52 protein-coding genes (1 of these 52 only partly in view) are annotated in these 55,703 nt (G+C 72.5%); 21 read left to right on the forward strand and 31 right to left on the reverse strand.

What is annotated here, in order from left to right:
* Nucleotides 1-1,739 carry the 5' portion of a bifunctional glycosyltransferase family 2 protein/CDP-glycerol:glycerophosphate glycerophosphotransferase gene (locus ACGFSC_RS03835; RefSeq protein WP_359911579.1) on the reverse strand. Its footprint begins 1,834 nt before the window's first position, so 1,739 of the gene's 3,573 nt are visible here — the first part of the coding sequence; the start codon lies at nucleotides 1,737-1,739; the stop codon falls past the left edge of the window.
* A gap of 134 nt (nucleotides 1,740-1,873) precedes the next feature.
* Between ACGFSC_RS03835 and ACGFSC_RS03840 the strand changes: the two genes are divergently transcribed.
* Both ACGFSC_RS03840 and ACGFSC_RS03845 read left to right on the forward strand, forming a co-directional pair.
* Nucleotides 1,874-2,872 carry a glycosyltransferase family 2 protein gene (locus ACGFSC_RS03840; protein ID WP_359911576.1) on the forward strand — a complete coding sequence of 333 codons (999 nt, stop codon included), beginning with the start codon at nucleotides 1,874-1,876 and terminating at the stop codon, nucleotides 2,870-2,872.
* Nucleotides 2,873-2,975: 103 nt separating this feature from the next.
* Complete coding sequence (locus tag ACGFSC_RS03845) at nucleotides 2,976-3,977, forward strand: YhjD/YihY/BrkB family envelope integrity protein (RefSeq protein ID WP_359911574.1); 1,002 nt, start codon at nucleotides 2,976-2,978, stop codon at nucleotides 3,975-3,977.
* Between the two features lie 64 nt (nucleotides 3,978-4,041).
* Here the strand turns inward: ACGFSC_RS03845 and ACGFSC_RS03850 are convergent, their stop codons facing one another.
* The gene (locus ACGFSC_RS03850; protein WP_392862337.1) at nucleotides 4,042-5,229 is read right to left on the reverse strand and encodes a D-alanyl-D-alanine carboxypeptidase family protein; all 1,188 of its coding nucleotides are present in this window, start codon (nucleotides 5,227-5,229) and stop codon (nucleotides 4,042-4,044) included.
* Between the two features lie 136 nt (nucleotides 5,230-5,365).
* Here ACGFSC_RS03850 and ACGFSC_RS03855 point away from each other — a divergent pair, with 136 nt between their 5' ends.
* The gene (locus tag ACGFSC_RS03855) at nucleotides 5,366-5,626 is read left to right on the forward strand and encodes an SCO4848 family membrane protein (protein WP_359911571.1); all 261 of its coding nucleotides are present in this window, start codon (nucleotides 5,366-5,368) and stop codon (nucleotides 5,624-5,626) included.
* A gap of 92 nt (nucleotides 5,627-5,718) precedes the next feature.
* Nucleotides 5,719-7,335 (forward strand): hypothetical protein, encoded by a 1,617-nt coding sequence (locus tag ACGFSC_RS03860; protein WP_359911568.1) that lies wholly within the window; start codon nucleotides 5,719-5,721, stop codon nucleotides 7,333-7,335.
* 64 nt (nucleotides 7,336-7,399) lie between these two features.
* On the opposite strand, the gene ACGFSC_RS03865 is transcribed toward ACGFSC_RS03860, so the two are convergent.
* The 7 genes from ACGFSC_RS03865 to ACGFSC_RS03895 all read right to left on the reverse strand — a co-directional run bounded on the left by ACGFSC_RS03865 (nucleotide 7,400) and on the right by ACGFSC_RS03895 (nucleotide 14,515).
* The gene (locus tag ACGFSC_RS03865; RefSeq protein ID WP_359911565.1) at nucleotides 7,400-8,173 is read right to left on the reverse strand and encodes a succinate dehydrogenase iron-sulfur subunit; all 774 of its coding nucleotides are present in this window, start codon (nucleotides 8,171-8,173) and stop codon (nucleotides 7,400-7,402) included.
* The gene (gene sdhA / locus ACGFSC_RS03870; RefSeq protein WP_359911562.1) at nucleotides 8,173-9,915 is read right to left on the reverse strand and encodes a succinate dehydrogenase flavoprotein subunit; all 1,743 of its coding nucleotides are present in this window, start codon (nucleotides 9,913-9,915) and stop codon (nucleotides 8,173-8,175) included. The genes ACGFSC_RS03865 and sdhA overlap by 1 nt, the downstream gene beginning before the upstream one ends.
* Before the next feature lie 51 nt (nucleotides 9,916-9,966).
* Entirely contained in the window at nucleotides 9,967-10,458 is a 492-nt protein-coding gene (sdhD, locus tag ACGFSC_RS03875; protein ID WP_359911559.1) for a succinate dehydrogenase, hydrophobic membrane anchor protein, read from the reverse strand.
* An 8-nt stretch (nucleotides 10,459-10,466) separates the two neighbouring features.
* A complete protein-coding gene (sdhC, locus tag ACGFSC_RS03880; RefSeq protein ID WP_033332398.1) occupies nucleotides 10,467-10,847 on the reverse strand; it encodes a succinate dehydrogenase, cytochrome b556 subunit in 381 nt (126 codons plus the stop codon).
* A gap of 368 nt (nucleotides 10,848-11,215) precedes the next feature.
* A complete protein-coding gene (locus ACGFSC_RS03885) occupies nucleotides 11,216-11,701 on the reverse strand; it encodes a 2-oxo-4-hydroxy-4-carboxy-5-ureidoimidazoline decarboxylase (RefSeq protein WP_359911557.1) in 486 nt (161 codons plus the stop codon).
* Nucleotides 11,702-12,036: 335 nt separating this feature from the next.
* Nucleotides 12,037-13,686, reverse strand: coding sequence for an alpha/beta hydrolase (locus ACGFSC_RS03890; RefSeq protein ID WP_359911554.1), 1,650 nt, complete (start codon nucleotides 13,684-13,686; stop codon nucleotides 12,037-12,039).
* 73 nt (nucleotides 13,687-13,759) lie between these two features.
* Nucleotides 13,760-14,515, reverse strand: coding sequence for an SDR family oxidoreductase (locus ACGFSC_RS03895; RefSeq protein ID WP_359911551.1), 756 nt, complete (start codon nucleotides 14,513-14,515; stop codon nucleotides 13,760-13,762).
* A gap of 121 nt (nucleotides 14,516-14,636) precedes the next feature.
* On the opposite strand from ACGFSC_RS03895, the gene ACGFSC_RS03900 reads away from it, so the two are divergent.
* The 8 genes from ACGFSC_RS03900 (at nucleotide 14,637) to ACGFSC_RS03935 (ending at nucleotide 25,102) form a co-directional block, all read left to right on the forward strand.
* Nucleotides 14,637-16,226, forward strand: coding sequence for a methylmalonyl-CoA mutase family protein (locus ACGFSC_RS03900; RefSeq protein WP_359911548.1), 1,590 nt, complete (start codon nucleotides 14,637-14,639; stop codon nucleotides 16,224-16,226).
* A 213-nt stretch (nucleotides 16,227-16,439) separates the two neighbouring features.
* Nucleotides 16,440-17,693, forward strand: a complete 1,254-nt coding sequence (locus ACGFSC_RS03905; RefSeq protein WP_359911546.1) for an amidohydrolase — start codon at nucleotides 16,440-16,442, stop codon at nucleotides 17,691-17,693.
* A 252-nt stretch (nucleotides 17,694-17,945) separates the two neighbouring features.
* Nucleotides 17,946-19,004 (forward strand): BMP family ABC transporter substrate-binding protein, encoded by a 1,059-nt coding sequence (locus ACGFSC_RS03910; RefSeq protein ID WP_359911543.1) that lies wholly within the window; start codon nucleotides 17,946-17,948, stop codon nucleotides 19,002-19,004.
* A 292-nt stretch (nucleotides 19,005-19,296) separates the two neighbouring features.
* Nucleotides 19,297-20,877, forward strand: a complete 1,581-nt coding sequence (locus ACGFSC_RS03915) for an ABC transporter ATP-binding protein (RefSeq protein ID WP_380350510.1) — start codon at nucleotides 19,297-19,299, stop codon at nucleotides 20,875-20,877.
* Nucleotides 20,878-20,880: 3 nt separating this feature from the next.
* The gene (locus tag ACGFSC_RS03920) at nucleotides 20,881-22,041 is read left to right on the forward strand and encodes an ABC transporter permease (RefSeq protein WP_359911540.1); all 1,161 of its coding nucleotides are present in this window, start codon (nucleotides 20,881-20,883) and stop codon (nucleotides 22,039-22,041) included.
* Entirely contained in the window at nucleotides 22,038-23,303 is a 1,266-nt protein-coding gene (locus ACGFSC_RS03925) for an ABC transporter permease (protein ID WP_359911537.1), read from the forward strand. Before ACGFSC_RS03920 ends, ACGFSC_RS03925 begins: the two co-directional genes overlap by 4 nt.
* The gene (locus ACGFSC_RS03930; protein ID WP_359911534.1) at nucleotides 23,300-23,710 is read left to right on the forward strand and encodes a cytidine deaminase; all 411 of its coding nucleotides are present in this window, start codon (nucleotides 23,300-23,302) and stop codon (nucleotides 23,708-23,710) included. Before ACGFSC_RS03925 ends, ACGFSC_RS03930 begins: the two co-directional genes overlap by 4 nt.
* A gap of 114 nt (nucleotides 23,711-23,824) precedes the next feature.
* A complete protein-coding gene (locus tag ACGFSC_RS03935; protein WP_359911531.1) occupies nucleotides 23,825-25,102 on the forward strand; it encodes a thymidine phosphorylase in 1,278 nt (425 codons plus the stop codon).
* A gap of 30 nt (nucleotides 25,103-25,132) precedes the next feature.
* Here the strand turns inward: ACGFSC_RS03935 and ACGFSC_RS03940 are convergent, their stop codons facing one another.
* Nucleotides 25,133-25,687 carry a Uma2 family endonuclease gene (locus ACGFSC_RS03940; RefSeq protein ID WP_359911529.1) on the reverse strand — a complete coding sequence of 185 codons (555 nt, stop codon included), beginning with the start codon at nucleotides 25,685-25,687 and terminating at the stop codon, nucleotides 25,133-25,135.
* Nucleotides 25,688-25,713: 26 nt separating this feature from the next.
* On the reverse strand, nucleotides 25,714-26,997 hold the full coding sequence (locus ACGFSC_RS03945) for an MFS transporter (RefSeq protein WP_359911527.1): 1,284 nt from the start codon (nucleotides 26,995-26,997) through the stop codon (nucleotides 25,714-25,716).
* Nucleotides 26,998-27,089: 92 nt separating this feature from the next.
* Between ACGFSC_RS03945 and ACGFSC_RS03950 the strand changes: the two genes are divergently transcribed.
* From ACGFSC_RS03950 to ACGFSC_RS03960, 3 genes are all read left to right on the forward strand, one after another.
* Nucleotides 27,090-28,058: a LysR family transcriptional regulator gene (locus tag ACGFSC_RS03950; protein WP_359911524.1), complete on the forward strand. Its 969-nt coding sequence runs from the start codon at nucleotides 27,090-27,092 to the stop codon at nucleotides 28,056-28,058.
* Between the two features lie 130 nt (nucleotides 28,059-28,188).
* Nucleotides 28,189-29,346: an adenosine deaminase gene (locus ACGFSC_RS03955; protein ID WP_359911521.1), complete on the forward strand. Its 1,158-nt coding sequence runs from the start codon at nucleotides 28,189-28,191 to the stop codon at nucleotides 29,344-29,346.
* Between the two features lie 229 nt (nucleotides 29,347-29,575).
* A complete protein-coding gene (locus ACGFSC_RS03960; RefSeq protein WP_359911518.1) occupies nucleotides 29,576-29,947 on the forward strand; it encodes an ATP-binding protein in 372 nt (123 codons plus the stop codon).
* A gap of 110 nt (nucleotides 29,948-30,057) precedes the next feature.
* Here the strand turns inward: ACGFSC_RS03960 and ACGFSC_RS03965 are convergent, their stop codons facing one another.
* Complete coding sequence (locus ACGFSC_RS03965; RefSeq protein ID WP_359906026.1) at nucleotides 30,058-30,243, reverse strand: PspC domain-containing protein; 186 nt, start codon at nucleotides 30,241-30,243, stop codon at nucleotides 30,058-30,060.
* Between the two features lie 348 nt (nucleotides 30,244-30,591).
* Here ACGFSC_RS03965 and ACGFSC_RS03970 point away from each other — a divergent pair, with 348 nt between their 5' ends.
* Nucleotides 30,592-31,989, forward strand: a complete 1,398-nt coding sequence (locus tag ACGFSC_RS03970) for a hypothetical protein (protein ID WP_359906029.1) — start codon at nucleotides 30,592-30,594, stop codon at nucleotides 31,987-31,989.
* Nucleotides 31,990-32,067: 78 nt separating this feature from the next.
* Here the strand turns inward: ACGFSC_RS03970 and ACGFSC_RS03975 are convergent, their stop codons facing one another.
* Complete coding sequence (locus ACGFSC_RS03975) at nucleotides 32,068-32,667, reverse strand: hypothetical protein (protein WP_359906032.1); 600 nt, start codon at nucleotides 32,665-32,667, stop codon at nucleotides 32,068-32,070.
* A gap of 148 nt (nucleotides 32,668-32,815) precedes the next feature.
* On the opposite strand from ACGFSC_RS03975, the gene ACGFSC_RS03980 reads away from it, so the two are divergent.
* Nucleotides 32,816-33,496 carry a PhzF family phenazine biosynthesis protein gene (locus ACGFSC_RS03980; protein ID WP_359906035.1) on the forward strand — a complete coding sequence of 227 codons (681 nt, stop codon included), beginning with the start codon at nucleotides 32,816-32,818 and terminating at the stop codon, nucleotides 33,494-33,496.
* On the opposite strand, the gene ACGFSC_RS03985 is transcribed toward ACGFSC_RS03980, so the two are convergent.
* From ACGFSC_RS03985 to ACGFSC_RS04000, 4 genes are all read right to left on the reverse strand, one after another.
* Nucleotides 33,466-34,074: a VanZ family protein gene (locus ACGFSC_RS03985; protein ID WP_359906038.1), complete on the reverse strand. Its 609-nt coding sequence runs from the start codon at nucleotides 34,072-34,074 to the stop codon at nucleotides 33,466-33,468. The two genes, ACGFSC_RS03980 and ACGFSC_RS03985, sit on opposite strands and share 31 nt — an antisense overlap.
* Before the next feature lie 131 nt (nucleotides 34,075-34,205).
* The gene (locus ACGFSC_RS03990; RefSeq protein ID WP_359906041.1) at nucleotides 34,206-34,538 is read right to left on the reverse strand and encodes a hypothetical protein; all 333 of its coding nucleotides are present in this window, start codon (nucleotides 34,536-34,538) and stop codon (nucleotides 34,206-34,208) included.
* Nucleotides 34,535-36,079: a HAMP domain-containing sensor histidine kinase gene (locus tag ACGFSC_RS03995; RefSeq protein WP_359906043.1), complete on the reverse strand. Its 1,545-nt coding sequence runs from the start codon at nucleotides 36,077-36,079 to the stop codon at nucleotides 34,535-34,537. Before ACGFSC_RS03995 ends, ACGFSC_RS03990 begins: the two co-directional genes overlap by 4 nt.
* 60 nt (nucleotides 36,080-36,139) lie before the next feature.
* A complete protein-coding gene (locus ACGFSC_RS04000) occupies nucleotides 36,140-36,817 on the reverse strand; it encodes a response regulator transcription factor (protein ID WP_030257458.1) in 678 nt (225 codons plus the stop codon).
* 380 nt (nucleotides 36,818-37,197) lie between these two features.
* Between ACGFSC_RS04000 and ACGFSC_RS04005 the strand changes: the two genes are divergently transcribed.
* The gene (locus tag ACGFSC_RS04005) at nucleotides 37,198-38,070 is read left to right on the forward strand and encodes a SigE family RNA polymerase sigma factor (protein WP_380350557.1); all 873 of its coding nucleotides are present in this window, start codon (nucleotides 37,198-37,200) and stop codon (nucleotides 38,068-38,070) included.
* Nucleotides 38,071-38,276: 206 nt separating this feature from the next.
* On the opposite strand, the gene ACGFSC_RS04010 is transcribed toward ACGFSC_RS04005, so the two are convergent.
* The 5 genes from ACGFSC_RS04010 to deoC all read right to left on the reverse strand — a co-directional run bounded on the left by ACGFSC_RS04010 (nucleotide 38,277) and on the right by deoC (nucleotide 42,978).
* Nucleotides 38,277-38,915, reverse strand: a complete 639-nt coding sequence (locus ACGFSC_RS04010; protein WP_359906046.1) for an ATP-binding protein — start codon at nucleotides 38,913-38,915, stop codon at nucleotides 38,277-38,279.
* Nucleotides 38,916-38,962: 47 nt separating this feature from the next.
* Nucleotides 38,963-39,370: a hypothetical protein gene (locus ACGFSC_RS04015; protein ID WP_359906049.1), complete on the reverse strand. Its 408-nt coding sequence runs from the start codon at nucleotides 39,368-39,370 to the stop codon at nucleotides 38,963-38,965.
* Between the two features lie 221 nt (nucleotides 39,371-39,591).
* Nucleotides 39,592-40,497, reverse strand: a complete 906-nt coding sequence (locus ACGFSC_RS04020) for an aldehyde dehydrogenase family protein (protein ID WP_359906051.1) — start codon at nucleotides 40,495-40,497, stop codon at nucleotides 39,592-39,594.
* Nucleotide 40,498: 1 nt separating this feature from the next.
* A complete protein-coding gene (locus ACGFSC_RS04025; RefSeq protein ID WP_359906054.1) occupies nucleotides 40,499-41,986 on the reverse strand; it encodes an aldehyde dehydrogenase family protein in 1,488 nt (495 codons plus the stop codon).
* Between the two features lie 5 nt (nucleotides 41,987-41,991).
* Nucleotides 41,992-42,978 carry a deoxyribose-phosphate aldolase gene (gene deoC, locus ACGFSC_RS04030; protein ID WP_359906056.1) on the reverse strand — a complete coding sequence of 329 codons (987 nt, stop codon included), beginning with the start codon at nucleotides 42,976-42,978 and terminating at the stop codon, nucleotides 41,992-41,994.
* Between the two features lie 106 nt (nucleotides 42,979-43,084).
* On the opposite strand from deoC, the gene ACGFSC_RS04035 reads away from it, so the two are divergent.
* The gene (locus tag ACGFSC_RS04035; protein WP_359906059.1) at nucleotides 43,085-43,765 is read left to right on the forward strand and encodes a PH domain-containing protein; all 681 of its coding nucleotides are present in this window, start codon (nucleotides 43,085-43,087) and stop codon (nucleotides 43,763-43,765) included.
* 66 nt (nucleotides 43,766-43,831) lie between these two features.
* Here the strand turns inward: ACGFSC_RS04035 and ACGFSC_RS04040 are convergent, their stop codons facing one another.
* The 3 genes from ACGFSC_RS04040 to ACGFSC_RS04050 all read right to left on the reverse strand — a co-directional run bounded on the left by ACGFSC_RS04040 (nucleotide 43,832) and on the right by ACGFSC_RS04050 (nucleotide 47,214).
* Entirely contained in the window at nucleotides 43,832-45,556 is a 1,725-nt protein-coding gene (locus ACGFSC_RS04040; RefSeq protein ID WP_359906061.1) for a phospho-sugar mutase, read from the reverse strand.
* Between the two features lie 193 nt (nucleotides 45,557-45,749).
* Nucleotides 45,750-46,571 carry a purine-nucleoside phosphorylase gene (locus tag ACGFSC_RS04045; protein ID WP_359906064.1) on the reverse strand — a complete coding sequence of 274 codons (822 nt, stop codon included), beginning with the start codon at nucleotides 46,569-46,571 and terminating at the stop codon, nucleotides 45,750-45,752.
* A 205-nt stretch (nucleotides 46,572-46,776) separates the two neighbouring features.
* Nucleotides 46,777-47,214, reverse strand: a complete 438-nt coding sequence (locus ACGFSC_RS04050; RefSeq protein ID WP_224284955.1) for a gamma-glutamylcyclotransferase — start codon at nucleotides 47,212-47,214, stop codon at nucleotides 46,777-46,779.
* Nucleotides 47,215-47,313: 99 nt separating this feature from the next.
* On the opposite strand from ACGFSC_RS04050, the gene ACGFSC_RS04055 reads away from it, so the two are divergent.
* Complete coding sequence (locus ACGFSC_RS04055; RefSeq protein ID WP_359906067.1) at nucleotides 47,314-48,768, forward strand: NAD(P)H-quinone dehydrogenase; 1,455 nt, start codon at nucleotides 47,314-47,316, stop codon at nucleotides 48,766-48,768.
* Between the two features lie 237 nt (nucleotides 48,769-49,005).
* On the forward strand, nucleotides 49,006-49,962 hold the full coding sequence (locus ACGFSC_RS04060) for a DeoR/GlpR family DNA-binding transcription regulator (protein WP_380350559.1): 957 nt from the start codon (nucleotides 49,006-49,008) through the stop codon (nucleotides 49,960-49,962).
* A 112-nt stretch (nucleotides 49,963-50,074) separates the two neighbouring features.
* Here the strand turns inward: ACGFSC_RS04060 and ACGFSC_RS04065 are convergent, their stop codons facing one another.
* From ACGFSC_RS04065 to ACGFSC_RS04090, 6 genes are all read right to left on the reverse strand, one after another.
* Complete coding sequence (locus ACGFSC_RS04065; RefSeq protein WP_359906073.1) at nucleotides 50,075-51,850, reverse strand: biotin carboxylase N-terminal domain-containing protein; 1,776 nt, start codon at nucleotides 51,848-51,850, stop codon at nucleotides 50,075-50,077.
* A gap of 235 nt (nucleotides 51,851-52,085) precedes the next feature.
* Nucleotides 52,086-52,820, reverse strand: coding sequence for a hypothetical protein (locus tag ACGFSC_RS04070; RefSeq protein ID WP_359906076.1), 735 nt, complete (start codon nucleotides 52,818-52,820; stop codon nucleotides 52,086-52,088).
* 64 nt (nucleotides 52,821-52,884) lie between these two features.
* Nucleotides 52,885-53,487, reverse strand: a complete 603-nt coding sequence (locus ACGFSC_RS04075; RefSeq protein ID WP_359906079.1) for a nucleoside triphosphate pyrophosphatase — start codon at nucleotides 53,485-53,487, stop codon at nucleotides 52,885-52,887.
* 47 nt (nucleotides 53,488-53,534) lie between these two features.
* Nucleotides 53,535-53,675, reverse strand: a complete 141-nt coding sequence (gene mmpB / locus ACGFSC_RS04080; RefSeq protein WP_359906082.1) for a morphogenic membrane protein MmpB — start codon at nucleotides 53,673-53,675, stop codon at nucleotides 53,535-53,537.
* Between the two features lie 130 nt (nucleotides 53,676-53,805).
* Nucleotides 53,806-54,027 carry an acyl-CoA carboxylase epsilon subunit gene (locus tag ACGFSC_RS04085; protein WP_359906085.1) on the reverse strand — a complete coding sequence of 74 codons (222 nt, stop codon included), beginning with the start codon at nucleotides 54,025-54,027 and terminating at the stop codon, nucleotides 53,806-53,808.
* A 29-nt stretch (nucleotides 54,028-54,056) separates the two neighbouring features.
* Nucleotides 54,057-55,646 carry an acyl-CoA carboxylase subunit beta gene (locus tag ACGFSC_RS04090; protein WP_359906088.1) on the reverse strand — a complete coding sequence of 530 codons (1,590 nt, stop codon included), beginning with the start codon at nucleotides 55,644-55,646 and terminating at the stop codon, nucleotides 54,057-54,059.
* Between the last annotated feature and the right edge of the window lie 57 nt (nucleotides 55,647-55,703).

Consider the following 55,703-nt stretch of genomic DNA (forward strand, 5'->3'; position numbering starts at 1 on the left):
GGCTGGAGCGAGCCGACCGGAGCGCCCAGCTCCAGCGGGAACGTCACGTGGCGGTCCGACTCGGCGTGGGTGAGCCGCAGCCGCGCCCCGGCGAAGCTCGGGCCGGAGCGGGCCGCGCCCGAGACCTCCAGCCGGTCGCCGTGCGCGGCCAGGCCGGTCACCCGGGCCTTGACCGTCTCCACCCGGAGGTAGACGAAGTTGTCCCGGATCCACGGCACGATCCGCACGTCCGGCTCGACCCAGTGCGACGGGAGGAACTGCGCGCTGTCGCTCCACCCGGCCGAGATCCGGCCCTTGTAGACCCCGCCCTTGCCGGCGCCGGCCACCAGGACGCGCCAGTTGCCGTCCTTCCACTGGCCGCGGTGCCTGAGCCTCTTCGGGTCGATGGCCACGTTGAAGCCGGACCAGTCGCAGCTGTACAGGTCGTGCTGGCAGCTCGCGGTGGCCTCGGGGCTGTACGTCGTCCTCATCGGCACCGCGATGACCCGGCGGCCCTTGGCCTCGCGCAGCACCAGGGTGCGGACCATGTCGTGCTTGCCGGCCGCGCCCAGCTGCTCCGGGTAGGCGTGCCCGGTCAGCCGCAGCTTCCCGTCCTCCCAGACGCTCCGGTACAGCCGGCTGCGGATGACCAGCGAGTTGTCCAGCTTGAGCACCCCGGCCGGCACGCTCTTGCGCCCGCCGCGCAGGAACGGGTAGTCGGCGTACGGGCGCAGCAGGCCGCGGGCCTGGACACCGCCGCCGCTCTCGCGCTCGTACGTGATCTGGTCGACCAGCTCGTCCATCCGGCCCGACAGGGTCAGGTGGTACTTCAGCCGCACCGGCGCGCGCAGCCGGCCGACGTGGTCGGAGCCGATCGCCCGGAGCAGCCGGCCGACGTGCTGGAGGTAGGCGTCCCGGTAGTCCTTGTCCCCCTCCACCAGGGACGAGAAGAACATCGGGATCTCCTCGACGAGGGTGTTCTCGTCGTAGGAGCGCAGGTACTCGGCGAAGCGCGGCTCGGTCTGCTTCATCAGCCAGGCGCGCACCAGCTCGACCGAGGCGACCCGGTCGATCAGGCCCTTGGGGTTGGTGCGCATCTGCGTGATCGACATCTCGCCGACCTCGCGCTCGCGCCAGTGGTAGATCGGCTCGGAGAGCACGTCCACGCTCTTGGCCAGGTAGTGGTGCGGCACGCTGACCGGCGCGTCCTCGTACAGGATGCCCTCGGGGTAGAGCAGGCCGGCGCCGTCGAAGAACGAGCGGCGGTACACCTTGTTCCACGCGGTGCGGTCGGTGACCAGCGCCGGGATCTCGGTGATGTGGGTCTTGAGCCTGGTCTCCTTGAACGGCTTCAGGTGGCCGCCGGACTGGTAGTAGCCCACGGCGCGGAAGCGCAGCACGTTGCCGGTGCAGAAGTCCGAGCCGGTCTCGTCCAGCGTGTTGATCATCAGCTCGTACGCGCTCGGCGGCATCGAGTCGTCGCTGTCCACGAAGCACAGGAACTCGGAGTCCGGGTCGATGTGCCGGATGCCGGTGTTGCGGGCCGCGCCGAGTCCCTTGTTCACCTGCCGGACCAGCCGGAACCGGGAGTCCTCGGCCGCGTACGCCTCGGCGAGCGCCGCGCTGCCGTCCTTCGAACCGTCGTCGACCATGACGCACTCGAAGTCCGTGAAGGTCTGGGCGGCGATCGAGTCGAGGCATTCGACGAGGTAGCGCTCGACGTTGTAGATCGGGACGACGATGGAGAGGCGGGGAGCCATCGGCTACGCAGGCCTTTCTCTGGAGGAGCGTGGCAGCCCGTACGGGGCCTGGCCGCACTTGGATCGGTGCGTACGTGCGCCCCCGATCCTACCTCCGGGGACCTCGCCCACCCCGGGACCACTACGCTGGGTCCGTGTCCCGTTTCAGCGTGATCGTCCCCGTGTACCAGGTCCAGGACTACCTCTCCGAATGCCTCGATTCGGTACTCGGCCAGGACGGCCCGGACTTCGAACTGATCGCCGTGGACGACCGCTCCCCGGACGGCTGCGGCGCCCTGCTGGACGAGGCCGCGGCCGCCGACGCCAGGGTCCGGGTGCTGCACCTGCCGGAGAACGTCGGCCTCGGCCGGGCCCGCAACGCCGGCCTGGAGGTCGCCACCGGGGACTACGTGATCTTCCTCGACAGCGACGACACACTCACCCCCGGATTGCTGAAGGGCATCGACGAGCGGCTCACCGCCACGGGTGACCCGGACATCCTGGTTTACGACTACGCCCGCACCTACGCCGACGGCCGGATCACCCGGGCCGCCTCCGCCCACGTCTTCGGCGCCGCCTCCCCGGACGTCTTCGACCTCGACGCCCGCCCCGACCTGCTCGACCTGCTCCAGGTCGTCTGGAACAAGGCCTACCGCCGCGGCTTCATCGCCGAACAGCGGCTGGTCTTCCCGGCCGGCTACTACGAGGACACCCCCTGGACGTACCCGGCGCTGCTCGCCGCCGCCCGGATCACCCTGCTCGACCAGGTCGGCGTGCACTACCGCCAGCGCCAGGAGGGCGGCAACATCCTGGCCACCGCCAGCCGCAAGCACTTCGACGTGTTCGCCCAGTACGACCTGGTCTTCGCCTTCCTCGACCGCCGCCCCGACCTGGAGCGCTGGCGCCCGGTCGTCTACGGCCGGATGCTGCACCACCTCAACACCGTGGTCTCCAAGCCCGGCCGGGTCCCGCCCGGCGACCGCCGCGAGTACTTCCGCCGGGCCGCCGGGCACTGCGCCCGGCTGCGGCCGGCCGGCTACCGGCCGCCGGCCGGCGTGGACGGCGTGCGCACCGAACTGCTCAGCCACGGCCGCTACGGGGCCTACCAGGCCGTCCGCGCCCTCGCCAAGGCCCGTCGACTCGTCAAGCGGTAGCCGCGGGGCGTCCTGCCGGTCCTCGCCGGGTCCGCCGAAACCCACGGGACACCCACCCGGGGCCTGACGCCCATTCGGGGGACAGGGCCGGTATAACCGGTGGGTGGACTTCCTGACCCGTCTGCCGGTCCTCGGCCCGCTCGTGGCCCGGGTGCTGCGCAGCCGCCCGTACCGGGTGTACGAGTACTTCTCCGCCGCCCGGGGCAACCGGCTGGCCGGCGCCGTCACCTTCTTCGGCTTCCTCGCCCTCTTCCCGCTGCTCACGGTGGGCCTGGCGATCGCCGCCGCGGCGCTCAGCGACGACCGGGTGCACGAGCTGCAGAAGCACATCTCCGACCAGCTGCCGGGGCTCTCGGACGCGCTCAACCTGCCGGCCCTGGTGTCCAACGCGGGCACCGTCGGGCTGGTCGGCGGGGCGCTGCTGCTGATCTCCGGCCTCGGCTGGGTGGACACCATGCGCACCTCGATCCGGGACCTGTGGCAACTGCCCCAGGAGGAGGGCAACCCGGTGCTGCGCAAGGCCTGGGACGTGGCGGTGCTGGGCGGCCTCGGCCTGGTCTCGCTGTTCTCACTGGCCGCCTCCGCCACCGGGACCACGCTGGCCGGCCGGATCGCCGACGCGATCGGCCTCAACAGCGGGTACCTGCTCACCGCCGTCGGCGTGCTGATCGCCATAGCGTGCGACATGCTGCTCTTCGCCTACCTGCTGGCGCCCTTCCCCGGCATCACCGACCAGCGCCGCCGGGACCTCGTGCAGGGCGCGCTGATCGGCTCCGTCGGCTTCGAGCTGCTGAAGATCCTGCTCGCCTCCTACCTGGGCTCGATCGCCGGACGGAGCCTCTACGGGGCGTTCGCCACGCCGGTCGCGCTGCTGCTCTGGATCAACTTCGTCTCCCGGCTGCTGATGTACTGCGTGGCCTGGACGGCGACGGCCGACCCGCAGGCCGCCCGGGAGCGGACCAGGGCGCACGGGCGGACGCTGCTGGAAGCGGCCGACAAGGCGGAGGCGGCGGCCCGGGCGGACGCCGCGGAGCAGGCCGCCCGGGCCCGGAAGAAGGAGAAGACGGAGGGAAAGGGAAAGGGGAAAGCCCGGCCCCAGGACTGAGGCCGGGCCCTGCCGCGGGCCGGAGTTCAGCTGCCGGATCAGCCGGTTCGGCCTCGTCGGCGGATCAGCCGGCGGAGCGGCGCCGCAGCACCAGCGCGCCGTACCCGAGCGCGACACCGGCGAGCACCACGGCCGACCAGCCGACGACGCCGAACCGGCCGCCCCCGCCCGCCGCGGTGGGCGCCGCGGCCGCCGGTTCGGCGGGGTGCGGCGGCGGCGCGGGCGTGCCGTCACCGCCGCCGGCCTGGCCGGTCGGCTCGGCGCCGCCGGGCGGGAGCTCGTCGACCAGCCGGCCGACCGGCTGGACCTTGCCGGCCGCGGCGAAGCCCCAGTCCAGCAGCGCGGCCGTCTCGTCGTACACCTTCTGGTAGCTCGACGGGTGCATCACCGTCACCAGCAGGGTGCGGCCGCCGCGTTCGGCGGCGCCGACGAAGGTCGAGCCGGCGTTGGTGGTGGTGCCGTTCTTCACGCCGATCAGGCCCGGGTACTTGCCCAGCAGCCGGTCGGTGTTGGCGATCCCGAAGCTGCCGCGCTGGCCGGTGTTCCGGTCGACGGCACCCGGGAACATCGCGTCCCGGGTCGCGCAGTACATCCGGAAGTCCGCGTTGCGCAGACCGGCCCGGGCGAACAGCGACAGGTCGTAGGCCGAGGACACCTGGCCGTCCATGTCGTAGCCGTCCGGGGAGATCACCCTGGTGTCCCGGGCCTGGAGCGTGTCGGCGCGCGTCTGCATCTCGGCGACGGTCTGCTGCACCCCGCCGTTCATGTGCGCCAGGACGTGCACCGCGTCGTTGCCGGAGCTCAGGAAGACCCCGCGCCACAGGTCCTCGACCCGGTAGTCCAGGTTCTCCTTGATGCCGACCAGGCTGCTGCCGGGGCCGATCCCCTGGATCTCCTCGTCGGCCACCCGGTGCACCGCGTTGCGGTCGAACTTGGGCAGCACGGTGTCCGCGAAGAGGATCTTCAGAGTGCTCGCCGGGGGCAGCCGCAGATGCGGATTGCTGGCCGCCAGCACCTCCCCCGACGCCGCGTCGGAGACTATCCAGGACTGGCCGGTGAGGTCGGAGGGCAGCGGCGGAGCGCCAGCCATCGGGGCGACCTGCACCCCCGGGAGCCCGAGCCGCTCGCCGCCGATCGCGACCGACGGGGGCGGCTGCTGCGGGGCCGCGCCCGCCGGGGCGGCGAGCAGTACCGGCAGGGCCGCGGTGACCGCGGCGCACAGGCGCGCGAACGTGAGACGGGGTGTGGGCACCAGCAGACCGTACCCACTCACGGTTCCCGGCGCCCTCCCCCCGGGGCCCGTCCACCGCAGGAGGGGCCCGCCCTACGCCGATCGGCGGCCCGCGCATACTGGGGAAGCACACCGCCTTCACACGCCGAGGACCCCCATGAAGCTCAGCCGCCGCACCTCCTGGTTCCTGACCGCCTTCGGGGTCTGGTCGATCATCATCTGGACGACCTTCGTGAAGAACCTCTGGAAGGACTCCGGCGGCCAGGCCTTCACCAACGGGGACCACTCCCAGCCCACCGCCTTCTTCTGGGTCCACCTGCTCCTCGCCGTCACCTCCTTCGCCCTCGGCATCGCCGTCGGCACCATCGGCGTGCGCGGCCTTCGCGCCACCACCCGCCGCACCCCGGCCACCGACTGAGAATCCCCGTTGCCACTGTCGGCCCCCACTGGCAGGATCCTCACCGCTCGTGCACGTCTCGAACAGATCTGCCGACAGAGGGTGGGGATTCCTTGAAGAAGCACACGCGTTCACGCAGGCTCGGGGGGCTGGTCGCGGTGACCGTGGCCGCGGGCCTGCTCACCGTGCCGTCGGCGGCCGTGGCCGACACGGCACCGACCGTCCTCGGGACGGAACAGGGCGGTGACTACGTCACCAGCGCCTGCGACTCGACCACCGTCCCGCTCTGGAGCGGACGGACCATGTACGGTCCGAAGCTCGTCGCGAACGTCACCGGCACCAGTGCCCGGTTCAGCGTCCGGGACGAGACCACGGGCGCCCAGGACCCGGTGTACACCGGCGAGGCCCGGGCCTACGGACAGTGGGCGAGCGTCAACGCCCCCGGTCTGCTGGACGGGCACAGCTACGCCTGGCACGCCTGGGCCCTCCAGGACACCCAGGCCTCCGCCCCGTCGGCGGACTGCCGCTTCACCGTGGACACCACGAGCCCGACCGTCACGGCCTCCTCGACCGACTTCCCGGCGAGCGGCCCCGCCACCAAGTACGCGGGCCAGACCGGCACCTTCGTCCTCACGGGGCTCGACCCGGCGCCGGCCGGCGGCCAGGCGTCCGGCGTCGCCTGCATCCGGTACGGCTTCCGCACGCTGGGCGTCGGCGGCTGCGACTCGTCCGACGCGGTCAAGCCGGCGGCCGACGGCACGGCGACCGTCGGTGTGCGTGTCCTGGACTGGGGCACCAACATCCTCAACCTCCAGGTGATCGACAAGGCCGGCAACGTCAGCTACGGCAGCTACACCTTCTCCGCCCCCTCGAACCCGAACCCGCCGAGGGTTCCCGGAGACGTCGACGGGGACGGTGTTCCGGACGTCCTGCTGCCCGACTCCGCCGGCAACCTGCAGATCATCAGCACGGGCTCGGGCAGCACCGTGCCGTCCGCCACGATCCGTGCCAACTGGTCGCCGGACAGGACGTCCTGGGCCGGGTACCAACTCCCGCACCGCGGTTGGGACTCCAGCGCGCACGCGCCGATGGACGACCTTCTGATCCACGCGAACGGATCGACCGCCCTGTACTTCTACAGCAACCAGGACTACCTCTCGTTCACCCGGAGTCAGACGTCGGTGGGCCGGCCGACCAACTGCCAGAATGCCGCGGGTGCCGCCACCGCCTGCCCCACGACCTTCGCCTCCGACTGGGGCAAGGCCGACCAGCTGGCGCTGATCGGCTCGCTGGACGGCAGGACGGTCTCGTCACTGCTGACCGTCGAGGACGGCAACCTCTGGCTGTTCGCCAAACCGGGCTTCTCCTACCGTCTGTCCACCGCCCGGCAGCTCACCGACAACGGTTCGTGGGCCGGTTACGACCTGGTCGCCCCGGGCCCCGACTCCGTCGGCGACCTCGCCCTCTGGGCGCGCGACCGGGCCACCGGTGAGCTGCACGCGTATCCGATCCCGAAGCAGACCGACGGCAGCCGCGACTTCTCCTCGCTCGCCGACCCGAAGGCGAACGTCGTCGCCACCGGCTTCACCACCGCCGCCTACCCGACGCTCGGCAGCTCGGGCGACCTGAACGCGGACGGCCGTCCGGACCTGTGGGCCGAGACCGCCGACCGGCACCTGCTGTACTTCTCCGGCTGGAGCGATCCGACCGACGTCGGCGCCCTGCGCTGAAACGGGCGAAGGCCCCCGCCCGATCGGAGGATCGGGCGGGGGCCTTCGCGGTGTCGGGCGGGGATCAGAAGCGGCGGGTGACCAGCGCCCGCTTCACTTCCTGGATCGCCTTGGTGACCTCGATGCCACGCGGGCAGGCCTCGGAGCAGTTGAAGGTGGTGCGGCAGCGCCACACGCCCTCACGGTCGTTGAGGATCTCCAGGCGCTGCTCGCCGCCCTCGTCGCGCGAGTCGAAGATGAAGCGGTGCGCGTTGACGATGGCGGCCGGGCCGAAGTACTGGCCGTCGTTCCAGAACACCGGGCAGGACGACGTGCACGCGGCGCACAGGATGCACTTGGTGGTGTCGTCGAAGCGCTCGCGGTCCTCGGCGGACTGCAGGCGCTCCCGGGTCGGCTCGTTCCCCTTGGTGATGAGGAACGGCATGACGTCCTTGTACGCCTGGAAGAACGGGTCCATGTCCACGACCAGGTCCTTGAGGACCGTCAGGCCCTTGATGGCCTCGATCGTGATCGGCTTCTCCGGGTCGACGTCCTTGATCAGGGTCTTGCACGCCAGCCGGTTGCGGCCGTTGATCCGCATGGCGTCGGAGCCGCAGATGCCGTGCGCGCAGGAGCGGCGGTAGGTGAGGGTGCCGTCCTGCTCCCACTTGATCTTGTTGAGCGCGTCCAGGACGCGCTCCTTCGGGTCCATCGTCAGCTGGTAGTCCACCCACACCGGGTCCGGGTGCTCCTCCGGGTTGAACCGGCGGATCCGGAAGGTGACGGTGATCGGCTGGACGGCACCGGCTTCGACCGCGTCCAGAGCGGCCGAGTGCTTCTCCACGGTCGGAGTGCTCATCAGTACTTACGCTCCATCGGCTGGTAGCGGGTCGTGACGACCGGCTTGTAGTCGAGGCGGATGGAGGTGGTGCCGTCGGCGGCAACCTCCTGGTACGCCATGGTGTGCTGCATGAACTTCACGTCGTCACGGGTCGGGAAGTCCTCGCGGTAGTGGCCGCCGCGGGACTCCTCGCGGGCCAGCGCGGAGACGGCCAGCACCTCGGCCAGGTCGAGCAGGTTGCCCAGCTCGACGGCCTCCAGCAGGTCCGTGTTGTACCGGAAGCCCTTGTCCTGGATGGAGACGTTCTTGTAGCGCTCCTTCAGCGCGGCGATGTCCTCGACCGCCTGCTTCAGGGTGGCGCCGGTGCGGTACACCATCGCGTTGGCGTCCATGGTCTCCTGCAGTTCCTTGCGGATCTGCGCCACGGACTCGGTGCCGGTGCTCTCGCGCAGGCCGTCGACCAGGGCCTGGACCTTCTCGGCCGGGTCCTCGGGCAGCTCGACGAACTCGTTGGCGTTGGCGTAGTCGGCGGCGGCGATGCCCGCGCGACGGCCGAACACGTTGATGTCCAGCAGCGAGTTGGTGCCCAGGCGGTTGGCGCCGTGCACGGACACGCAGGCGACCTCGCCGGCCGCGTACAGGCCGGGGACGACGTCGGTGTTGTTGCGCAGGACCTCACCCTCGACGTTGGTCGGGATGCCGCCCATGGCGTAGTGCGCGGTGGGCTGGATCGGGATCGGGTCCGTGTAGGGCTCGATGCCGAGGTAGGTGCGCGCGAACTCGGTGATGTCCGGCAGCTTGGCGTCCAGCTGCTCCGGCGGCAGGTGGGTCAGGTCCAGGTAGACGTGGTCGCCGTCCGGACCGCAGCCGCGGCCTTCGCGGATCTCGGTGTAGATCGCGCGGGAGCAGACGTCACGGGACGCGAGGTCCTTCATGACGGGGGCGTAGCGCTCCATGAAGCGCTCGCCGTCCTTGTTGCGCAGGATGCCGCCCTCGCCGCGGGCGCCCTCGGTGAGCAGGATGCCCATGCGCCAGATGCCCGTCGGGTGGAACTGGAAGAACTCCATGTCCTCCAGCGGCAGGCCGCGGCGGTAGACCAGGGCCTGGCCGTCACCGGTGAGGGTGTGGGCGTTGGAGGAGACCTTGAAGAACTTGCCGGTGCCGCCGGAGGCGAAGACGACCGACTTGGCCTGGAAGACGTGGATCTCGCCGGTGGCCAGCTCGTACGCGACGACGCCGGAGGTCTTGCCCTCGCTGATCAGCAGGTCGAGGACGTAGAACTCGTTGAAGAACTCGACGCCGTGCTTGACGCAGTTCTGGAACAGCGTCTGGAGGATCATGTGGCCGGTGCGGTCGGCCGCGTAGCACGAGCGGCGGACCGGGGCCTCGCCGTGGTTGCGGGAGTGACCGCCGAAGCGGCGCTGGTCGATCCGGCCCTGCTCGGTGCGGGAGAAGGGCAGACCCATCTTCTCCAGGTCGAGGACGGCGTCGATGGCCTCCTTGCACATGATCTCGGCGGCGTCCTGGTCGACCAGGTAGTCACCGCCCTTGACCGTGTCGAAGGTGTGCCACTCCCAGTTGTCCTCCTCGACGTTGGCGAGGGCGGCGCACATGCCGCCCTGGGCCGCGCCGGTGTGGGACCGGGTCGGGTAGAGCTTGGTCAGGACGGCGGTGCGGCTGCGCTGCGTCGACTCGATGGCCGCTCGCATGCCGGCGCCGCCGGCGCCGACGATGACGGTGTCGTACTGGTGAATCTGCATGGGGGGTTAACTCGCCTCTGGCCTCTGCCGATGGTCGATGGTGCTCGCGGCTCAGATGTTGGGGTCGAAGGTGAAGATCACCAGGGTGCCGAGCAGCACGGTGAAGACCGTGGCGGTGCCCATGAGCCCCTTGAGCCAGAGCCGGGTCGAGTCCTTCTCGGCGTAGTCGTTGATCACCTGACGCATGCCGTTGGCGCCGTGCAGCATGGCGAGCCAGAGCATCAGGAGGTCCCAGCCCTGCCAGAACGGCGAGGCCCAGCGGCCGGCCACGAAGGCGAAGCCGATCTTGGAGACGCCGCCGTCGAGCACCAGCATGATCAGCAGGTGGCCGAGGATCAGCACGACCAGAACGACACCGGACAGGCGCATGAAGAGCCAGGCCAGCATCTCGAAGTTGGTGCGGGTGCGACGCGGGGTCTTCTTGGTCCGCTGGCGCGGAGGCTCGATGACGAACGCGTCGGCGGGGTTGCCGGTGCCCAGTCCCCTGCCGGTGTGCGCCTGCTTGGAGGGGACGACGATGGCGTCGGAGTATTCCGTGGACATGTCTCGGCTCACTTCCCGAACCAGGAGATCAGCGTGTGCTGGAGGATCCCGTAGAAGGAACCGGCCATCAGGACGACCCAGACGCCGACGACGGTCCAGAGCATCTGCTTCTGGTACTTCGGGCCCTTGGACCAGAAGTCCACTGCGACGACGCGCAGGCCGTTGAGGGCGTGGAACAGGATGGCGGCCACCAGGCCGTACTCCATCAGGTTCACGAGCGGAGTCTTGTACGTCTGGATGACGGTGTCGTAGGACTCCGGCGACACTCGCACGAGGGCGGTGTCCAGGACGTGGGCGAACAGGAAGAAGAAGATGAGGACGCCGGTGACTCGATGAGCCACCCAGCTCCACATGCCTTCCCGGCCGCGGTACAGCGTTCCAGCCGGCACGGAAAAACCCTCCGGAAGCGATTGGGGGCTCGGCCGGCTTCGGTGTCGGTCAGCCCGGCCGGGTACGGTCCACCGGCCGCCAGCATCCTATCGACGCCTTTCCGTGAACCGCCTCCGGGGGCCCCAGGTGTGATCAATCAGGCACTTCTGGCCTAGCGGGGCGGGAACCAAACCCGAGGGTGTCACGATGCGTGACGGCATGCTCGCGCCCCGTGCCAGAGGGTGAGGGGCGCGGGGCGGGGCGGGTTCGGATTCGGTGGTGGTTCGGATCGGATGGTGCCGTGGCCTCACTCGTCCGGGCGGTTTCGCGGGCGGGATCACCCGCGAGGGTGAAGAGGAGTGGGTGAGGAGGGGTGGGTGATGTGCGCTCAGCGCGCCGCGGCCTCCGAGGGGGTGGCGACCAGGTGCTCCAGGCGGGTGAGGGCGATCCGGCGGAGTTCGTCGGACGCGATCAGCCGCTCCTCGTCCGGGTCGTTGGCGAGGCGGGTGCGGATGGAGGAGAGCACGGTGTCGAGCATCTCCTCCGGGGCGACCCCTTCCAGGCAGACCACGAAGACGTGGCCGAACCGGGCCTCGTACGCGGCGTGCGCGGCCCGCAGCGCGGTGTGCGCGGCCTGGCTTCCGGGAGCCCGCATGCCGAGCAGCGGCTGCGGCATCCAGCTCTCGTCCGCCAGCGCCTCGGTGAGGTCGGCCGGGCGGAGGTCGTAGGAGGCCTCGCTGGCGGCGGCCAGCAGGGACTCGATGTCGGGGTAGGGCCGGTGTGCGGTGAGCCGCAGGGCCCAGCGGTGGCTGCCGCAGCAGGCCAGCAGGGCCTCCTCGGCAGCGCCGGCGTCGGCTTCGTTGAAGCGGTGCAACCCGAGGAGGGTCGGCTCTGTTCTGACGTCGAGCCGCTGTGACGGGATGTCGCTGGCCAGCGGGTCCTCCTCGTGAGGGCGGGAAGGTGCCGGTGGAGTGGGGTGGTGAACGGGTGGGATGGGGGCTGCCGAGGGGCGCGTTGGCGCCGGTCGACCTGCGCCTCAAAGGTAGTTGAGCGGTCATCAGTTGGGGAGGGCGCGCGCCGAATTCATCCGGACGAGCTATCAAGTTGTGACGTTGACACCTGCGCGTCAGCGCCCTCCCCGCGTCCTGCCGCCAGCCGCGGCGCCGCCGTCCACCGAGGACCGGGCCGGGCCGGTCCGGTCCGCGGGACTCAGTCGCAGCGGGTGCCCGGGGCCGGCATCGTGCCCTCGGTCAGGTAGGCCTCCATGGCCCGGTCGATGCAGGTGTTGCCCTTCCCGAAGGCGCCGTGCCCCTCACCGACCCGGGTGAGCAGGGTGGCGTTGGCGAAGCCCTTGGCCAGCGCCTCGGCCGAGGCGTACGGGGTGGCCGGGTCGCCGGTGCTGCCGACCACCAGGATCGGCGCGCTGCCCTCGGCCCGGACGGTGTGCGGCGTCTCCTGCGTCCTGAACGGCCAGTAGGCGCAGCCGGCCTCGCTGAAGTCGTCCACCGTGACGCCCCTGGACATCAGCGGCGCCTCGGCGAGCAGCCGGTCCACGGCGGCCCTGGCGTGCTCGGGGGTGGGCGCGGGGCGGGCGGCGTCGGCGCAGCCGATCGCGTTGTTGGCCTCGTCCACCGGGCTGTAGTGGCCGTCCGCGTCCCGGCCGTTGTAGTCGTCGGCGAAGGCCATCAGGTAGTCGCCCTTGTCGCGCACCATCGCCCAGCCGAGGGCGGCGCGCAGGTACTTCCAGGAGGTCGTCTCGTCGCCGTAGAGGAGCGAGATGGTGCCGGTCCAGGCCTGGTCGCGGCCGAGCTTGCGGCCGTCCTTGGTGGTCAGCGGGTGGTCGTACAGCCCGTCGAGGAAGTCGGCGGCCTTCTTGGCGGCCTTGGTGCCGTCCTTGCCGAGCGGGCACTCGTCGGCGTGGTTCTCCACGCAGTCGGCGGCGAAGCGCTCGAAGGACTTCTCGAAGCCGACCTGCTGGTCGACCCCGTGGTCCAGCCGGTCCTGGCCGGGGTCGACCGCGCCGTCCAGGATCAGCCGGCCGGTGTTCTTCGGGAATTCCTCGGCGTAGAGCGCGCCGAGGTACGTCCCGTAGGAGATGCCGAGGTAGTTGAGCTGCTTGTCGCCGACCGCGGCGCGCAGCACGTCCAGGTCGCGGGCGGTGTTGCGGGTGCCGACGAAGGGCAGCAGCCTGCCGGACCTGGCCTGGCAGGCGGCGGCGTGCTCGGTGGCCTGCTTGACGTGCTCGGCCTTGCGGACGGCCGGGTCGAGGGAGGCGTCCGTCTGGTTGACGGCGTCGTGCTGCTTGTCGTCGTAGCAGACGACCGGGGAGCTGTCGCCGGTGCCGCGGGGGTCGAAGCCGACCACGTCGAAGCGGTCGTGCAGGGTGCCGGCGAACTGCTTGGCGCCGTACTTGACCATCCCGACGCCGGATTCGCCGGGGCCGCCGGGGTTGACCATCAGCGAGCCGATCCGCTGGTCCGGCTTGGCGGCCGGGTACTTGACCAGCGCGAGGTCGAGGGCGTCGGTGGCGGGGGCGGCGTAGTCCAGCGGGACGTGCAGCGTGCCGCACCGCAGGCCGGATATGTCGATCTTGGCCTTCTCCGCCCGGGCGTCGGCCGGGCAGTCGGCCCAGGTGATCTGCTGGCCGTAGAAGGGCTTGAGTGCCGGGTCGGCCTCGCCGGTGGGCCTGGGCGTCGGTGTCGGGGTGGCCGTGGGGGTGGCGGCGGCGGGCGCGGTGGTGCCCGCGGCCCGGTCCTGGGCCGGCGCGGCGGTGTCGTCGCAGGCGGAGGCGAGGAGTAGGGTGCCTGCCGCCAGCGCGGTCAGCAGGACCCGTGGGCGGGCGGCCCGGAAGGTTCTCATCGCACGTGTGTACCACCGGGGGGTGACGTGTTCGATCTTGGCCCCTGCTCCGGGGCCGCCCGCCGGGCCGGGCTCAGGCGCGGTGGACCTTGTGGTTGGCGGCCTGCGCCCGGGGGCGGACCACCAGCAGGTCGATGTTCACGTGCGAGGGCCGGGTGACCGCCCACGCCACGGTGTCCGCGATGTCCTCCGAGGTGAGCGGTTCGGCCACGCCCGCGTACACGGCGGCGGCCTTCTCCTCGTCGCCGCGGAAGCGGGTGACCGCGAAGCCCTCGGACTTCACCATGCCGGGCGCGATCTCGATCACCCGGATCGGCTCCCCGCACAGCTCCAGCCGCAGCGTGGCGGCGATGGTGTGCGCGGCGTGCTTGGCGGCGACGTACCCGCCGCCGCCCTCGTACGCGGCCAGCGCGGCGGTCGAGGAGAGCACCAGCACCGTGCCGTCGCCGGTGGCCCGCAGGGCCGGCAGCAGGGCCTGCGTCACGTGCAGCACGCCGAGCACGTTCACCTCGTACATGGCCCGCCAGTCGGCCGGGTCCCCGTGCTCGACGCTCTCCGCGCCGATCGCGCCGCCGGCGTTGTTCACCAGGACGTCGACCCGGCCGACCGCGGCGGCGAAGGCGTCCACCGCGGCCCGGTCGGTGACGTCCAGGGTGACCGCGCGGGCCGAACCGCCCCGGGCGGCGATCTCCTCGGCCAGCGCCTCGACGCGGTCGGTGCGCCGGGCGGTAAGCACCACGTCGAAGCCCTCGGCGGCCAGCCGGCGGGCGGTCGCCGCGCCGATTCCGCTGCTGGCACCGGTGACCACGGCCACCTTCTGCTCGGTCATTGCCACTCCCTGGGGCTCATCGGTCGTTCACCCGATCATCTCAACCGCGTCGCCGCCGCGGCGGGCCGGCCAGGCCCTACATTGCGAGGACCCGCTCCCCAGCTCCGGAGGAGGCACCCCCGTGACAGCCGAACCGCGCCGCGCCGAGTCGGGTTTCGCGATCGAGCCGCTGTACGGCCCCGAGTCCCTGGCCGGCCGGGAGGCCGGCGCCCGGCTGGGCCGGCCGGGGGAGTACCCCTACACCCGGGGCGTCTATCCGACGATGTACACCGGCCGCCCCTGGACGATGCGCCAGTACGCGGGCTTCGGCACCGCCGCCGAGTCCAACGCCCGCTACCGGCAGCTGATCGCGGGCGGCGGCACCGGCCTCTCGGTCGCCTTCGACCTGCCCACCCAGATGGGCTACGACTCGGACGCGCCGCTCGCCGCCGGGGAGGTCGGCAAGGTGGGCGTCGCCGTGGACGGCGTCGAGGACATGGCGGTGCTGTTCGACGGCATCCCGCTCGGCGGGGTGTCCACCTCGATGACCATCAACGCGCCCGCCGCCCTGCTCCTGCTCCTCTACCAACTGGTCGGCGAGGCCCAGGGGGTGGCGCCGGCCGCGCTCACCGGCACGGTCCAGAACGACGTGCTGAAGGAGTACATCGCCCGCGGCACCTACATCTTCCCGCCGCAGCCCTCGCTGCGGCTGGTCGCCGACGTGTTCCGGTACTGCCGGGCCGAGATCCCGCGCTGGAACACCATCTCCATCTCCGGGTACCACATGGCCGAGGCCGGGGCCGATCCCGCGCAGGAGATCGCCTTCACGCTGGCCAACGGCATCGCCTACGTCCGCACCGCGATCGCCGCCGGGATGGCCGTGGACGACTTCGCCCCCCGGCTCTCGTTCTTCTTCGTGGCCCGCACGACGTTGCTGGAGGAAGTGGCCAAGTTCCGTGCGGCACGCAGGATTTGGGCCAGAATCATGCGCGACGTGTTCGGTGCCCGGAACCCGCGCTCGCAGATGCTGCGCTTCCACACCCAGACCGCCGGAGTGCAGCTCACGGCCCAGCAGCCCGAGGTCAACCTGGCCCGGGTCACCGTGCAGGCGCTCGCCGCGGTGCTCGGCGGCACCCAGTCGCTGCACACGAACAGCTACGACGAGGCGATCGCGCTGCCCACCGAGAAGGCCGCCCGGCTCGCCCTGCGCACCCAGCAGGTGCTCGCGTACGAGACCGACGTGACCGCCACCGTGGACCCGTTCGCCGGCTCCTACGCCGTCGAGTCGCTCACCGACGAGGTGGAGGCCGCGGCGCGGTCGCTGATGGACCGGATCGAGGAGCAGGGCGGCGCGGTGGCCGCGATCGAACGGGGCTACCAGAAGGGCGAGATCGAGCGCACCGCCTACCGGCTCCAGCAGGAGACCGACTCCGGGGAGCGGACGGTGGTCGGGGTCAACCGCTTCCGGTCGGACACGGAGGAGCCCTACCAGCCGCTGCGGGTGGACCCGGCGATCGAGGAGCGGCAGGCGCGGCGGCTGGCCCGGCTGCGGGCCGAGCGCTCCGCCGACGCCGTCACCCGGGGGCTGGACGCGCTGCGCCGCACCGCCGAGGGGACGGGGAACGTGCTGTACCCGATGAAGGAGGCGCTGGCCGCCCGCGCCACCGTCGGCGAGGTGTGCGACGCGCTGCGCGGAGTGTGGGGGACGTATTCCCCGGTGGAGCGCTTCTGACGTCCTGCTGAACGGCCGTCAACCCGTCGGTGTCGTCGGGGAAGTGGCGGGCCGTGACCGTCGGCCGGGGTGGTCGTTGCACAGGGCACGCAACCCGGGGAAGGCGGCTGAAACAAGATGTCATACCCACGTGTCCGGCCGGTATGCACCCATCCGGGGACTAGTTTTCCGGAAGTCGGGCCAAATCCCCCCAACAGGCCTACGATTGGCGAGATGAACCGTCCTGAGCCCGCTCAGCCGGGCACCACTCTCGCCGTCCCACGCCCCGCCGCCGATCTGCGCGACCGGGTCCGGGCGCTGGAGCCCGAGCTGATCGCCTTCCGTCGTGATCTGCACCGGCACCCGGAGCTGGGCCGCCAGGAGTTCCGAACCACCGGGCTGCTGCGCGACCGGCTGGCGGCCGCCGGGCTCGAACCCCGGGTGCTGCCCGGCGGCACCGGCATGCTCGTCGACATCGTCCCGCCCGGCACCGCCCCGGGGACGGAGTTCCTGGCCTTCCGCGCCGACATCGACGCGCTGCCGATCGACGACGCCAAGACCGACGTGCCGTACCGCTCCACCGTCCCCGGCCGGGCCCACGCCTGCGGCCACGACGTGCACACCTCGGTGCTGCTCGGCACCGGCCTGGTGCTGGCCGAGGCCGCCCGCGCCGGTGAGCTGCGCCGCCCCGTCAGGCTGGTGTTCCAGCCCGCCGAGGAGGTCATGCCGGGCGGCGCGCTGGACGTCATCAAGGCCGGCGGGATGGCGGGTGTCGGGCGGATCTTCGCGGTGCACTGCGACCCGAAGGTGGAGGTCGGCCGGATCGCCCTGCGGGTCGGGGCGATCACCTCGGCCTGCGACCGCCTGGTGCTGCACCTGGACGGTCCCGGCGGGCACACCGCCCGTCCGCACCTGACCACGGACCTGGTCACCGCGGTCGCCAGGACGGCCGCCGACCTCCCGGGGGCGCTGGCCCGCCGGATGGACCCGCGCTGGGGCGTCAGCCTGGTCTGGGGGCGGATCGCCTCCGGCTCCGCGCCCAACGTCATCCCGCAGCACGCCGAGCTGGAGGGCACCGTCCGCTGCCTGGAGCTGGACGGCTGGCGGGAGGCGCCGGACCTGCTGCACGAGCTGATCGCCAAGCTGTCCGAGACCCACCGGGCCAAGTGGACGCTGGACTACCACCGCGGGGTGCCGCCGGTGGTGAACGAGGCGGTCTCGGTCGCCCTGCTGGACGGGGCGATGCACGCCCGCTTCGGCGGGGACGGCGCCGTGGTGGTGGAGGGCACCGAGCAGAGCCTGGGCGGCGAGGACTTCTCCTGGTACCTGGAGCACGCCCCGGGCGCGCTGGCCCGGCTCGGCGTCCGCGCCCCCGGCGACGCCACGGTCCGGGACCTGCACCAGGGCCGGTTCGACGTGGACGAGCGGGCGATCGGCATCGGCGTGGAACTGTTCTCGGCGCTGGCCCTGGAGGCGGACGGCAGCTGACGGCAGGTCCGGGGGCGGTGCGGCCGGAGCGAAGCGGAACGGCCGGATCCGGGGTCCCGTCGGGGTTACGTAAACTGACCGAACCGACCTCGGATCACCGTCCGCGCGGGGGATAGAGCCCCGGGGAGAACATCAGACCACGGTTTGATAACAACCCGTATGCTCCGGCACCCCGTAACACAACCGTGTTCTACGCGCGTTACGGTGGCGTCCGACCACGCCAAACGGTTGCGTGTAGAAGGAGATATCCCCTTGCGCCGTTCAATGAAGCTCGCCGCGGTTGTGCTCTCGGGTTCCCTGGGCATGGCCTCGCTCGCCGCTTGCGGCGCAAAGAGCACCGACTCCTCCTCCTCCGGCTCGGGCGACGGTTCGCTCAAGGTCGGCATGGCCTACGACATCGGTGGCCGCGGCGACCAGTCGTTCAACGACTCCGCCGCCCGTGGCCTCGACAAGGCCAAGTCCGAGCTGGGCGTCGGCGTGACCGAGGCCGAGGCCAAGCAGGGCGAGGCCGAGGCCGACAAGGAGACCCGTCTCAAGAACCTGATCGACGCGGGTTACAAGACGATCATCGCGGTCGGCTTCGTCTACCAGCCGGCGGTCAACAAGATCGCCAAGGACAACCCGACGGTCAAGTTCGCGATCATCGACTCGAACGACAAGGACCAGCCGGCCAACGTCACCTCGCTGCTCTTCGCCGAGCAGGAGGGCTCGTACCTGGCCGGTGTCGCCGCCGCGAACAAGTCGAGGGCCAAGCACGTCGGCTTCATCGGCGGTGTGCAGTCCGAGCTGATCAAGAAGTTCGAGGCCGGTTACACGGCGGGTGTGAAGTCCGTCGACCCGAGCATCACGGTCGAGACCACCTACCTGACCACCCCGCCGGACTTCACCGGCTTCGCCTCGCCCGACAAGGGCAAGGAGGCCGCGCAGGGTCAGCTCGACAAGGGCGCGGACGTCATCTACACCGCCGCCGGCTCCTCCGGCAACGGCGCCATCGAGGCCGTCGCCAACAAGTCGGGCGCCCTGGCCATCGGTGTCGACTCCGACCAGGCCAGCCAGCCGGCCCTGGCGAAGTACAAGAACAGCATCCTGACCTCGATGGTCAAGAACGTCGACACCGCGGTGTTCTCGTACGTCCAGTCGGTCAAGCAGGGCCAGAGCCCGACCGGCGTCAAGCTGTTCGACCTGAAGGCCGAGGGCGTCTCGCTCGCCACCACCGGCGGCAAGATCGACGACATCCAGGACAAGCTGAAGGTCGCCGCCGACGCGATCAAGTCCGGCGCCACCACCATTCCGACCGCGCCGGTCAAGTAAGCACCGCGCGTCCCGGACGCCGCAGAGCCCGCCGCCTGCCCGGCAGGGCGACGCATCCACACAGTTCACGGGAGGGGCCCGGCAGGGTGCGCTCAACGCGTACCCCCGGGCCCCGTTCCGTCTCTCCGTTCCCCCTTGGCCCTCCGAGCGCAACGACGCGCCTCCAGACCACCAGGAGACCGCCATCACCGCATCCGACCCCGTCCCCCTGCGCAAGGACGGCACCCCCAGCGCGGGGACGGCGACACCGGCCGTCGAACTGCGCGGCATCACCAAGCGCTTCCCGGGTGTCGTGGCCAACCACGACATCAACCTCACCGTCCGCACCGGGACCGTGCACGCCCTGATGGGTGAGAACGGCGCCGGCAAGTCGACGCTGATGAAGATCCTCTACGGCATGCAGAAGCCGGACGAGGGCACCATCGCGATCAACGGCGAGCCGTGCGAGTTCAACACCCCCGGCGACGCCATCTCCCGCGGCGTCGGCATGGTGCACCAGCACTTCATGCTCGCCGACAACCTCACGGTGTGGGAGAACGTCGTCCTCGGCGGCGAGAAGCTCCACGGCATCGGTGCCAGGGCGAAGGCGAAGATCAAGGAGATCTCCGACCAGTACGGCCTGGGCGTGCGCCCGGACGTCCTGGTCGAGGACCTCGGCGTCGCCGACCGCCAGCGCGTCGAGATCCTCAAGGTGCTGTACCGCGGCGCCAAGATCCTGATCCTCGACGAACCCACGGCCGTGCTCGTCCCGCAGGAGGTCGACGCGCTGTTCGACAACCTGCGCGAGCTCAAGTCCGAGGGCGTCACCGTCATCTTCATCTCGCACAAGCTGCACGAGGTGCTCGCGGTGGCCGACGCGATCAGCGTCATCCGGCGCGGCACCACGGTCGGCGACGCCGACCCGAAGGCCGTCACCGCCCGGCAGCTCGCCGAGCTGATGGTCGGCGCCGAGCTGCCCTCCCCGGAGAGCCGCGAGTCGACCGTCACCGACGCCGTGATGCTCGACGTCGAGGGCCTGCGGATCGCCAAGACCGACGCCGAGGGCATCGAGCGCGTCGTCCTCGACGACATCTCGCTGCGCATCCACAAGGGCGAGATCCTGGGCATCGCCGGTGTCGAGGGCAACGGCCAGGCCGAGCTGGTCGAGGCCGTCATGGGGATGCTGCCGCTGAACGCCGGCACCGTCACCCTGGACGGCAAGGACCTCTCCGGCACCCTGACCCGGGCCCGCCGCGAGGCCGGCATCGGCTACATCCCCGAGGACCGCCACAAGCACGGCCTGCTGCTGGAGGCCCCGCTCTGGGAGAACCGCATCCTCGGCCACGTCACCGAGGCGCCCAACTCCAAGGGCGTGCTGCTCGACCCGGCCGCCGCCCGCACGGACACCTGGCGGATCGTCGAGGAGTACGACGTCCGCACTCCCGGCATCGAGGTCACCGCGGCCTCGCTCTCCGGCGGCAACCAGCAGAAGCTGATCATCGGCCGCGAGATGAGCCACCAGCCCAAGCTGCTGATCGCCGCCCACCCCACCCGCGGTGTGGACGTCGGCGCGCAGGCGCAGATCTGGGAGCACATCCGGGTCGCCCAGCGGGCCGGCCTGGCCGTCCTGCTGATCTCCGCCGACCTGGACGAGCTGATCGGCCTGTCCGACACCATCCGGGTCATCTACCGCGGCCGCCTGGTCGCCGACGCCGACCCGGCCACCGTCACCGCCGAGGACCTCGGCACCGCGATGACCGGTGCCGCCAGCGGCCACCTGGAGTCCGAGCCGGAGGCCGTCGCCGAGGCGCAGGCCGTCGCGGCCGAGGGCACCGAGGCCGAGGCCGGGCACCAGCCCACCGACACCGCCGACGACCCGCAGGCGGGGGAGTAACCCATGACCAGTCCCAACCCCGCCGCCGCGAAGCCCGGCCTGGCCCAGCGGTTCAGCGGTGAGCGGATCGTGCTCGCGCTGGCGGCGCCGGTGCTCGCGGTCCTGCTCTCCATCGCGATCTGTTCCGTCCTGCTGGCGACTTCGGGCAAGAACCCGTTCGACGCCTGGAACGTGATGATCACGTACGCCGGCAAGTCGGACGGCCAGGTGGGCATCCTCAACCGGTCCACCACCTACTACCTGGCCGCCGCGGCCGCCGCGTTCGGGTTCCGGATGAACCTGTTCAACATCGGCGTCGAGGGCCAGTACAAGGTCGCGGCACTGTTCGCGGCCTTCGTCGGCGCCAAGGTGGACCTGCCGGCCTTCATCCAGATCCCGCTGCTGCTGGTCACGGCCATGCTGGTCGGCGGTCTGTACGCGAGCATCGCCGGTCTGCTGAAGGTCTACCGCGGCGTCAGCGAGGTCATCTCGACCATCATGCTGAACTCGATCGCGACCGCGATCATCGGTCTGCTGCTCGTCCCCGGCATCTTCGCGCCGAAGACCAGCGGCACCACCAACTCGATCCAGACCGAGCCGATCTCGCAGTCCAGCCACTTCTTCTCGCTGGAGACGGCCGGCGGAACGCTCTGGGGCTTCATCTTCGTCGCCGCCCTGGTCGGAGTGGTCTTCCAGTTCGTGCTGACCCGCACCCGCTTCGGCTTCGACCTGCGCGCCACCGGCCGCTCGGAGTCCGCGGCGACCGCCTCCGGCGTGAACGTCAAGCGCATGGTGGTCATCTCGATGGTGGTCTCCGGAGCCATCGCCGGTCTGATCGGCCTGCCGGAGCTGCTGCAGAACTCGTACTACTTCGGCCAGAGCTTCCAGCCCGGTCTGGGCTTCCTGGGCATCTCGATCGCCCTGCTCGGCCGGAACAGCCCGATCGGCATGGCCTTCGCGGCGCTGCTGTTCGCGTTCCTGGACGTCACCGGCTCGGTGCTGCCGCTCCAGGGCGGCTTCCCGTTCGAGATCGTCGACGTCATGAAGGGCACCATCGTCATCTGCGTCGTCGTCGCGTACGAGCTGGTGCGCCGCTACGGCCTGAAGCGTCAGCAGCAGAAGGTCGGCGCCCAGCTCGCCGCCCAGGCTGCCGCGAACAGTGAGAAGAAGGAGGTGTCCGCATGAGCACGGCAACGGCTGCCCGTCCGAAGGCGTCGGGCGCACCCGCGAAGAAGCGCAAGCTGTCCTGGCCGGTCGTCCTGCTCCTGATCGCGGGCGCCCTGATGCTGTTCTCCGCCGTGGGCCTGGCCACCGGCAACCACTCGTTGACCTCCTCCGGGCAGGTCACCGCCGCGCTCGGCGCCGCCGTGCCGATCGGCATGGCCGGTCTGGGCGGTCTCTGGTCCGAGCGGGCCGGTGTGGTCAACATCGGTCTCGAAGGCATGATGGTCGCCGGCACCTTCTGCGGCGCCTGGGCGGGCTACCTGGTCAACCCGTGGGTCGGCCTGCTGGCCGGCATGCTGGGCGGGGCGGTCGGCGGCCTGCTGCACGCGGTCGTCACGGTCACCTTCGGCGTCGACCACATCGTCTCCGGCGTCGGCATCAACCTGCTGATCCCCGGCATCTGCGCGTACGTCAACCGGATCTACTACAAGGACTACGTCTCGGTCGGTGCCGGCCAGAACCAGTCCCCGCCGGCGGACCCGCTGCCGTACATCACCGTCCCGGGCCTGTCCTCCGGGCTGAAGAGCATCGAGAGCCACCACTGGTTCTTCGTCTCGGACGTCGCGGGCGTGCTCGGCGGCCTGGTCACCAACATCTCGGTGGTCGTGCTGCTGGCCGGCGCGCTGATCGTGGTCAGCTACTTCGTGCTCTGGCGCACGGTGTTCGGCCTGCGGCTGCGCTCCTGCGGTGAGAACCCCACCGCCGCCGAGTCGCTGGGCGTCAACGTCTACAAGTACAAGTACCTCGCGGTCATCGCCTCCGGCGCCTTCGCCGGCCTCGGCGGGGCGTACCTCTCGCTGGTCGCGGCGCACTTCTACAAGGACGGCCAGACCCTCGGCCGCGGCTTCATCGGCCTCGCCGCGATGATCTTCGGCAACTGGATGCCCGGCGGCCTCGCCATGGGCGCCGGCCTGTTCGGCTTCACCGACAGCCTCCAGCTGCGCGACCCGGAGTCGGTGCACGTGCTGATCCTGATCGTCGGCATCGCGATGATCCTGTTCGCGCTCTGGCAGCTGTACCGCCGCAAGTACACCGCGACGGTGGTCTCCTTCGTGGTGGCCGGCGGCCTGATCGCCTGGTACTCGCTGACCGACGAGGTGCAGCGCCCGCTGATCGTCGCCACGCCGTACCTGATCACCCTGGTGGTGCTCTCGCTGGCCTCGCAGCGCCTGCGGATGCCCAAGGCGGACGGTCAGATCTACCGCAAGGGCCAGGGCAAGTGACCACCCCCGCGCCTGCGGCGCCGCCCGCGATCGACTGGGAGCTGCTGCGCGCGGCGGCGCGCGAGGCCATGGGCCGCGCGTACGCGCCGTACAGCAGGTTCCCGGTCGGCGCGGCCGCCCTGGTGGACGACGGCAGGGTGGTCACCGGCTGCAACGTCGAGAACGCCTCGTACGGGCTCGGGCTGTGCGCCGAGTGCGGGCTGGTGTCCGCGCTGCACTCCTCCGGCGGCGGCCGGCTGGTCGCCTTCACCTGCGTGGACGGCGCCGGCGAACTGCTGATGCCGTGCGGGCGCTGCCGCCAACTGCTGTACGAGCACGGCGGGCCGGGGCTGCTGGTCGAACTGGCCTCGGGCGTGAAGCCGATGAGCGAGGTCCTTCCCGACGCGTTCGGGCCGGAGCGGCTCTAAGGGCCCGGTTGGCCCTAGCCGCAGCAATTGTTACGCGCGTAGAGTGTCGCGAGTGGGCCGGAACCCGGTCATCTCGCGACACTCTTCGCTTTTGAAACCCCTCTTGGAGCACGCATGGACGCCATCTCCGTCATCAGGACCAAGCGCGATCGCGGAGAGCTGAGCGACGCTCAGATCGACTGGGTCATCGACGCCTACACCCGCGGTGAGGTCGCCGACGAGCAGATGTCCGCGCTGGCGATGGCGATCCTGTTGAACGGGATGAAGCCGCGCGAGATCAGCCGCTGGACCGACGCCATGATCCGCTCCGGCGTCCGGATGGACTTCTCCTCGCTGCCGCTGCCCACCAGCGACAAGCACTCCACCGGCGGCGTCGGCGACAAGATCACCCTGCCGCTCGCCCCGCTGGTCGCCGCCTGCGGCGCCGCCGTCCCCCAGCTGTCCGGCCGCGGCCTCGGCCACACCGGCGGCACCCTGGACAAGCTGGAGTCCATCCCCGGCTGGCGCGCCCTGCTCTCCAACGAGGAGATGATGGACGTGCTGGGCTCCGCCGGCGCGGTGATCTGCGCCGCGGGCGACGGCCTCGCGCCGGCCGACAAGAAGCTGTACGCGCTGCGCGACGTCACCGGCACCGTCGAGGCCATCCCGCTGATCGCCTCCTCGATCATGTCGAAGAAGATCGCCGAGGGCACCGGCGCGCTGGTCCTGGACGTCAAGGTCGGCTCCGGCGCGTTCATGAAGAACCTGGACGACGCCCGCGAACTCGCCCGCACCATGGTCGGCCTGGGCACCACCGCCGGGGTCAACACCGTCGCGCTGCTCACCGACATGTCCACCCCGCTCGGCCTCACCGCGGGCAACGCGCTGGAGGTCCGGGAGTCCCTGGAGGTGCTCGCGGGCGGCGGCCCGGCCGACGTCGTCGAGCTGACCCTCGCGCTCGCCCGCGAGATGCTCGCCGCGGCCGGCGTGCAGGGCAAGGACCCGGCGGACGCGCTGCGCGACGGCTCCGCGATGGACCACTGGCGCCGCATGATCGCCGCCCAGGGCGGCGACGTCGACGCCCCGCTCCCGGTCGCCCGCGAGCAGCACGTCATCCCGGCGCCCGCCTCCGGCGTGCTCACCGCCCTGGACGCCTACGCGATCGGCGTCTGCGCCTGGCGCCTGGGCGCCGGCCGCGCCCGCAAGGAGGACCCGGTCCAGGCCGGCGCCGGCGTCGAGATGCACGCCAAGCCCGGCGACACCGTGGTGGCCGGCCAGCCCCTGCTGACCCTGCACACCGACACCCCGGAGCGCTTCGACTACGCCGTCGAGGCCCTGGCCGGCGGCATCGAGGTCGCCCCGGCGGGCACGGCCTTCACCCCGAACCCGATCGTCCTCGACCGCATCGCCTGAGCGTCCTGAGGTCTGCTCACGTATGCCGGATCAGGCGTACGTGAGCAGACCGCTGGTGTCGAGCGTCCAGGGACCGACGGCGATCCTGTCGCCGAAGACGAACTTCTCCCGGGCCTCGTAGCCGGGTTCCGAGTGCACGATGCCCGTGCCCGTGCGGGGATCGACGAGCAGGTAGAACGGAATCCCCATGGCCGAGTAGTCGCGGACCTTGTCGTGGTAGTCGTTCTCGGGGTTCGACTTGGAGACGACTTCCACGACCAGCAGCACCTCGTGCGGGAGGACCGCCCGCTGTTCGCCCTCCAGGGTCGCCTCGGGGAACACCATCAGGTCCGGGTTGCGCAGTTGGCCGAGCCCCGCGTCCTGGAGATCCGCACCGTGATACGCGATGTGACCGGGGTGGGTGGCCGACAACTGGGCGTTGATCTGTCGGGAGAGGCGCAGCACGGCGAGTTCGTGACGCTTCACGGGCGACATCATCATGACGATCTGGCCGTCGGCGATCTCGATCTTCCCTATCCCCGGCACCTTCGGCAGCTGATCCGCGATCTCGAGCAGCCTGGCGTACACAGCAGGATCGATGCTCATGTTCCGGAGTGTATCCGTGGCGGCTGTCAAGCGTTCGCGACCGTTCGGCGGGCCGCGTGGGCCCGGTGGGTGGCGTAGAGGGTGACGGCGGCGGCGAGGGTCATGGCGGCGAGCCCGACGGTGGCGGCGCCGGGCCAGCCGGTGGCGTGGTAGGCGTCGGCGCCGAGGGTGCCGCCGAGGCTGTTGCCGAGGTAGTAGGCGATCAGGTAGAGGGCGGAGGCCTGGGCGCGGCCCTCGGTGGCGGTGCGGCCGACCGAGGAGGAGGCGGTGGCGTGGCCGGCGAAGAAGCCGGCGGTGATCAGGACCAGGCCGAGCAGGGCGCAGACCAGGGACTCGGCGAGGGAGAGCAGCAGGCCGGCCGCGGTCACGCCGATGGAGACGTAGAGGGCGCCGCGCCGGCCGAGGTGGCCGGAGAGCCGGCCGGCCGCGGCGGAGGTGCCGGTGCCGACCAGGTAGACCACGAAGATCGAGGCGGCGATCGACTCCGGCAGGTGGAACGGCGCGGAGATCAGCCGGTAGCCGACGGTGTTGTAGACCGCGCCGAACACGGCCATGAACAGCATCCCGAGCGCGTACAGCCGCACCAGCAGCGGGTTGCGCAGGTGCCGTCCGACGGTCCGGGCGAGCGCGCGGGCGTCCACCGGGGCGGGGGTGAAGTGCCGGGCCGCGGGGATCAGCAGCCGGAAGGCGAGCGTGGCGAGCAGGGCGAGGACGGCGGAGGCGGCGAGGCCCCAGCGCCAGCCGAGTCCGGCGGCGGTCCAGCCGGAGAGCAGCCGGCCGCCCATTCCGCCGATGCTGTTGCCGGCCACGTACAGGCCCATCGCGGAGGGCAGCGCACTGGGGTGGACCTCCTCGGCGAGGTAGGCCATGGCGGTGGCGGGGAGCCCGGCGAGGGCGGCGCCCTGGAGGACCCGCAGGGTGACGAGGGCGGTGAGGTCCGGCGCGAAGGGCAGGGCGAGCGCGAGGGCGGAGGCGGCGAGGGTGGAGGCCGTCATCACCGCGGTGCGGCCGTACTTGTCGGAGAGCGCGCTGGCCGGGAGCAGCCCGAGGGCGAGGCCGAGGGTGGCGGCGGAGGCCGTCCAGCTGGCCTGGCCGGGGGTGAGGTCGAGGTCGGCCGAGAGGATCGGCAGCAGGCCCTGGGTGGAGTAGAGCAGGACGAAGGTCGCGACCCCGGCGGCGAACAGGGCGAGGTTGGCGCGGCGGAAGTCGCGCTGGCCGGGGCGGTGGCGGTCGTCCGCGGTGGCGGCGGAGGGGGCGGTGGCGGGGGCATCCGGGGTGGTCACGGATGCCCCGGTATCGGCGGGCTGCATGTCGTCGACCGTAGGCCTGGCGCCGTTGATGCGTCCAATGCATGGAGCGTGGATGATCGATGCACTGGCGTATGAGTCGAGGTGGTGGCGCGATGTCCGGTCCGGAGTCGGCGGACGGCGGCGAGCAGCGGTACCGGGTGGCCGAGTTGGGCCCGCGGGAGCCGGCGGTGCTGCTGGCGCCCCGGCTGGCCCGGTTCGCGGCGGTGGCCCGGCTGGAGCACGTGACCCAGGCGGCCGCGCTGCTCGGGGTGCCGCAGCCGACGCTGTCGCGCTCGGTGGCCCGGCTGGAGGAGGAGCTGGGGGTGGACCTGCTGGCCCGTCAGGGCCGTACGGTGCAGCTGACCCGGGCGGGCCGGCTGCTGCTGGCCTCGGTGGAGCGGGCGCTGGCCGAGGTCGAGCGCGGTGCGGCGGCGGCCCGGGCGGAGGCGGACCCGGAGGCGGGCCTGGTGGCCTTCGGCTTCCTGCACACGATGGGGCCGGACGCGGTGCCGGCGCTGCTGCGCGGCTTCCGCGCGGCGCACCCGCGGGTGCGGTTCCAGCTGGTGCAGGACTACGGCGCGGCGATGCTGGAGCGGCTGCGGGCCGGGGAGTTGGACCTCTGTCTGGTCGCGCCGCTGCCGGAGGACCCGGCGTTCGCCGCCCGCCCGCTGGACGAGCAGCGGCTGCACCTGGTCGTCCCGGCGGACCACCGGCTGGCCGGGCGGCGGCGGATCCGGCTGGCGGAGGTGGCCGAGGAGCCGTTCGTCGGGCTGGAGCAGGGGTACGGGCTGCGCGCGATCACGGACGGCTTCTGCGCGCAGGCCGGGTTCGTCCCCCGGCTGGCGTTCGAGGGGGAGGAGGCGGAGACGCTGCGCGGGCTGGTGGCGGCCGGGCTGGGGGTGGCGCTGCTGCCGCCGGCCTTGGTGCCGCGACCGGGGGTGGTGGAGCTGGAGGTGACGGCGCCGCGCACCCGGCGGGCGATCGGGCTGGCCTGGGCGGCGGGGCGGCCGCTGACCCCGCCGGCGCGGACCTTCCGGGACTTCGTGCTGTCCCGGCGGGGGCGGCTGCTGCAGCACGACTGACGCCCGCTCGGCGGCGGTCCGGCGTTTTGGCGGATCGTATGGACCGGGCGGTGGAATTCCGCGTGGAGTTTGGACCATCCGGTGGTGTTCGCGGTGGTCGGTCTACGCGCGTAGGGGCTATATTTCCGCAATGGAACAGCAGATCCCCGTCACCACCGCGGGCACCGGCCCGCGCATCCCCACCGCCGACCAGATCCGCCGCGCGCCGAAGGTCCTCCTGCACGACCACCTGGACGGCGGGCTGCGCCCGGAGACCGTGGTCGAGCTGGCCGCCGCCTGCGGCTACCAGGGCCTGCCCACCACCGACGCCAAGGAGCTCGGCGAGTGGTTCCGCGAGGCCGCCGACTCCGGCTCGCTGGTCCGCTACCTGGAGACCTTCGCGCACACCTGCGCCGTGATGCAGACCCGTGAGGCGCTGATCAAGGTCGCCGCGGACTGCGCCGAGGACCTGGCCGCCGACGGCGTCGTGTACGCCGAGGTCCGCTACGCCCCCGAGCAGCACCTGGAGGCCGGGCTGAGCCTCGACGAGGTCGTCGAGGCCGTCCAGGAGGGCTTCCGCCTCGGCGAGGCCAACGCCCGCGCAGCCGGCCACCGGATCCGCATCGGCACCCTGATCACCGCGATGCGGCACGCCGCCCGCTCGCAGGAGATCGCCGAACTGGCCAACCGCCACCGGGACTCGGGCGTCGTCGGCTTCGACATCGCCGGTGCCGAGGCCGGCTACCCGCCCACCCGCCACCAGGCCGCCTTCGACTACCTCAAGGGCGAGAACAACCACTTCACCATCCACGCGGGCGAGGCCTTCGGCCTGCCGTCGATCTGGGAGGCCCTGCAGTGCTGCGGCGCCGACCGGCTCGGCCACGGCGTGCGGATCGTCGACGACATCACGGTCGGCGAGGACGGCACGGTCGAGCTCGGCCGGCTGGCCGCGTACGTGCGCGACAAGCGCATCCCGCTGGAGATGTGCCCGACCTCCAACATCCAGACCGGCGCCGCGGCCTCGTACGCCGAGCACCCGATCGGGCTGCTCAGCCGGCTGAAGTTCCGGGTCACCGTGAACACCGACAACCGGCTGATGAGCGGCACCAGCATGAGCCGGGAGTTCGGCCACGTGGTGGAGGCCTTCGGCTACACCCTGGGCGACCTGGAGTGGTTCACCGTGAACGCGATGAAGTCCGCGTTCCTGCCCTTCGACGAGCGGCTGGCGATGATCAGCGACGTGATCAAGCCGGGCTACGCCGAGCTGAAGGCGGAGTGGCTGTTCAGCGCGGGCACCGGCGGCAACTGAGCCGCCGGGGCGGTGCCCCGGGCCCGCCCGGTCGGATGAACGCCGTGTTCCCGCAGGAGAGTTGGCGTTCATCCGACTACTCACTCGGGTGAGTGAACGCCCTTTGGTTCCCGGGTGACCGGCTCACTACGGTGTGCCCGTCATTGCCGATACGGCTCGGCGGCGGTCGCCCGTCCGTCGGTCCCGTGCGTGAAGTCGGCCACCGACGAGGACCCAAAGGGGACCCACCATGAAGCAGGCTCTCAAGGCCGCGGGCACCGCGGCGCTCGGCATCGCCATCGCGGCGGTCGGCGCCGGTACCGCCTCCGCGGCCGACGGCCAGGCGGCCGGCGGCCTCGGGCTGCCCACCGGCGCGCTGACGAACCCGGCGGTGACCGGTGCGGTCACCGACACCGCCGCCAAGCTGCCCGCCACCGGCAAGGTGACCGAGACGCTGGGCACCCTCGCCCCGAGCGTGGGCAAGGCCGTCCCGGCCGGGGAGACCCCGCTGGCCGGCGTCACCCAGCAGCGTGCCGCCCTCCCGACCGTCCCGGGTCTGGACAAGACCCCGATCGGCGCGCTGACCAGCACCCTGCCGGCCCTCCCCGGCCTGACCGGCTGAAGTCCGGGGCGCGCCCGACCGGCACGCCCCGGCCCACGGCACGGCGACGGGCCGCCCACCCCGGGATCACCGGGGCGGGCGGCCCGTCGCCGTCCGCCGGGCCGCCGGGCTCACGGCTCCTGGGGGAGCAGCAGCCAGAGGGCCAGGTAGAGGAGGAACTGGGGGCCGGGCAGCAGGCAGGAGAACAGGAAGATCAGCCGGACGGTCCACGGGGTCAGGCCGAAGCGTTCGGCGATCCCGGCGCAGACGCCGGCGATGACGCGGTTGTGGCGGGGACGGGCGAGGCGCGCGGTCATGGTCTTCTCCGTGTGGTGGCGGCCCGGTCCGGCCGGTCCGGCGGGCTGCTTCCATACTCCGTCGCCGGCGGCCCCCGGTCCTCCGTCCGGCAGGTGATTCTCCGCCCCGAAGGGTCACCGGGTAGGCGTAGCCGGACGTCGGGGTAGCCCTCAGGGTGACCCCGAGGGCCGAGGGCCGGAACGTGCGCCCGGGCCCGTCCGAAGGGGCCCGGCCGGCTCGGTAGGATGCTGCCGATCGCAGTCGGCCGGGGGGCGGACGAAGAGCCCGACTTCGTTGTGGAACAACCTCTCGCGCAAGCGATTTCACGTCCTGATGGGTTCTGTCCCGCATTCTCTCGTGAGGTTGAATTGCGCATTCGGCATCGCAGATTCCTGACCGCGACCGCCGCCGTCACGCTGGCCTCCGGCCTGGCCGCCGTCGAGGGCCCGGCCGTCCTCGCCGCGCCGCAGGCCGTCGCGGTGGTCCCGGGCACCCGGACCCGTCCCTCGCCGGTCACGATCACCTTCGGGGGCCTTCCCGGCACCGTCACGGCGGGTGGCCCGGCGGTGGAGTTCACCGCGACGCTCCGGAACACCGCGGACCACCGGCTGGACGTCCCGTCCTCGTTCTTCGGCCTCGCGGACACCGGCGTCGGCGTCGGCGCCGACGCCGGGCAGGGCCACTTCAGGCTGGAGTACCGGTCGCCCGGCGCCGCCCAGTGGCAGGACGCCAGGGTGAACGCCGCGGGGACCGGCGCCCGCTGGGCGCTCGACCAGCCCGCCGCGCTGTCGCTGGCGGCCGGCGCCGAGGCCGTCTACCGGCTGCGGCTCACCGTCACCGCCGACGCCCCTGCCGGGCGGGTGACGCCGGGCTTCGACTCCGTGGTCTCGGACCCGGCCCTGCCGCCGGAGCAGCGCACCACCGGTGCGGAGAGCGGCCACCCGGACCTGGTCGTCGCCCCGGCGGCGGCGCCGACCACCGTGCCGACCGCGGCGCCGGCCACCCCGGCGGCCACCGTGGAGGTCGGGTTCGAGGGCGTGCCCACCTCGTTCACGGTGGGCGGGGAGGCGAAGCCGTTCACGCTGGTCCTCACCAACCGGAGTGGCAAGGACCTGCGGGTCGTGCCCGCGGCCGTGTTCCAGGGGGCGGCCGAACTCCCTTCGAGCACCGTCAAGTTCGAGTTCCGTGCCGTCGACGGGCAGTGGCGGGAGGCCACCCTGGCCGACAGCCCGGGGCACCCGGCCTGGCTGTGCCTCGGGCTGCGGACCGGGGACCGGGACGCCGACGTCATCGCGCTGGCGAAGGGCGGGAGCCGCACCGTCGAGGTCCGGCTGGCCTTCACCAGGGACGCGCCGATCCTGTTCGAGTCCCTGGTCGCCGTCGCGGACACCCTGCCGGAGCCGGGCGAGAGCGCGGCCGAGGCGGTCGGCGCCGCGGCCGACTTCATCACCGTGCCCGCGCCGGGTCCCACCGCCAGGGCCGCTCCGGCGTTCCAGGAACCCGCCCCGGGCCCGGAGGTGCCGGAGCCGTCCGCCGCCCCGGTCGTCCCGGCGGCGGCTCCCCCGATGGCGCCGAGCCCGGCGACGGGCGGCTCGCGGACGGTGGCCGCCCCGGCCGCCGACACCCGGCTGGCCTCCACCGGTGGCGGCACGGCCGCGGAGCCGATGGCGATCACCGGGGCGACCGCGATCGCCATGGGCGTCGGCACCCTGGTGGTGGCGCGGCGCCGCAACCGGCTGCGGGGCGGTGCCGGGAACCGGCCCTGACGTGCCGGAAGGCCCGTCCGCCCCCGCTGTCGTGCGGGGACGGGCGGGCCTTCCGGTGCGTACGGGCCGGTGGCGCGGTCAGCCGACCGGGTTCTGCGGCGGCTGCGGCTGCGCGTACGGGTTGTCCGCCACCGGCTGCGGGGGGACGCCCGGCTGGTACGGCGCGCCGCCCTGCGGCGGGGCGGGCGGAGCGGCCTGCGGCGCGACCGGGGGAACCGGGGCGCCGGCCGGCGGCGGGACGGGCGCGCCCGGCTGCTGGGCGTACGGGGTCTGCGGGGCGTTCGGGTTGAACGGGGCCTGCGGGGCGTTGGGGTTGAACGGCGCGTTCGGGTTGAAGGCCCCCTGCGGCGCGTTGGGGTTGAACGCGGCGGCCGCCTGGGCGGACTGCTGCTGCTTGGCGTTGCCGCGTTCGACGAGCGCCTTCACCGAGGCGACGATCATGCCGACCGGCAGGATGAACACCTTGAAGAAGATGTAGTAGGTGCCGCCCTCGAAGACGAACGCCAGGTAGTAGGCGTACCCGAGGAAGCCGAGGCCGAGGACGACGTTGAGGACGCGCAGGCCGACCTTCAGCCCGCCGGCGGCGGCCCCGAGGGCCACCATGATGACGCCGCTGAGCGCCAGCAGTACGACGTACCAGGAGAAGAGCGGTTCGGCGCTGAAGTCCAGATTGTTCAAAGCGGTTTCCTGGGGAAGGGAAGAAGAAAAACGGCAGGCGCCGTTCGGGGACGAGAGCGCACAGTACTAAAGGCGGCCGACATTCGTCGCCGCCTTTGTGTCACGGTGTCATTGCGCTGTGCCGCAGCGGCAGTCGACGGGGTGGGAAATGACGGATTTTGAGGTGCTGCGGGTCTTTTGCGGGCCGGACGGCGGGCACGGCAACGCGCTCGGCGTGGTGCGCGACGGCGCCGCCGTGCCGGGGCGCGCGGACCGGCAGCGGATCGCCCGCGAACTGGGCTTCAGCGAGACGGTGTTCGTCGACGACCCGGAGCGCGGGGAGATCGACATCTACACCCCGTCGGTGCGCCTGCCGTTCGCCGGCCACCCGTGCGTGGGCGCGGCCTGGCTGCTCGGGGCGGACCGGCTGGTCACGGCCGCCGGCGAGGTGGCGGTGCGGCGCGCGGACGGACTGACCCGGATCGCGGCCCGGCCGGAGTGGGCCCCGGGGCGCACGCTGCGGCGGTACGGTTCGGCGGCCGAGGTGGAGGCGCTGGAGGTGCCGCCGCCGGGGGAGTGGGTCTACGCCTGGGCCTGGCAGGACGAGGCGGCCGGCACCGTACGGGCCCGGGCCTTCCCCGGGCGGGGCGACGGGATCGACGAGGACGAGGCGACGGGAGCGGCCGCCCTGCTGCTGGCCGCGAGCCTGGGGCGGGCGCTGACCGTCACCCAGGGCCGGGGCTCGCAGCTGCTGGCCGGACCGCGCCCGGGCGGGCTGGTGGAGGTCGGCGGCCGGGTGGTCCGGGCCCCGGGGCCGGCTCAGCGGGCGGGCGGCGTCGGTTCGGCGTAGGCGCGCCGGCGGGCGGTGGGCGCGACGGCCGTGACCGGGGTGACGGCGGCCACCGGCGGCACGGAGAGCACCGGCATCCGGGGCGCCCGCGGCCGCCGGTCCCGCAGCAGGTGCCGCAGGCCGGGGACGAGCGCGAGGTGGGCGACGGCCACGCCGGCCACGGCGAGCAGGATGTGGTCCACGTTGAGGACGTGCCCGGGCGCCCAGGACGAGAGGAACTCCAGCGCGGTCGCCAGCAGCGCGGAGACGCCGGTGGTGCGCAGGAAGGAGGGCAGCCAGGGGGCCCGGAGCCGGCCGCCGGCCAGCGGCAGCAGGACCCCGAGCGGGGCCAGCAGCAGGAGTTCGCCGACCACCTGCCAGCCGCTGGAGGAGCGGAGCGAGGCGAGCGGCGTCAGGTTGGCGTCGTACACCCAGGCCACCGGCAGTGGTCTCAGCACCAGCCAGAGCGCCAGTGCCAGGTGGCCGGTGAGGCCCGCCAGCCCGGCCAACCGGAGGGGACGGTGGACGGCCGCCGCCGGGCTGCTCTCGGTCCCCGCGCCGGAACGCTCGTCGCGTGTCCTGGTGCCATCTCGCTGCACGGGGGGAAGGACGTGGGTCGACGGCACGTCGGTTCCACACCCGGCGTGAACATTCCCAAACGTGCCCCCCGAGTCCCGTCCGCTCCCTCCTCCCCGGCGTCGCGCACCCAGCGGGAATTGTCAGACACGCCCTAACGGCAGGGCGAGGTCGTCGGCACCGCGCCGAACACGTTGTCCGGCGGCGGGCTGCCCGGCGTCACCGGGGTGGGTGACGGGCTCGGACTCACGGCCGCCTTGGTGCCGCGGGTCGGGGTCACGGTCGGGGCCGGTCCCGGCGGGGTGGCCAGGGCCGCCGGTATGTGCGGCGTGGTCGGGCAGGCCGTCCGGCTGGCGGGCGCGCCGGCGTCGACCGGTACGGCGGTCGGCCGGATGCCGCAGCCGGAGGCCAGCGCGAGCAGCAGCAGCACGCCGGCGCCGCGGCGCAGGACGGTGCGGGGGACGGCGGTGTCGGTGGGGGCGGTCACGTGGTGTCCTTGTCCTCGGCGGCGTCGCCGGCGGGGCCGCCCTCGGCCCCGCCCGCTGACGGCGGAGGCGGCGGGGCCAGCGGCAGGGTCAGGGTGAACACCGCGCCGACCTCCCCGTTCGCCGCCGTGATCGTCCCCCCGTGTATCTGCGCGTTGGCCATCGCGATCGACAGCCCGAGGCCGCTGCCCTCCGAGCGCGCCCGCCCGCGGTCCGCCTTGTAGAAGCGGTCGAAGACGTGCGGCAAAACGTCCTCCGGGATGCCCGGACCGCTGTCGGAGACCTCGACCACGACCGACTCCCCGTCCTGCCGGACCCCGACCCGCACCGGCGAGCCGCCGTGCTTCAGCGCGTTGCCGATGAGATTGGCGAAGACCACGTCGAGCCGGCGCGGGTCGACCACGGCCAGGATGCCGCGCGGGGCGTCCAGTTCGACCGCGTCGTACCAGGCCCGCCCGTCGATGCAGGACATGATCAGGTCGGCGATGTCCACCTCGTCGGCGACCAGCCTGGCGGTACCGGCGTCGAAGCGGGTCACCTCCATGAGGTTCTCCACCAGGTCGGACAGCCGCCGGGTCTCGCTGACCACGAGCCGGACGGCCGGCTCGATCATCGGGTCCAGCGACTCGGCCTCGTCCTCCAGGATGTCGGTCACGGCGGTCATCGCGGTCAGCGGGGTGCGCAGCTCGTGCGACATGTCGGCGACGAACCGCCGGCTCTGCGCCTCGCGCGCGCTCAGCTCCTCGACCTGCTCGTGCAGCGACTCCGCGGCCCGGTTGAAGGTCCGCGCCAGGTCGGCGAGTTCGTCCGAGCCCTCGACCTCCAGCCGGGTGTCCAGGTGCCCCTCGCCGAGCCTCCGGGCGGCGTCCCCGAGCCGCTTGACCGGCCGCAGCACGGTCGCCGAGGCGGCCTGGGCGAGCAGCGCCGAGCCGATCAGCGCGAGCAGCGTGGCGATGGCCAGCGACCAGCCCAGGGTGTTGAGGTCGGCCCGCTCGTTCTCCAGCGACTTGAACATGTACGCCGTCGGGCCGTTCGGCACCACCTTGGTGCCGCCGATCACGAACGGCCGGCCCTCCAGGTTCTGCCGCTGCCAGTACAGGTGGTACGGGTACGGGTTGTTCTCGGTGATCTCGCGCGGCTTGGCGACGGTGGACTGCAGCGCCGCCGGGACGTCCGCCAGCGTGAAGTTCGCGGGGTCGGAGGAGGCCGTGCACTCCGGGTGCGCCGCGTCGACCACCACCACGTCGTACGTCAGCCCGGAGCTGGCCACGTTGGACGCCAGCGCGGCCAGTTCCGGGCAGCTCGCGTTCAGCGGCAGCTCGGAGACGTTGCGGGTGAGCGAGACCCGGAAGTCGTTCAGCGCGGTGTCCTGGGCGCGCTTGAGCACCGCGTCGCGGTTCAGCCAGTACGCGATGCCGGAGGCCGAGACGGCGGCGAGCAGCGCGACGGCCGCGAACACCGCGATCAGCCGCACCCGCAGGGAGCGCAGCCGACGCCACCGGCCCGTCGGGAACCGCCGGGCAGTCGTCTGATGGTCAGTCACAAGAGCCTGTCGTGGTACGGGAGTTCAGGGGCAGGTGGGGCTGGTCGGAGGCGTTCGGGGTCAGGCCGGCGGGTCCAGCCGGTAGCCCACCCCGCGGACGGTGCGGATCAGCGTCGGCGCGGACGGCACGTCCTCGACCTTGGCCCGCAGCCGCTGCACGCACGCGTCCACCAGGCGGGAGTCGCCGAGGTAGTCGTGCTCCCAGACCAGCCGCAGCAGCTGCTGGCGGGAGAGCGCCTGGCCGGGGCGGCGGCTGAGCTCCAGCAGCAGCCGCAGCTCGGTCGGGGTGAGCTGGAGGTCCTGTCCGTCCTTGGTGACGGTCATCGCCGCGCGGTCGATCACCACGCTGCCGTAGGCGGAGGAGTCCGAGCTCTCCCGCTCGCCGCGGCGCAGCACCGCCCGGATCCGGGCGTCCAGCACGCGTGGCTGCACCGGCTTCACGACGTAGTCGTCCGCGCCGGACTCCAGGCCCACCACCACGTCGATGTCGTCCGAGCGCGCGGTGAGCAGGATGATCGGCAGCTGGTCGGTGCGGCGGATCCGGCGGCACACCTCGAAGCCGTCGATGCCGGGCAGCATCACGTCCAGCACGATCAGGTCGGGCCGCTGCTCCTTGAAGAGCCTCAGGCCGTCCTCGCCGGAGGCGGCGGTGGCCACGCGGTGGCCCTGGCGGGTGAGAGCGAGTTCGAGGCCGGTCCGGATGGCGTCGTCGTCCTCGATCAGAAGGAGGAAAGGCACGGCCCCATTTTGGCCCACCGGCCGCGCCGAATCACCCCCCGGATCACCCACCGTCCCTCCGGGAACCGGAACGGACGCCACCGGCGTCCGGTACGGAGGGAGGCGGTCCGGGATGTTCGGGCCCCTCCTGTGACACCCCTGTGACAGTCGGCGGACAGCGCCATCACAACCGGCGGGCAGGATTTTCCATGTCGCCGCAGGACAGCGGGCCGCAAGGCCGGCTGAAGGGCGGCTACCGGAACCGCTCGTACCGACCCAGGGGGCGCACGATGAACGCCATGCTTCAGACCCGGACCAACCCGGCTGTCCGCACCGCGCGTTCGTCAGCCACGTCCCACCGGACCCGGTACGAGGTCAGGACCGACGAGAACTCCGGTGCCGTGACCGTGCGGGGGTGCGCGCACAGCACCGGTGGAAACCCTGGCGCCCGTCGGGTGAGCGGCGGCGGCAGGACGGGGGAGCTGTACGGGATCGGCCGTCTGGGGAGTTCGGCCGACTCCGCCAACACCCTCACGCTGCGGGGGATCCTCCCCGTCCGCGTCGAGGGCAAGGACGCCCCGGGGGGTAACCGGGGGACCGGGGGGAACGGTCTGCGGACGGTCGGTTCGGGGGAGCCGACCGGTCGTGAGGCCGCCGGTGCGACGCTGCTGCGGCTGAACCCCGCCGCGGCCCGCACCACCGAGGCGGGACAGGGAGGCGCGCAGGGGGAGCACCCGGCCGTCGCGGAGGACCACATCACGGAGTTCACCGCGTACGTGCGCGAGCGCCGCGCCTCCCTGTACGCCACGGCCTACCACCTGACCGGTGACCGCTACGAGGCCGAGGACCTGCTGCAGAGCGCGCTCTTCAGCACCTACCGGGCCTGGGGCCGGATCACCGACAAGGCCGCGGTCGGCGGGTACCTCCGCCGCACCATGACCAACCTGCACATCTCCGCCTGGCGGCGCCGCAAGGTCAACGAGTACCCGACCGAGGAGCTGCCGGAGACGGCCGGCGACACCGACGCGATGGGCGGCACCGAGCTGCGCACCGTGCTCTGGCAGGCGCTGGCGAAGCTGCCGGAGAACCAGCGCACCATGCTGGTGCTGCGGTACTACGAGGGCAAGACCGACCCGGAGATCGCCGACGTGCTGGGGATCAGCGTCGGCACGGTCAAGAGCAGCATCTGGCGCGCCCTGCGCCGGCTGCGCGAGGACGAGCACCTGAACAAGTCGGGCGACACCGTCCGGGCGTTCGGCGAGCTGGTCGCGTAACGAGGACTCCCGTCGGGGGACGGGAAGCGGACGGTCACGGTCCGGGGGCAGCGGCTCGGGGGAGCACGCCCGTGGGGGAGCCGAGGACCGTTCGGGGAAGGCGAAGGGCCCGGTGCGGGGGAGACGCACCGGGCCCTTCGTCATGTCCTGGGTGTCACGGCCCCACGGCGCGGGCCGGTCCGGGCCGCGGGATCCGGCCCCGGGGTTCAGGCCGCGGAGAGCTCGGTGGTCCGGGCCGCGGCGCGGATCCGCCGCTCGGCCTCCGGGCCGGCGCACGCGTACGAGCCGAGCGCGACCTGCCGCCCGACGATGGACCGCTCGGCCCGCATCAGCCGCAGGCCCCGGCGCAGCAGCACCGGCAGCGACTTGCGGCCCTCCCGGACGTCCCGGCGCAGCCGGCGCCAGGCCGTGGTGAGCGCGCCGTTGCGCAGGCACAGGGCGTCGCCCAGCAGGCCCTGGTCGGCGCACTCGGCGGTGATCTCGGCGGCGAATATGCCCTCCGCGATGAACGCGCCCGCCCCGCCCAGCTCCAGGCCGCGGGTGCCGATCCGGCCGTTGTCCGGGATCGAGTACACCGGGACGTCCGTGCGCCCGTGCTCGTGCAGGGCGCGGATCGCGGCGACGGCCTGGTCGCGGTGCCAGGCCAGCGGGGAGTCCCAGTCGACGGCGCCGTCCGGCAGCCGCGGCAGGGTCGGGTCGTCCCCGTCCTTGTAGAAGTCGTCGAGCTGGAGCACCGGCAGGCCGCTGCGCTCGGCCAGCGAGGACTTCCCCGACCCGGAGGGCCCGGAGAGCAGGATCACCCGGGCATGCCCGGTCGGTGCGGGGTTCATGGGGGAGTCACTCACGGGACATCAGTCTGACGCATCCCGGCCGGTTGCCGAAACCGGTCGGCTCAGACCTTCTGCCGCGGCTTCGGGCCGGACAGGGCGGACCGGACCATCGGCAGGCAGCGGCTGTCCACCTGGAGGTACACCGGCTCCCCGCCGCCGGGCGGCCGGTACGCGGTGGCGGCCCAGTCCTGGTCGTGCCAGGTGTCGGGCTCGGGTTCGTGGAAGGTGCCCCCGACGGGCAGTTCGAGCGGGTCGGCGCCGCGCGCGCGGAAGCACGCGGTGGCGGCCCCGGGGGTGATCCCCAGCGTCCCGTTGACGTAGCCGGGCCGTCGGCCGGGCCGGTCGGAGCGAGCCGAGCAGGGCAGCCGCACCGCCTTCCCGGCGGCCAGCCGGCGGCGGGCCCGGGCCACCCGCCACCGGCGCAGCACGCCGTCCGTGACGAGTGCCATCAGCTCGCCCAGTTCTTCCATCGCGCCCCCTCGGCCGGTTCCGTCCCGACGATCATGGTCCGGACGCGTACGGACCGGGAGCCCCGAAAGTCGGCCCGGGCGGCGACGAAAGTCGCGGGAACGCCGACGGACCCGCGCCAGGGGGGGAGAGGCGCGGGTCCGTCCAATGACCGTCCGGGCCCTGGGGGGGTGAGGGCACTGGGGACGGCCAGCTTGTGGAGTTGTTACTCGGAGCGGGGAGGTCAGATCCCCATCGGGTGCCAGACCGTCTTCGTCTCCAGGAACGAGAGTAGCCGGTCCGTACCGGGCGCATTGGTCCAGTCCTGGGCGAACGGGTCCAGCACCGGACGGACTACCCTCTTCAGGGTATCCGCGGCGGCCGCTTCCAGCGCCTGCGGCGCGCCGGGACCGTCGACGGCGATGGCTCCGGTGAGGTCCAGCGCGTTGACGTCCTGGTGCGAGGCCAGGGTGGGGGCGATGTCCGCCGTCCGGCCCGAGACGATGTTGACCACGCCGCCCGGGACGTCCGAGGTGGCCAGCACCTCGCCCAGCGACAGCGCGGGCAGCGGGGCGTCCGCGGCGGCCGCGACCACGACCGTGTTGCCGGTGGCGATCGCCGGGGCGATCACCGAGACCAGGCCGAGCAGCGAGTGCCCGTACCCGGCCTGCGGGGCGACGATCCCGACCACGCCGGTCGGCTCCGGGGTGGAGAGGTTGAAGAACGGCCCGGCGACCGGGTTGGCGCCGCCCGCGATCTGGGCGACCTTGTCGGTCCAGCCCGCGTACCAGACCCAGCGGTCGATCGCGGCGTCCACCAGCGCGGCGGCCTTCTTCGGGCCGATGCCCTCGGAGACGGCCACCTCGGCGGCGAACTGCTCGCGCCGGCCCTGGAGCATCTCGGCCACCCGGTACAGCACCTGGCCGCGGTTGTACGCGGTGGTGCCGGACCAGCCCTTGACCGCCTTGCGGGCGGCCACGACGGCGTCGCGGGCGTCCTTGCGGGTGCCCAGCGGGACGTTGGCGAGCCACTCGCCCTTTGCGTCGGTCACCTCGTACACCCGCCCGCTCTCGGAGCGCGGGAACTTCCCGCCGACGTACAGCTTGTAGGTCTTGAGGACGTCAAGACGCTGGAAGGTCGTGTCAGACATCTCAGGCCTCGACATTCAGGTAGGGCTCCAGACCGTGGCGGCCACCCTCGCGGCCGTAGCCCGACTCCTTGTAGCCGCCGAACGGCGAGGTGGGGTCGAACTTGTTGAAGGTGTTGGCCCAGACCACGCCGGCCCGGAGCCGGTTGGCCATCCAGAGGATGCGCGAGCCCTTCTCCGTCCAGATGCCGGCGGAGAGGCCGAACGGGGTGTTGTTGGCCTTCTCGACCGCCTCGGCGGGGGTGCGGAAGGTCAGCACCGACAGGACCGGGCCGAAGATCTCCTCCTGGGCGATCCGGTGGGCCTGGCTCACGCCGGTGAACAGGGTCGGCTTGAACCAGAAGCCGGTGCCCGGGAGTTCGCACGCCGGCGACCAGCGCTCGGCGCCCTCGGCCTCGCCGGCCTCGGTCAGCGCGGTGATCCGGGCCAGCTGCTCGGCCGAGTTGATGGCGCCGATGTCGGTGTTCTTGTCCAGCGGGTCGCCGACCCGCAGGGTGGCCATCCGGCGCTTCAGGGCGTCCAGCAGCTCGTCCTGGATCGACTCCTGGACCAGCAGGCGCGAGCCCGCGCAGCAGACGTGGCCCTGGTTGAAGAAGATGCCGTTGACGATGCCCTCGACCGCCTGGTCGATCGGCGCGTCGTCGAAGACGATGTTCGCGGCCTTGCCGCCCAGCTCCAGCGAGAGCTTCTTGCGGGTGCCGGCCAGCTGCTTGGCGATGGCGCGGCCGACCGGGGTGGAGCCGGTGAACGCGACCTTGTTGACGTCCGGGTGGGAGGTCAGCGCGGCGCCGGTGCGGCCGTCACCGGTGACGATGTTGACGACGCCCTTCGGCAGACCGGCCTGGCGGCAGATCTCGGCGAAGCGCAGCGCGGTCAGCGGGGTGGTCTCGGCCGGCTTCAGGACGACCGTGTTGCCGGTCGCCAGCGCGGGCGCGATCTTCCACGCCAGCATCAGCAGCGGGAAGTTCCACGGGATGACCTGGCCGGCCACGCCCAGCGGCTTCGGGTTCGGGCCGAAGCCGGCGAAGTCCAGCTTGTCCGCCCAGCCCGCGTAGTAGAAGAAGTGTGCGGCGACCAGCGGCAGGTCGACGTCGCGGGTCTCGCGGATCGGCTTGCCGTTGTCGATCGACTCCAGCACGGCCAGCTCGCGGCTGCGCTCCTGGATGATCCGGGCGATCCGGAACAGGTACTTGGCGCGCTCGCTGCCGGGCAGCGCCGACCAGTCGGCGAATGCCTTGCGGGCGGCGGCGACCGCGCGGTCCACGTCCTCCTCGGTGCCCTGGGCGAACTCGGCGAGCACCTGCTCGGTGGCCGGGTTGACCGTCTTCAGGGCCTCGTTGCCGGAGGAGTCGACGAACTCGCCGCCGATGAAGTGGCCGTAGGAGGTGGCGATGTCGCCCGCGGCGGCGGGGGACTCCGGGGCCGGGGCGTAGGCGAAGAGGCCGCCGGCGGGCTTGGCCACGGGCTCCTCGGTGTTCTTCTTCTTGGCCATGGTGATCAGTCCACCGTCACGTAGTCGGGGCCGGAGTAGCGGCCGGTGGCCAGCTTCTGGCGCTGCATCAGCAGGTCGTTGAGCAGGCTGGAGGCGCCGAAGCGGAACCAGTGCGGGGTCAGCCAGTCGTCACCGAGGGTCTCGTTGACCATCACCAGGTACTTCATGGCGTCCTTGGTGGTGCGGATGCCGCCGGCGGGCTTGACGCCGACCTGGACGCCGGTGGCCGCGCGGAAGTCGCGGACCGCCTCCAGCATCAGCAGGGTGACCGGCGGGGTCGCGTTGACGGCGACCTTGCCGGTGGAGGTCTTGATGAAGTCGGCGCCGGCCAGCATCGCCAGCCAGGAGACCCGGCGGACGTTGTCGTAGGTCTGGAGCTCGCCGGTCTCGAAGATCACCTTGAGGTGGGCGGAGCTGCCGTCGGGGCGCTCGCACGCCTCCTTGACGGCCGTGATCTCGTGGAAGACGTCGAGGTAGCGGCCGGAGAGGAAGGCGCCGCGGTCGATCACCATGTCGATCTCGTCGGCGCCCGCGGCCACCGCGTCGGCGGTGTCGGCGAGCTTGACCGGGAGGGCGGCGCGGCCGGCCGGGAAGGCGGTGGCCACCGAGGCGACCTGGATGTCGGTGCCCTTGAGGGCGGCCTTCGCGGTGGCGACCATGTCCGGATAGACACAGATGGCGGCGACGCGGGGGGTGGTCGGGTCGGTCGGGTCGGGGGTCCTGCCCTTGGCGCACAGCGCGCGCACCTTGCCGACCGTGTCCGCGCCCTCCAGCGTGGTCAGGTCGATCATCGAGATCGCCAGGTCGATGGCGTACGCCTTCGCCGTGGTCTTGATCGAGCGGGTACCGAGAGCGGCGGCACGCGCCTCCAGGCCGACCTGGTCGACGCCGGGCAGGCCGTGCAGGAATCGGCGGAGCGAGGCCTCGGACGCCGCAACGTCCTGAAGGCCGCTGCCCGCAACGCCGGGGGCATTGGCTGCAACAGTGGACATAGTCACCAGGGCAGCATATCTACGCGCGTAGCAAACCGCTAGGGCGCTCGCCATTCGTGGCCGGACCGAGACCTCGGGGTGAGGGGCATGGGGCAGAATCGACGTCATGACCGATTCCGACGGCAAGCCCCACCAGGGCCCCGCCGCCCCCGACGGGGAGCCCGAGTACGCCGACCGCGTGTACCGCTCTGTCCCCGGTGTGATCTCCGGAGTGCTGCTGCTGGTCGTGGCGGCCTGGCTGATCGGCGACGCGGTGGTGAGCGGGACCGGGAAGACCCCGTACGTCTCGCTCGCGGCGGTGCCGGTGTTCGCCTTCCCGGTGATCGCGTACACGCTGCGCCCGGCCGTGACGGCCGGCCGCGACCGGCTGGTGGTGCGCAACCCGTGGCGGACCGTCGTCGCGCCGTGGGCCTCGGTGGACGCGCTGCGCGCCGGGTACTCGGTCGAGCTGCTCGCCGGCGGGAAGAAGTTCCAGCTCTGGGCCGTGCCGGTGTCGCTGCGGCAGCGCAAGCGGGCCACCCGGGCGCAGAGCCCCAGCGCCGCCGAGCACGCCTCCAGGACCGGCCTGGGGCTGGGCATGGCCAAGCGGACCAACCCGGTCGTCCAGGGCTCGCCCGACCCCACCCGCGCCTGGTCCGACCAGGTCACCGCCGTCCTCCAGGAGACGGCCGAGCGCAACGCCGCCCGACCCTCCGCCACCGGCCCGGTCGAGGTCCGCTGGTGCTGGTGGGTCATCGCCCCCACCCTGGCCGGCCTGATCGCGCTGATCACCGTCATCGCGGTCTGACCCCGCCGACCGCACGAAGGGGCCCGCCGGTCACGACCGGCGGGCCCCTTCACGTGTGCGCGGACGTCAGGCGGTGATGCCGGCGGCCTCGGCGAGGTCGTGCTTGACGGTGGCGAGGAGGGCGGCGGCGCGCTCGCGGGCGGGACCGAGGTCCGCCGCGGAGGCGACCGGGAGGACGACCTCCAGGTAGCACTTGAGCTTGGGCTCGGTGCCCGAGGGGCGGACCACGATGCGGGCGGAGCGGACGCCCTCGCCGGCCAGGTAGTAGCGCAGCCCGTCGGTGGGCGGCAGGTCCGCGGAGCCGGCCGACAGGTCGTCGGCGCGGGTGACCCGCAGACCGGCCAGGACGGTCGGCGGCTGCTCGCGCAGCCGGCGCATCGCGTCGGCGATCAGCGTGAGGTCCTTGACCCGGACGGAGAGCTGGTCGGTGGCGTGCAGGCCGTGCTCCAGCGCCAGGTCGTCCAGCAGGTCGGACAGGGTGCGGCCGGACTTCTTGAGCGTGGCGGCCAGCTCGGCGACCAGCAGGGCGGCGGTGATGCCGTCCTTGTCCCGGACGCCCTGCGGGTCGACGCAGTAGCCGAGCGCCTCCTCGTAGCCGTAGCGCAGGCCCTCGGCGCGGGAGAGCCACTTGAAGCCGGTCAGGGTCTCGGCGTAGCCCAGCCCCGCCGCCTCGGCGATCCGGCCGAGCAGGGTGGCGGAGACGATGGTGGTGGCGAAGGTGCCCTCGGCCTTCTTCGCGACCAGGGCCGAGCCGAGCAGCGCGCCGACCTCGTCGCCGCGCAGCATCCGCCAGCCGGCCGCGCCGGCGCCGCCGCCGGCCGCGTTGCCGTTGGCGGGGACGGCCACCGCGCAGCGGTCGGCGTCCGGGTCGTTGGCGATCACGATGTCCGGGCCGACGGTGGCTGCGGTGCGGAACGCGAGGTCCATCGCCCCCGGCTCCTCCGGGTTGGGGAAGGCCACGGTCGGGAAGTCCGGGTCGGGCTCGGCCTGCTCGGCGACCACGGTGGGCGCGGGGAAGCCCGCCCGGCGGAACGCGGCGACCAGGGTGTCGCGGCCGACGCCGTGCATCGGGGTGTAGACCACCTCCAGGTCGCGCGGGCCGTGCTCGTCGATGATCGAGACGGCCCGGGTCAGGTAGGCCTCGACGACCTCCTCGCCGAGCACCTCCCAGCCCTCCTCGGCGCGCGGGACCTCGTCCAGCGAGCCGATCGCGTCGATCTCGGCGGCGATCCCGGCGTCGGCCGGCGGGACGATCTGCGAGCCGTCGCCCAGGTAGACCTTGTAGCCGTTGTCCTGCGGCGGGTTGTGGCTGGCGGTGACGGTGACGCCGGCGGCCGCGCCCAGGTGGCGGACGGCGAAGGCGAGCACCGGGGTCGGCAGCGGACGCGGCAGCAGCGCGGCGCGCAGGCCGGCGCCGACCACCACGGCGGCGGTGTCGCGGGCGAAGTCGTACGACTTGTGGCGGGCGTCGTAGCCGATGACGACCAGGTCGCCCAGGCCCTGCTGCTTGACGTAGGCGACCAGGCCGGCGGCGGCCCGGATCACCACGGCGCGGTTCATCCGCATCGGGCCGGCGCCGAGTTCGCCGCGCAGGCCGGCGGTGCCGAACTGGAGCCGGTCGGAGAACCGCTCGGCCAGCTCCGACCAGGCGAGCTTGGCGTCGGTCTCGGCCTCCGGGCCCTCGGCCAGGGCCAGCAGCGCGGCGAGCTCCTCGCGGGTCTGCGGGTCGGGGTCCTCGGCCAGCCAGGTCCGGGCCCGGGCGAGGAGATCGGGGTTGAGTGCCTGCGTCATGCCAGCTCCATCGGGAGTGCGTCGGTGTGTCGGCCGGAGGTTCCGCGGTTGATCGGGAGGAGGGTTTCCGCTGTGACCGGAGGGTTCCGCAAGAAAAGGGGTCGCGCATGCGGACGGGGCCCACGAGAGGGCGTGATCAGCGGATCACGCCGCCCGTGGGCCCCGTCGGTCATGATTCTGCGCCTGGTGGGCGTCAGATCCGCTCAAGGACCTTCGCCAGCAGTTCGCCCATGCGCTCGGCGGAGGCCTTGCCGGCCTCCAGCACCTCGGCGTGGTTGAGCGGCTCGCCGGTCATGCCGGCGGCCAGGTTGGTGACCAGGGAGATGCCGAGCACCTCGGCGCCGGCCTCGCGGGCGGCGATGGCCTCCAGGGTGGTGGACATGCCGACCAGCTCGCCGCCGATCACCCGGGCCATGTTGACCTCGGCCGGGGTCTCGTAGTGCGGGCCGCGGAACTGGACGTAGACGGCCTCGTCCAGGGACGGGTCGACCTCGCGGCAGAGCGCGCGCAGGCGCTTGGAGTAGAGGTCGGTGAGGTCGACGAAGTTGGCGCCGACGATCGGGGAGTCCGCGGTCAGGTTGATGTGGTCGCTGATCAGGACCGGCTGGCCCGGGGTCCAGCCCTGGCGCAGACCGCCGCAGCCGTTGGTCAGCACGATGATGCCGCAGCCGGCCGCGGCGGCGGTGCGCACGCCGTGGACGACGGTGGCGACGCCGTGGCCCTCGTAGTAGTGGTTGCGGCCGAGGAAGATCAGGGCGCGCTTGTCGCCGATCTTCACCGAGCGGATCGTGCCGGCGTGGCCGGCGACGGCGGGGGCGGGGAAGCCAGGGAGCTCGGTGACCGGGAACTCGGCCACGGTCTCGCCCAGGGCGTCGGCGGCCGGCACCCAGCCGGAGCCCATCACCAGGGCGACGTCGTGCCGCTCGGCACCGGTCAGCTCGCGCAGGCGCTCGGCGGCGGCCTGGGCGGCGGCGTAGGGGTCGGCGGAGACGACCGACTGAGGAGAAGCGTTCACGGGTCCGAGGATAGACGGGAATCGGCTACGCGCGTAGAAATTCCGCCGCGGCATGCCGGATCGTTACCCGGATGACCCGAAAACACAGCTCGGCGGCGGTTCCGGGCCGCCCGGTTCGTCGGTTCCCACACAGACGGTGCTCCGCGCCCTCCGTACCCGCACGCCCGGCGCGCGGCCCGCAGGCGCACGGAGCCCCGGGAACCCCTCAGCAGGGGCGGCGGCGCAGGTCCATCACGTAGTCGTGCGGGGCGCCGGCGCTCTCCGCGGCGTCGGCGATCAGGCCGAGGTAGCGGGCCGCGGGCAGGCCGCCCTCGTAGTCGTTGAGCACGTACGTCCAGACCGGGATGTCCCCGTCCAGGGTCTGCGCGCGCAGCTTGATCTTGCGGTAGATGCCGAGCTGGACCCCCTCCCAGCGGTCCAGGCCCTCCTCGTCCATCGGCGCGACGTCGTACAGCGAGACGAAGACCTGGTCCTTCTCGTCCTCGACCACGGTGGCCAGCGAGCCTTCCCAGCCGAGCTGCTCGCCGCCGAAGGTGAGCCGCCAACCGGCTAGCCACCCCGTGCCGCGCAGCGGGGAGTGCGGGGCTCGGCGGGTCATCTGCCGGGCATCGAGGTTGGTGGCATACGCGGCGTAAAGGGGCATGGGGGCCAGCGTAGCCCGGGCGGCGGGCGGGCCGGGGCTACTGGACGAACGTACGGGAGCCCGGACCCCGGCGTGGCGGCCGTCCCGGCGTGCGGGACAATGGGGAGCGTGACTCGGATCGTGATCATCGGTGGCGGACCCGGCGGCTACGAGGCGGCGCTGGTGGCCGCTCAGCTCGGCGCGGAGGTGACCGTCGTCGACCGCGACGGTCTGGGCGGATCGGCGGTGCTCACGGACTGCGTTCCGTCGAAGACCCTGATCGCGACCGCGGAGGTGATGACCACCTTCGACAGCTCGTACGAGGAGCTGGGCATCCTGGTCGCGGACGACACTCCGCCGGTCGAGCAGGCGGCCCGGGTCATCGGCGTCGACCTGGGCAAGGTCAACCGCCGTGTGAAGCGCCTGGCCATCGCGCAGTCCCACGACATCACCCAGTCCGTCACCCGGGCCGGCGTCACCGTGCTGCGCGGCCGCGGCCGGCTCGGCACCGGCGGGCAGGCCGCGGACGGCTCCCGCGAGGTACTGGTGGACGCGCCCGACGGCACCGTGCAGTCGCTGCGCGCCGACGCCGTGCTGATCGCCACCGGCGCCCACCCGCGCGAGCTGCCGGACGCCCAGCCGGACGGCGAACGGATCCTCACCTGGACCCAGGTGTACGACCTGGAGGAGCTGCCCCGCGAGCTGATCGTGGTCGGCTCCGGCGTGACCGGCGCCGAGTTCGCCGGCGCCTACCAGGCGCTCGGCTCCAAGGTGACCCTGGTCTCCAGCCGCGACCGGGTGCTGCCGGGCGAGGACCCGGACGCCGCCGAGGTGCTGGAGGACGTCTTCCGCCGCCGCGGCATGAACGTGATGGGCCGCTCGCGCGCCGAGAGCGTCAAGCGGATCGGCGACCGGGTCGAGGTCATGCTGGCCGACGGCAAGGTGATCGAGGGCACCCACTGCCTGATGGCGGTCGGCTCGATCCCCAACACCTCCGAGATGGGCCTGGAGGAGGCCGGGGTCAAGCTCAACGACTGGGGCCAGATCCAGGTCGACCGGGTCTCCCGCACCAGCGCCCCCGGCGTGTACGCGGCCGGCGACTGCACCGGCGTCTTCATGCTCGCCTCGGTGGCGGCCATGCAGGGCCGGATCGCGATGTACCACGCGCTCGGCGACGCGGTGCAGCCGCTGAACCTCAAGACCGTGGCCTCCAACGTCTTCACCGACCCGGAGATCGCCACCGTCGGCTACACGGCGGCCGACGTGGAGTGCGGCAAGATGGACGCCGTCGTGGTCAAGCTCCCGCTGCGCGGCAACCCGCGGGCGAAGATGCAGGGCATCCGGGACGGCTTCGTGAAGCTGTTCTGCCGCCCGGGCACCGGCATCGTGGTCGGCGGCGTGGTCGTCGCCCCGCGGGCCAGCGAGCTGATCCACTCGATCTCGCTCGCGGTGGACGCCAATCTGACGGTCGAACAGGTGGCCAGCGCCTTCACCGTCTACCCGTCCGTCTCCGGTTCGACCGCCGAGGCCGCCCGGCAGCTGCACATCCGCAAGCGGGCCGACGGCGAATCCTGAGCGTCCGGCGCACAGTTGAGGGCGGTCGCCGATCGGCGGCCGCCCTTCGCGCGGGCATGGCCGTCACCCGGACGGCGGGCGCGGTTCCGGGGGCATGGGCGGCGCGTATTCTACGGTCACGCGCCGCTCGTGCGTGAGCAATTCCCGCTACTAGCTGCAAACGCCTGAAAGCAGACGGTCACGCAGGTTACCGTCGGTTCTGTGTTTGCAGCAGAACGTCGCCAGTTGATCCTCGAAATGGTGCGCGCCAACGGAGCCGTCTCGCTCCGGGAATTGGCCCGCGTCGTCCAGACCTCCGAAGTGACCGTGCGCCGTGACGTGCGGGCGCTGGAGGCAGAAGGGCTCCTCGACCGCCGGCACGGCGGCGCGGTGCTCCCCGGCGGCTTCAGCCGCGAACCCGGATACCCGCAGAAGACCCACCTGTCCGCGGCGGAGAAGAGCGCCATCGCGGACCTCGCCGCCGGCCTGGTGGAGGAGGGCGACGCGGTGGTGGTCGGCGCCGGCACCACCACCCAGGAGCTGGCCCGCAGACTGGCCCGGGTGCCCGGGCTGACGGTGGTCACCAACTCGCTGCTGGTCGCCCAGGCGCTGGCGCACGCCAACCGGGTGGAAGTGGTGATGACCGGCGGCACCCTGCGCGGCTCCAACTACGCGCTGGTGGGCAGCGGCGCGGAGCAGTCCCTGCAGGGGCTGAGGGTCACCAAGGCCTTCATCTCCGGCAGCGGGCTGACGGCCGAGCGCGGGCTGTCGACGGCGAACATGCTGTCCGCGAGCGTGGACCGGGCCATGGTGCTGGCGGCCGCCGAGGTGATCGTCCTCGCCGACCACACCAAGCTCGGCGCGGCCGGCATGTTCCAGACCGTCGCCACCGAGACCATCACCCGGCTGGTCACCGACGAGCAGGCCACCGCGGACGACGCCACCGTCCGCGAACTGGACGCGCTCGCCGACTGCGGGGTGCAGGTCGACCTGGCCCCGCTGGGCGCGGGCCCGAGCGGCGACGCCCCGGTGCACGGCACCGGCAGCGGCCCGGTGCACCAGACCCAGCCCGGCCCGATGGCCCGCCGCGGCGGCCCGCCCCCCGGCGGCGCCCCGCTGCCCGGCCAGCGCCGCCCCGGCGCGCACGGCAGCCCGGTCGGCCCGGGCGGCATGCCGACCCGGCTGGCCGAGCTGGGGCTGCCGCGCGGGCGCTGAGCCCGCGGCGGGTCCGCGGGACGTGACCGGCGGACCCCGGAAACGCGACCGGTCCGCACGCCCCGAAGGGCGTACGGACCGGTCCGGGGGGACGGTGCCCCCCGCGGCGGCGTCAGTCCTTGATCTCGCAGAGCGCGGCGCCACTGCTGACGCTCGCGCCCACCTCGGCCTTGAGACCGGAGACGGTGCCCGCCTTGTGGGCGTTCAGCGGCTGCTCCATCTTCATCGCCTCCAGGACCACGATCAGCTCGCCCTCGGCGACGACCTGGCCCTCCTCCACGGCGACCTTGACGATGGTGCCCTGCATCGGCGAGGCCAGGGTGTCGCCGCTGACGGCCGAACCGGCCTTCTTGGCGCCCACCCGGCGCTTGGCCTTGGCGGCACCCGCCGCACCGGCCGCCGGGGCCGTCGCGACGCCCAGCGAGGACGGCAGCGAGACCTCGATCCGCTTGCCGCCGACCTCGACCACCACGGTCTCCCGGGTCTCGGCCTCCTCGCCGTCACCGGCCGCGCCGGCGAACGGCGGGATGGTGTTGTCGAACTCGGTCTCGATCCACCGGGTGAAGACCTTGAACGGCTCGTCGCTGCCGTGCACCTCCGGCGCGAACGCCGGGTCGACGACGGCCGCCCGGTGGAACGGGATGGCGGTGGCCATGCCCTCCACCTTGAACTCGGCCAGCGCGCGGCGGGCCCGCTCCAGGGCCTGCTTGCGGTCGCGGCCGCTGACGACCAGCTTGGCCAGCAGCGAGTCCCAGGCCGGGCCGATGACCGAGCCGGTCTCCACGCCGGAGTCCAGGCGCACGCCCGGGCCGGACGGCGGGGCGAACAGCGTCACGGTGCCGGGCGCGGGCAGGAAGTTGCGGCCCGGGTCCTCGCCGTTGATGCGGAACTCGAAGGAGTGGCCGCGCACCTCGGGGTCGCCGTAGCCGAGCTCCTCGCCGTCGGCGATCCGGAACATCTCGCGGACCAGGTCGAGGCCGGTGACCTCCTCGGTGACCGGGTGCTCCACCTGGAGACGGGTGTTGACCTCCAGGAAGGAGATCGTGCCGTCCAGGGCGACCAGGAACTCGCAGGTCCCGGCGCCCTCGTAGCCGGCCTCCTTCAGGATGGCCTTGGACGCCCGGTACAGCTCGGCGTTCTGCTCGGCGGTCAGGAACGGCGCGGGCGCCTCCTCGACGAGCTTCTGGTGGCGGCGCTGCAGCGAGCAGTCACGGGTGGAGACGACCACCACGTTGCCGTGCTTGTCGGCCAGGCACTGGGTCTCCACGTGCCGCGGGTTGTCCAGGTAGCGCTCGACGAAGCACTCGCCGCGGCCGAAGGCGGCGACGGCCTCGCGCACCGCGGACTCGTACAGCTCGGGGATCTCCTCCAGCGTGCGGGCGACCTTGAGGCCGCGGCCGCCACCGCCGAAAGCCGCCTTGATGGCGACCGGAAGGCCGTGCTCCCGGGCGAAGACGACGACCTCGTCGGCGCCCGAGACCGGGTCCGGCGTACCGGCCACCAGCGGGGCACCGGCCCGCTGGGCGACGTGCCGGGCGGTCACCTTGTCGCCGAGGTCGCGGATGGCCTGCGGCGGCGGGCCGATCCAGATCAGACCCGCGTCGAGGACGGCCTGGGCGAAGTCGGCGTTCTCCGACAGGAACCCGTAGCCGGGGTGGACGGCGTCGGCGCCGGAGTCGGCGGCCGCCTTGAGGACCTTGGCGATGTCCAGGTAGCTGGTAGCGGGGGTGTCACCGCCCAGCGCGTAAGCCTCGTCGGCCGCGCGGACGTGCAGCGCATCCCGGTCCGGCTCGGCGTAGACGGCGACGCTGGCGATACCGGCGTCCGAGCAGGCCCTGGCGACGCGGACGGCGATTTCCCCGCGGTTGGCGATGAGCACCTTGCGCACTGTGGCTCCCTTCTTGAACCTCGTTGAGTTTATGGATTCCTGGGCAGTACCGGCGAGTAGCCCCGGGTTGTGAACTATCCCACACGCTCGGTGATGGCTTTTCCGGCCCCTTCCGCGGCCCCGCGGACGACGCCGCAGGTCGGCGCCGGTCCGCCCGGACCGGGCGGGGCCACGGCGGGTGACCGGCCGGCGGCGTGGCGGGAGGTGGCATCGGCCACAGTCTCGCGCGGACCGCTCAAGCGGCGCCTGAGCGGGCGCCTGGCCGCTGCAGCGCCTCGGCCGTCACGTCCGCCGCCACCTCGACCATGTCCGGCCCGTACGCCTCCGGATTGACCACCCGCAGGACGAGCGCGAAGGTGCCGTCCTGCCCGTACCTCCGGGCGAGTTCGCGGTGGTGCGCGACCAGGTGGCGCACCCCGGCCTGGTTGGCGACGCCGGTCTGGCCGGCGACCAGGAACACCGGGCGGCCGCCGTCCGGGGTGGAGATCCGCGCGAGCAGGGCGTGCGCCTGGTCGCGGTCGGCGGTGTAGTCGCGCTCGCCCACCACGATCACGTTGCTGCCGGGACCCGGCCCGGACGTGACGAGCACGCCGGGCAGGGCCCAGGCCAGGTGCGCGGCCATCCGCTCGTTGCTGACCGGACCGCCCAGGCACAGCTCGGTCTTGGCGCCCAGGCCGCGGTGCGCGGCGTCGTGGGCGACCAGTTCGGGACGCGCCCCGCACTCCTCGACCAGCCCGGCCAGCCACATCAGCGCGTAGGCGTCGCGCCGGGTCACGGTGTGCGCGTGCGAGCCCGTCCCGATGCTGCGCGGCACCACGATCAGGCACTCGCTGCCGCTCGGCAGCCCGAAGAACGCCCGCACCCGTTCGACCTTGCGGCGCCGCCGCAGCACCTGGGCCAGCCAGCCGAGGACAGCGCTGATCGCACTGGCCACCAGGCCGAGCACCACGTTGAGCACGCTGTCGGTCATCTTCCGCGCCCCTCCCCGTTCGGACGCCGGTCAGCTTAGGGCGACAGGGGCGCGGTGCGGCAGGTCAGTCGGCCCACAGATCGGTGATGCGCACGCCCAGGTCGGCGAGCAGCCGGCGCAGCAGCGGCAGGGAGAGGCCGATGACGTTGCCCGGATCGCCGTCGATGCCGTCGATGAACGGCGCCGAGCGGCCGTCCAGGGTGAACGCCCCGGCCACGTGCAGCGGTTCGCCCGAGGCCACGTACGCGGCGACCTCGGCGTCGTCCGGGGTGCCGAAGCGGACGGTGGTGGAGGCGGTGGCCGAGGACTGCCGGCCGGTCGCGGTGTCGATCACGCAGTGGCCGGTGCGCAGCACGCCGGCGCGCCCGCGCATCGACTGCCAGCGGGCCAGCGCCTCGGCGGCGTCGGCGGGCTTGCCGAGGGCCCGGCCGTCCAGTTCCAGGACGGAGTCGCAGCCGATCACCAGCTCGCCGTCGGCGAGTTCGGCGGCGACGGCCTTCGCCTTGGCCTCGGCCAGCACGAGCGCGAGTTCGGCGGGGGTGGCGGCGGTGATCGCGTCCTCGTCGACGCCGCTGACCACCACGCGCGGGTCGAGGCCCGCCTGGCGCAGCAGCCCGAGGCGGGCGGGGGAGGCGGAGGCGAGGACGAGAGCGCGCTGGTCGGTCATGCCCACCAGCGTAGGGGGTGCTCCTATCCGCCGTTCGGGTGAACGGTTCAGGTGAAGGGCTGGGAGAGCATCATCAGCACGGCGCCGACCAGCACCAGGACGGCGATCACCCTGCCGGCCCGCTGCATCCGCTCCTGCATCCGACGGGCCTCGGGCGAGGGCTCGTCACGGGGATCTGACCAGAGCACCCGTCCAGAGTGCGCCGCCAGGGGCGCGGGCGCCTGAGTATCCGTACTCAGGTTCCGGGCGGAGCGGGCGCCCGGGAACGCGCGGAGCGGGCAGCCGGCGGTGCCGGCCGCCCGCTCCGCGCGGCGGGTGTCAGTGCGCCCAGCCCGAGGTCCGCCAGGCGTTCACGGCGTGGCGGACGGCGGGGCGGTGCAGGCGGGCACGGTCGTTCCAGGGGGACGTCGGGCCGGCACCGGCCAGGCGCGCCGCCTCGGCGGCGGCCTGCGCGGCGGCGGCCCGGGCCTGGACCACCGCCAGGACGGTGGCCAGCTCCTCGGGGGTCGGCTGCCCGTGCAGTACGTGGATCGGGGACATGGCTGCTTCTCTCCCGACAGGGACGGGGCCTACAGGGGGATGTTGCCGTGCTTCTTCGGCGGCAGCACCTCGCGCTTGCCGCGCAGCGCCCGCAGACCGCGGACGATGTGCCGGCGGGTCTCGCTCGGCGCGATCACCGCGTCCACGTAGCCCCGCTCGGCCGCCAGGTACGGGTTCAGCAGGGTGTCCTCGTACGAGGCGATCAGCTCGGCCCGCTTCTCCTCGACGGTGCCGGCCGCCTCGGCCTCGGCGATCTCCCGGCGGTGCAGGATGTTGACCGCGCCCTGCGCGCCCATCACGGCGATCTGCGCGGTCGGCCAGGCCAGGTTGAGGTCGGCGCCCAGGTGCTTGGAGCCCATGACGTCGTACGCGCCGCCGAAGGCCTTGCGGGTGATCACGGTGATCAGCGGGACGGTGGCCTCGGCGTAGGCGTAGATCAGCTTGGCGCCGCGCCGGATGATGCCGTCCCACTCCTGCTCGGTGCCGGGCAGGAAGCCGGGCACGTCGACGAAGGTCAGCACCGGGACGTTGAACGAGTCGCAGGTGCGGATGAAGCGGGCGGCCTTCTCGCTGGCGTTGATGTCCAGGCAGCCGGCCAGGTCCATCGGCTGGCTGCCGACGATGCCGACGGACTGGCCCTCGACCCGGCCGAAGCCGGTGATGATGTTGCCCGCGTACAGCGGCTGGGTCTCCAGGAACTCGCCGTCGTCGACGATGTGCTCGATCACCGTGCGCATGTCGTACGGCTGGTTCGCCGAGTCCGGCACGATGGTGTCGAGTTCGAGGTCCTCCTCGGTGACCGTGAGGTCGGCCTGCTCGGGGTAGGACGGCGGGTCGCTCAGGTTGTTGGACGGCAGGTACGAGAGCAGGCTCTTGACGTACTCGATCGCCTCCTTCTCGTCGGCGGCGAGGTAGTGCGCGTTGCCCGACTTGGCGTTGTGGGTGCGCGCGCCGCCCAGCTCCTCCATCGCGACGTCCTCGCCGGTGACGGTCTTGATCACGTCCGGGCCGGTGATGAACATGTGCGAGGTCCGGTCGGCCATCACCACGAAGTCGGTGATCGCGGGGGAGTACACCGCGCCGCCCGCGCAGGGACCCATGATCAGCGAGATCTGCGGGACGACGCCGGAGGCGTGCACGTTGCGCCGGAAGATCTCGCCGTACAGGCCGAGCGAGACCACGCCCTCCTGGATCCGGGCGCCGCCGGAGTCGTTGATGCCGATGACCGGGCAGCCGGTCTTCAGCGCGAAGTCCATCACCTTGACGATCTTCTCGCCGAACACCTCGCCGAGCGAGCCGCCGAAGACGGTGAAGTCCTGGGCGAACACCGCGACCTGGCGGCCGTCCACGGTGCCGTAGCCGGTCACCACGCCGTCGCCGTACGGCCGGTTCTTCTCCTGGCCGAAGTTGGTCGAGCGGTGCCGGGCGAACTCGTCGAACTCCACGAAGGAGTCCTCGTCCAACAGTTCCGCGACCCGCTCGCGGGCGGTCAGCTTGCCCTTGGCGTGCTGCTTCTCCACGGCCTTCGCGGAGCCGGAGTGCACCGCCTCGTCCAGCCTTCGCCGCAGGTCGGCGAGCTTGCCGGCGGTGGTGTGGGGGTCGTACGACGCCTCGGTCATCCGGTGGCTCTCCCTGATCCATGGCCGCGACCTGTTCGAGTGCGCGCGGGGCCGGGT

The organism is Kitasatospora sp. NPDC048715 (assembly GCF_043198905.1).
Lineage (GTDB): Bacteria > Actinomycetota > Actinomycetes > Streptomycetales > Streptomycetaceae > Kitasatospora > Kitasatospora lactacystinica.

Bases quoted from the DNA above. Each gene is read 5' to 3' on its own strand.
- ACGFSC_RS03965 (WP_359906026.1), bottom strand. From the start codon at position 30,243: ATGACCGCGCGCCTCGCCCGTCCCCGCCACAACCGCGTCATCGCCGGC.
- ACGFSC_RS03920 (WP_359911540.1), top strand. From the start codon at position 20,881: ATGACCAGTCCCAACCCCGCCGCCGCGAAGCCCGGCCTGGCCCAGCGG.
- ACGFSC_RS04025 (WP_359906054.1), bottom strand. From the start codon at position 41,986: ATGGCCAAGAAGAAGAACACCGAGGAGCCCGTGGCCAAGCCCGCCGGC.
- ACGFSC_RS03955 (WP_359911521.1), top strand. From the start codon at position 28,189: ATGGAACAGCAGATCCCCGTCACCACCGCGGGCACCGGCCCGCGCATC.
- ACGFSC_RS03935 (WP_359911531.1), top strand. From the start codon at position 23,825: ATGGACGCCATCTCCGTCATCAGGACCAAGCGCGATCGCGGAGAGCTG.
- ACGFSC_RS04075 (WP_359906079.1), bottom strand. From the start codon at position 53,487: ATGACCGACCAGCGCGCTCTCGTCCTCGCCTCCGCCTCCCCCGCCCGC.
- ACGFSC_RS03895 (WP_359911551.1), bottom strand. From the start codon at position 14,515: ATGACCGAGCAGAAGGTGGCCGTGGTCACCGGTGCCAGCAGCGGAATC.
- ACGFSC_RS03940 (WP_359911529.1), bottom strand. From the start codon at position 25,687: ATGAGCATCGATCCTGCTGTGTACGCCAGGCTGCTCGAGATCGCGGAT.
- ACGFSC_RS03950 (WP_359911524.1), top strand. From the start codon at position 27,090: ATGTCCGGTCCGGAGTCGGCGGACGGCGGCGAGCAGCGGTACCGGGTG.
- ACGFSC_RS04035 (WP_359906059.1), top strand. From the start codon at position 43,085: ATGACCGATTCCGACGGCAAGCCCCACCAGGGCCCCGCCGCCCCCGAC.
- ACGFSC_RS04055 (WP_359906067.1), top strand. From the start codon at position 47,314: ATGGGGAGCGTGACTCGGATCGTGATCATCGGTGGCGGACCCGGCGGC.
- sdhD (WP_359911559.1), bottom strand. From the start codon at position 10,458: ATGTCCACGGAATACTCCGACGCCATCGTCGTCCCCTCCAAGCAGGCG.
- ACGFSC_RS03855 (WP_359911571.1), top strand. From the start codon at position 5,366: ATGAAGCTCAGCCGCCGCACCTCCTGGTTCCTGACCGCCTTCGGGGTC.
- ACGFSC_RS04015 (WP_359906049.1), bottom strand. From the start codon at position 39,370: ATGGAAGAACTGGGCGAGCTGATGGCACTCGTCACGGACGGCGTGCTG.
- ACGFSC_RS04085 (WP_359906085.1), bottom strand. From the start codon at position 54,027: ATGTCCCCGATCCACGTACTGCACGGGCAGCCGACCCCCGAGGAGCTG.
- ACGFSC_RS03905 (WP_359911546.1), top strand. From the start codon at position 16,440: ATGAACCGTCCTGAGCCCGCTCAGCCGGGCACCACTCTCGCCGTCCCA.
- ACGFSC_RS04060 (WP_380350559.1), top strand. From the start codon at position 49,006: ATGGTGCGCGCCAACGGAGCCGTCTCGCTCCGGGAATTGGCCCGCGTC.
- ACGFSC_RS04050 (WP_224284955.1), bottom strand. From the start codon at position 47,214: ATGCCCCTTTACGCCGCGTATGCCACCAACCTCGATGCCCGGCAGATG.
- ACGFSC_RS03865 (WP_359911565.1), bottom strand. From the start codon at position 8,173: ATGAGCACTCCGACCGTGGAGAAGCACTCGGCCGCTCTGGACGCGGTC.
- sdhA (WP_359911562.1), bottom strand. From the start codon at position 9,915: ATGCAGATTCACCAGTACGACACCGTCATCGTCGGCGCCGGCGGCGCC.
- ACGFSC_RS04040 (WP_359906061.1), bottom strand. From the start codon at position 45,556: ATGACGCAGGCACTCAACCCCGATCTCCTCGCCCGGGCCCGGACCTGG.
- deoC (WP_359906056.1), bottom strand. From the start codon at position 42,978: ATGTCCACTGTTGCAGCCAATGCCCCCGGCGTTGCGGGCAGCGGCCTT.
- ACGFSC_RS04090 (WP_359906088.1), bottom strand. From the start codon at position 55,646: ATGACCGAGGCGTCGTACGACCCCCACACCACCGCCGGCAAGCTCGCC.
- ACGFSC_RS03925 (WP_359911537.1), top strand. From the start codon at position 22,038: ATGAGCACGGCAACGGCTGCCCGTCCGAAGGCGTCGGGCGCACCCGCG.
- ACGFSC_RS03945 (WP_359911527.1), bottom strand. From the start codon at position 26,997: ATGCAGCCCGCCGATACCGGGGCATCCGTGACCACCCCGGATGCCCCC.
- ACGFSC_RS03960 (WP_359911518.1), top strand. From the start codon at position 29,576: ATGAAGCAGGCTCTCAAGGCCGCGGGCACCGCGGCGCTCGGCATCGCC.
- ACGFSC_RS04070 (WP_359906076.1), bottom strand. From the start codon at position 52,820: ATGACCGACAGCGTGCTCAACGTGGTGCTCGGCCTGGTGGCCAGTGCG.
- ACGFSC_RS03980 (WP_359906035.1), top strand. From the start codon at position 32,816: ATGACGGATTTTGAGGTGCTGCGGGTCTTTTGCGGGCCGGACGGCGGG.
- ACGFSC_RS04020 (WP_359906051.1), bottom strand. From the start codon at position 40,497: ATGTCTGACACGACCTTCCAGCGTCTTGACGTCCTCAAGACCTACAAG.
- ACGFSC_RS03890 (WP_359911554.1), bottom strand. From the start codon at position 13,686: ATGAGAACCTTCCGGGCCGCCCGCCCACGGGTCCTGCTGACCGCGCTG.